The sequence below is a fragment of the Marinobacter sp. V032 genome, from assembly GCF_052645435.1.
Genome location: NZ_JBQXYE010000001.1, coordinates 626,902 through 684,439, shown reverse-complemented (window position 1 = coordinate 684,439; position 57,538 = coordinate 626,902). Strand labels below are relative to the sequence as shown.

Genomic DNA, 57,538 nt, shown 5'->3' with positions numbered 1-57,538 from the left:
GCAAGGAGAGGACGCCTGCCCGGAGGCGGCGTGCGGTATGTGTATGGCCAAGAGTGACGATGCCATGCTCGGTGCCTTTAGTCGCCTGATCAGCCTGCTCGATTCCCCTGGCGACCAGCGAGTGCTGGCTCCCCTTGCTCGCCGGGAAATTCTGTATCGCGCCCTGATTGGCGAGATGGGCCCCCGGATGCGCAAGTTTGCAGCATCGAATACTCAGGCCCACCGAATCGCCAAAGTGATTGCGCTACTCAAGAACCGATTTTCGGAACCCTTGCGCATAGGTGAACTGGCTGAAGAAGTGAACATGAGCGAATCATCGCTGTTCCACAGTTTCAAGGAAGTCACCCGGATGTCGCCGCTACAGTTCCAGAAGAAACTGCGACTTCACGAGGCACAACGCTTGATGTTATCGGAAGGTCTGGAGGCTGCCACGGCGAGCTATCGGGTAGGCTATGAAAGTCCTTCCCACTTCAGTCGGGAATACAGTCGGCTGTTTGGCGAGTCTCCTCGGGCGAACGTGGTCAAGTTGCGAAGCGCACAGCAGTCCGCGGCTGCGCAGGCATGAAACAGCGGGTCAGTCTGCCCCTCGCGTCGCCTCATCCAGCGTTTCTCGCTTGTACTGATCATAAGGCATTCGGGCCCGCTCTTCGCATTGGGCCCGTTCGCTGGTATTGATGATCCGGCTGCAATCGTCTACCCGGCGTTGCTGCGTGGACTCGTACATACCACGCGATGAGCATCCTTGAGCCGTCACACCTGCCAATAGAGCCATGACCAACCATTTGCCTCTCGCCTTTGCCATCACCGCCTGTCCCCGCTCGCCAATACCCGGCTGTGGAAGAATCAGTCCGAGCTTGTATCGCCTGATTTGCCCGACCTGCCATTAATGACTTCGTGCTCAAACCGGCCCAGCACCACCATAATGACCAGCGCCATCGCCGTCACCATGCAGGCAAGCGCAATATTGCCGATACCGCAGGCCACGCCTATCGCACCCGCCATCCAGATTGATGCACCGGTCGTGATGCCCTGAATGTTGCCGCGGCTCTGGATAATACTCCCCGCACCGAGAAAGCCGATGCCGCCGATCACGCCCTCAACAATCCTGGTAGGGTCAATCCGTGCGGATGGATCGCCTTCTGCAGTGGCGAACAGAATGTGCATGCCCATCATGATGAAAGCGGACGCCCCCAGTGAAACCAGCATATGCGAACGCAAGCCCGCCGCCTTGCCACGCAATTCGCGTTCAAGCCCGAGCATCAACGCCAGGCCTGCGGCTACCGATAACCGAATGAACATATCGAGTAATGGAATTTCGCTATCCCACACAACGCACCTCCGCTTTTTCTTTTTGTTTTCTCGGCCAGGCTGTTTTCCCGGCCGGGTTTTCCGGCGTCTATTTACCCAGTAGCTCACCTACCGGGCGCAAGTTAACAACGTGATCACACAGGGACTTGACGATCATCAGCATCGGCGTGGCCACAATCAGGCCGATCGGCCCCCACAACCAGCCCCAGAATAGCAGTCCGATAAAGATGGCCACCGCATTCAGGCTCGAAACATGGCTGGTCAGCCAGGGCGTCAGCAGATACCCCTGAACGCTGGTGATAGCCAGGGACGTGCCGCCGACAATAATCGCCATATCCATTTCACCAAACTGCAGAAACGCGGCCATGCTTGTCGCAATCAGCACCAGAAACGGGCCAAGATAGGGAATGCCGCTGGCGACACCTGCCACCACACCCCAAAGGCCCGCCTGCTCGACCCCCAATGCCATAAAGGCCAGCCAGGTCAGCACGCCGACAAACAAGGCGCCGAGCATCATCACGAACAGAAAGCGCCGGACCTGATGATGGAAATCGTTCATGATTCGCGCGGCGTTTCGCATACTGCCAAATGAGGGCCCCGAGAGCTTGACCACCTTGCGCTTGTAGAGCGAGCCCACTGCCAATAAAAAATACACCAGCAGCAAGACAGAAAAGCACTGGGAAATCAGCACCAACGCAGCGGGAGAGCCTTGGAGTATGTATTCCTGAACGTCCACAGGCTTTTCGATTATCCGGACCGGAGTAATGCCCGATCGACTCGTGTCTCCATTTTTGTCTGATGCGGCGCTCTTCTCGATCTGCTTGGCGGCGAATTGCGCCTTGTCCACTATGCTCTCTTCGTCCTTTGGCGCTTTGGCATCTCGCTGCTGAAACTGCTTGACGGCCTGCGGCACCTTATCAAGCATTTCCATTGTTTCATTTTTGAGCGGTACGCTGGCTGCTGCAACAATGCACACAAGGGCCACCAAAACCACAGCGGCGCTCAAGGGCCGGGGGAAATGCAAACGGTCCAGACCTGACACCAAAGGATCCAGCGCATAACTGATCAGCACCGCAACGATCAGCGGCAGCAATACGGGTTGGGCCCAATCGATAAAGACCAATGAGGCCATACTGGTGAGTATAACCAACGACAGGCTGCGGATATTGACCGCATCAATCAGGGCTACCTGTTCGGGAGCGTTCTCGCTCTCCGTTGAATTACCCCCGGTGTGTCGCTGGTTTTCCATGATTGGCATTACCCTCCTATGGTGCGTTGATGGTGATTGGCGGCTCATTATTCGCTAGTGTGAATAAAAGTGGCATAACCTTTGTTTAGTTGGGCAGACACTGCTGCAAAAAGCAATGTGAAACATTTCAATTCCTTCATCCCCCCGTTAAACGGCGATTTATGCGTTATGGTGAAACGGTATTGTTTTCACTCAAACCAGCACAGGAGTTCCCGAAATGGATGCACCACTGCATGGTAAAACAATCGCGTTTCTCGCCACAGACGGCGTGGAGCAAATCGAACTGACGCGCCCCTGGAAAGACCTGCAGGGCGCCGGCGCCCATCTCGAACTGGTGTCGCTGTCTGAAGGTGAGATCGATGGCTATCACCATCTGGATAAGGCTCACAGCTTCCCGGTCGACAAAACCGTCCAGCACGTTAACGTGCACGACTACGACTGCCTCGTGCTACCCGGAGGCGTTGCCAACCCTGACGCACTGCGAATGGACCATGACGCCGTCAAACTGGTGAAGCAGTTCTTCAACAAGGGCAAAACCGTAGCCGCCATTTGCCACGCGCCCTGGACGTTGATCGAAGCGGATGCTGTGAAAAACCGCACCCTCACATCCTGGCCCAGCCTGAAAACGGATATTACCAATGCCGGCGGTCACTGGGTCGACGAGGAAGTGCACTATGAAGACGGGCTGATCACCAGCCGCAATCCGGATGATCTGGATGCCTTCAGCGCCAAAATTGTCGAAGTACTGGCCGCTGCCTGATCGGGCCATGCCTGAAAAAGCCACTTGAAGGACGTGACTTAACGATCATACTGGTGAATAGATCTGGTTGTTTTTTGTTCAGATCATTAGGGCAAATGCCCTTGGATAAGGAACGGAGGCAACAATGGACGATCCCAAAACCGTAATGAAGAAGGAGCCCCGGAAAAGCCTGTTTATCTTGCTGGCAGCCGGGCTGTTTACCCTGATCATTGGCATTGTCGTGATGTTGGGGCCGGGCTCCGGGGAAACCGATATGGGCGGCAACGCCGGCTGGGTCATGATCCTGATTGGCACCGGCTGCATTATCGGCTACGTGCTGGCCCGGCGGCAGAAGCCGAAATAGGTCACGGGCAGGCATCTGTCGTACTGACCGAAAGCTCGCAGGCGTTCAGGGCCTGCGAGCTTTTTTATGTCGGAACGCAAGGCACACCACAAACCGGTACTAACGCGCGGACTTGCCCGGGCGGCCGCGTTTGGCTGGCTTCTTACCCGATTTTTTAGGGGATTTTCGCGGGATTTTCTGACCGGCTTTGCCAGCAGGATGACCACCGGTTTCTGATCGACCGGCTCCCGGAGCCTTTCGCCCGCCAGCTGTTGTAGCGGGTTTCGGTTTGGTTTCTGATTTCGGTTTGACCTGGTCGGTTGCGGCCGACGTCTTGCGTGAATCAGCCACGGCACGATCCAGCGCCGTCACTTCACTGGCTGTCAGATTTCGCCATTGACCCGCCTTCAGGTTACCTAACGACACCATCATGATGCGGGTGCGCCGCAGACGGGTAACCTCATAGCCAAAGTACTCGCACATGCGGCGAATCTGCCGGTTGAGCCCCTGGGTCAGAATAATCTTGAAGACAAACTGGCTTACAATGGTCACTTCACAGGGTTTGGTGACCGTTCCGAGAATCGGCACGCCGGCAGCCATCTGCGTTGCGAATTTCTCGGTGAGCGGCTTATCAACCGTGACCACATACTCTTTATCGTGGGCATTTTCAGCACGCAGGATTTTGTTGACGATATCACCGTCACTGGTGAGAAAAATCAGCCCTTCAGATGGCTTATCCAGGCGCCCGATCGGAAAGATTCGCTCCTTGTGACCGATGGCATCCACAATATTGCCCTTCACCTGATGCTCGGTGGTGCAGGTGATGCCGACCGGTTTGTTATAGGCGATATAAATACGGTCTGATTTGTTGGCCGCACTTGCCTTGATCCGCTTGCCATCGACGTAGACAACATCGCCGGGGCCAACCCGGGTGCCCAGTTCCGGCACCTTCCCGTTGATCGATACGCGGTTCTCGGCTATCAGCGCATCCGCCTCCCGACGCGAGCAAAAGCCCGATTCGCTGATAAATTTGTTCAGTCGTTTTTCGCCTAGCTCACTCAATCGAACACCCCGTTCTGTTCCCCGCGGCAGATCCTGAAAGCGCATACCCTACCCCAATTGACAGGGCAGTGCCGCATTCGAAGTTAACCAGTCAGGGGGACAGCCGGCAACAGCCGCGTTAAGCTCGTTCCCAAAGTGCGGACGCAGGTTCGAGTATCACATTGATCAGAAGCAGGAGAGCACGTGCCGGAACTCAAAACCATTGGGCTGTTCATCATCACTGCCGTTGCGGAAATTATTGGCTGCTACCTGCCCTATCTCTGGCTTCGGGAAGGCAAGTCAGCCTGGCTTTTGCTACCTGGGGCACTGAGTCTGGTGGCGTTTGCGTGGCTGTTGTCGCTACACCCAACGGCGGCGGGCAGAGTCTACGCCGCCTATGGTGGTGTCTACATTTCGGTAGCCATACTCTGGTTATGGCTGGTGGATGGCATCAGGCCCACCGCATGGGATATTGCGGGATCATTGATTGCCCTGCTGGGAATGGCAATCATCATGTTTGCACCCCGCCAGGGCTGAGCAGGCGACTGCAGCAGCCTCAGAAGGTGCGGGAGGTGGCCAGGGGCTCGAGTTCAATAGAGCTTGGCGGCACCTTCCGGTCGTGTTTTGAAACGCTTGTGCAACCATAGATACTGGTCTGGAAACTCTCGAATCGTGGTTTCGATAAACTGGTTCCAGGTCGCAGCATCCTCTGCCATATCATCACCGAAGTCCTCGATAATTGGCGAAAAATCCAGCGCGTATCCGCCATCCGGCGTCCTCAGGTGACTGACACAAATCACCGAAGCGCCCGATTCCCGCGCAATCTGCGAAGGTTTGGTGATACAGCCTGTTTCAACGCCGAAAAACGGCACAAACAACTGAGTTTTCCCGCCAAAGTCCTGGTCACAGGCATACCAGACCTGCCCGCCACCCTTCAGAAAGTCGATCATGTCCGGGATCTGGCGTTTGTTGAATGACCGGATACCAAAGTGCCGGCAGCGACCTTTCTCGATTACGCCATCGAGTACCGGGTTATTGTTGGGACGATACACATAGCCGGGTTTGGTGAGCTGACAGGCAATCAGCGGCAGGGCGAAATCGAAAATGCTGTAATGACCACCAATCAGAAATACCCCCCGACCACGATTCACCGCTTCCTGCAGGTGTTCAAGGCCCGTAACGGTAGCACTTGCCTGATAAGGCGCCATGTCATTCCACCAGGCATGGGTGGTTTCCAGAAATCCCCGGGCGCAGGCAACAAAGCTGTCGTCTATCAACTGCTCGCGCTCCTGTTCATCCAGTTCCGGCATGCAGGCCGCGATATTGGTGCGTGCCACTTTTGCCCTGGACTTCAGGCGCTTGCGCAGAAACAAACCAATGCCTTTACCCCATCGTTGCTTGGTCCGCATCGGCAGGCGAGAAAGCAGGTAGAGCCCAAAAATCGCGACCCAGGTTGTCCAGAATACCGGGTGCCACGCCGGTCTGGAGCTCGAGCGGCTACTTTTTTTCATGAGAGGATCGCTTGTTTGCGCCGGGCGGCGCATGGAGAAATGGCGTCTGCTGCAGTTAATGCAACGGGGCAGAAAGGTCAGGATGACACATGAGTGGAAAGGTTCATACCAGACAAACCGCTCAGCACCTGACGTTTATTAAACCCTTTTCATTTGTCGGAAGTCTGTCGCTCATGTGTAACGGTGTATGCTCATGTCGGCATAATAACCATATTGAGCTGACCAAATGCTGAGCAACCGCGTTTGGCGCAATCAAACTTTAAGGCTGATTCACTCACGCATCAGGAGTCGACATTTTGCGTACAACAAGAACCTACCTTCGTCAGATCTCATCCGTTATGACACTGGTCATGATGCTGACCGCGCTCTGGACCATTCCCTCGCTGGCGTCTGCCAACACCGGCATTGTCGGCACCGGCGAGCTGCTGACTGAACAACAGGCCGACCTTGATCAGCAAACACTGCTGAACATGCTGGAACGCCAGGATGTGAAGGACAAGCTGGCCACGCTCGGCGTCAGCGAGAGTGAAGTCAAAGACCGCATCAACAGCTTGACCCCTGCTGAACTGGCGTCTTTCAAGCAGCAATTGGCGGAAGCCCCCGCCGGTGAAGGTGTAGTCGGTATTATCGTGTTGTTTCTGGTGATCTTCATCATCACCGACATGCTGTGTGCTACCAACATTTTCCCGTTCATTAACTGTATCCGGTAAATCATCACGTGATGACGCTGAACTCAACGACCGCCCTTTCAAGGGCGGTCCCCGTGATTCTTCTGGCGCTGGTCATGGCAGGCTGCGCAGCAACGCCCGACTGGCCCACCTACGCGGACGGCTCACTAGAACTGCGCCTGCAGGGCCGACATCAGATCGACAACGTGCCCTTCTATCCGCAGGAGCAATACCAGTGCGGCCCGGCCTCACTGGCCATGATGTTGAACGCACAGCATATTGAAACGGATCCTGAAGCACTGAAATCACAGGTCTATATCCCCGGACGGGAAGGCTCACTTCAGGTGGAGATGGTCGCAGCGGCACGCAATCATGACTTGCTGGTGTACCCGCTGGATGGATCGCTCGAATCGCTGCTCGCCGAAGTGGCCGCAGGGCATCCTGTGCTGGTGCTGCAAAACCTTCGATTTGACTGGTGGCCACAATGGCATTTTGCCGTGGTGATCGGTTTTGATTCGAATGATAAGACTATCACCCTGCATACCGGCACCCAGGAAGCGGCAGAGGAGCCGCTCTCCGTCTTCAGCGCCACCTGGGCGCGATCAGAAAACTGGGCCGTCACCATGCTGCCACCCGATCAGCTGCCGGTATCCGCGGAACCTCTGCCGTTCCTGCGGGCGGCCAATGATCTGGAAACAACCGATCATACAGAGGCCGCTTACACCGCTTATGCGACAGCGAACGCCAAGTGGCCGGACCAACCCGCGGCCCTGCTGGGTATGGGTAATATCGCCTTTGCCAATGAAGACTGGCCTGATGCGGTCAGTCACTACAACAAGCTGACGACTGAGTTTCCACGCATCGCCGCCGGCTGGAATAACTTTGCTCACGCGTTGCAGGAGGCCAACTGCCCTGATGCCGCCGCCGAAGCGAGCGCTTGCGCGGCAAAGCTGGACAGTGATCGTTTCAGTGCATCACAGCAGAGCAGCGGCATCAGCGTATACGCTGAAAACTGCCCGACCGTCGCGACCTGTCCGGCTGAAGAATAGCCCCGCCACCACGGCTCGTTAACGCGATGCCGTTGCCAGCACTCCGCCAAAAAAGAAAAACGTCGTGCCCGCGGCCCGGTTCATGATCCGGCCGCCCCGGGCCGAGGTCAGCCAGCGTTTGGCGCGCCTGGCGAACACCGCATACATCAGGTGAATCCCTACCACCAGCACGCAGTAGGTAAGCACGAGCACGGCAAACTGTGCCGCATAGCTCGCAGACGGATCAATAAACTGCGGAAAGATCGACAGGAAAAACAGCACAACCTTGGGGTTGGTGAGCTGCATCGTGATCCCCTCTACAAACCGCTTGCCGAAGCCGCCATCATCGCCTGCTGCCGAGATCTCCAACTGCAGCGGCGGCGCCCGCCAAAGCCGGATACCCAAATACACCAGATAAGCCGCCCCGATAAACTTCAACGTTGTAAATGCCCCTCGCGCCGAATTGCAGCGCGTTGGACAGGGTCATCACAACCCCGGGGCCAGGACTCAGGACAGTGGCGCCAGCCATGAGCAGAAAAAGGAGATACACATGCACGGAGAAGGCTCCCAGGAACAACGTATTGATGATTTACTATTCAGTAATCCGGAAACACTGTCTGCACAAACCCGCCGCGATATTTGACAGGAAATAACAGAACGCAGTGGCGGAATCGCAAAGACTGAACAAGTATAGATAGATAACTAATAGCTTGAGCAGGCCTTGTCGTACGGTATCAACCGATCACAAGTTTACATTTGTATCAGGTTCTATAAAACCGGCAACAAGCTGCGCAACCCACACTAATCCCCTAACCCTAGCGGCTTCGAGGATATTGGCTACAGTGACAGGGAAGTGTTGTATCCGGGACGGAGAATCAAGCCCATGTTCGGAAAGAGTTCGAGTTCTGACAGCATTGTGCGTGCCATCAATGAAACCCAGGCGGTTATTCAGTTTGCGCTGGACGGCACGATTCAAACGGCCAACGCAAACTTCCTGAACCTGCTGGGCTATCAGCTGCACGAGGTTGTCGGCAAGCACCACAGAATGTTCGTTGAACCCGGCGAAGCCGATAGCGAGCGCTACAAAAAGTTCTGGGAGAGTTTGCGACAGGGCACGCCACAAACCGCCGAGTTTAAACGTATCGGCAAAGACGGTCGGGAAATCTGGATTCAGGCGTCTTACACCCCCATCGTCGAGCGCGGCAAGGTACAGCGCATTATCAAGTTCGCATCCGATGTGACCGAACAGGTTCTGGCCAAAGCCGATATTGAGTCCCAGCTACAGGCGATTCACCGTGCCGAGGCGGTCATCGAGTTTGATCTGGAAGGCCGCATTCTCTATGCCAACGATAACTTCCTCGGGTTAATGGGCTACCGGCTGGATGAAGTGGTGGGCCAGCATCACCGACTATTCGTGACCAGAGCCGATGCCAACAACGACGCTTACCGTGTCTTCTGGGAACGGTTACGACGTGGTGAGTATCAGACGGCCGAGTACAAACGGCTGGCGAAGGGAGGCAAGGAGGTGTGGATTCATGCCACTTACAATCCCATCAAAAGCCCCGATGGCAAAGTGCTGAAGATCGTCAAATTTGCCAGCGACATTACCAATGAAGTGACTCAGCGGGCCGAGTTCCGGCTGCTATCCATGGTGGCAAATGAAACCGACAACGCCGTTGTCATCACCAACCCCCAGCGGGAAGTCCAGTACGTCAACAGGGGCTTCACGCTGATGACCGGTTTTCATATGGATGAGGTGCTCGGTGGGCGCACCCGTGATTTTCTGGTCGGCCCCCATACCAATCCAGAAACCCGGCAGCGAATCGAAGCTGAACTTGATGCCCCAAGAGCCTTCTATGATGAGATCCAGATTCACCGCAAGGACGACTCATCAATCTGGGTGTCAATCACCAGCAACCCGGTTACCGGGCCTGGCGGCGAGCACCAGGGCTTTATTGCGATTCTCGCGGATATCACCCGGGTTAAAACGACGGCGCTTGAGTTCGAAACCCGGTTCGCAACCATCAGCCATTCCAACCTGCATGTCGAGTGGGACAAAAATGGAGCCCTTATCGAGATCAACGATTATCCGGACCGGGAGCTCAAAGTTCCGACACAGGATTTCAAGACCGCGATAAAACGCTGGGATACCTATTTAAGTGCCGAGCAGCGCGAGAGTCTGATCAAAGGCGAGAGTATTGTTCGCGATATCCTGATTCCGGTGCACGGCCGCGATATTGGCATTGCGGCAACCTTTGCCTCCATTCGCGACCCCTATGGCGAGTTGCAGAAAGTGATCATGTATGGCGCAGACATCACCGAACGGCTGGCAGTCGTTCAGACCAGCGACAAGGTCATGGGTGAACTGATCACATCGGGTGAGAACATCAACAAAATGGTATCCAGCATCAACGCTATCGCAGAACAGACCAATCTGCTGGCACTTAATGCCGCCATTGAAGCGGCGCGGGCAGGAGAAGCCGGTCGCGGTTTCTCAGTCGTTGCCGATGAAGTGCGCAATCTGGCATCAAAAGCCAGCGATTCCGCCCGCGAGATCAACAATGTCGTCACCGAAAACCAGTCACTGCTCAACAGTTTGTCACAGGCCTTGAACAAGCTGAATAAAAGGGATTAGCACGTACCAGCAGTCAAAGATTCCAGAGCCAAAAAAACCGCAGGGCCTGCCCAGCGACCTTGATAGTCACCGGACAAGCACACTGCGGTTGGGTCGCGGAATGGGTACTTAGTCGCCTTTTACTCCTTTCTCAACGCGGTCACCGATGGTTTTGTCGATGTTCTTCCAGTATTCGAATACCCGTGACAACACCGGCTCTTCAACACCGCCTTTGACATGGCCAACGATGTTGTCGACCAGACGATCGCGGGCGGCATCGTCCATTACCTCGTTGATCAGGGTGTTGGCCTGTCCGAAGTCGTCATCTTCCTTGTGCAGCGAATAGGCTGCCCTCACCATATCGCCGCTGGCTTCCCAGGTAGAATCGGTGGGATAGCGCTCACCATCCGCACTTGGGCCGCCTTTGGAATTGGGCGCATAGACCGGGTCGGTGACATTATCCATCCGCATCGCGCCGTCTTTGCTGTAGCTATGCACCGGTGACTGCGGCCGGTTGACCGGGATCTGCTTGTAGTTCACCCCCAACCTCGCACGGTGCGCATCGGCATAGGAGAACACTCGACCGATCAGCATTTTGTCCGGACTAATGCCAATACCGGGCACCAGATTGTTGGGCTCGAATGCGGCCTGCTCGATCTCGGTGTGGTAGTCGGTGGGGTTGCGATCAAGCGTCAGCTTGCCGACTTTGATCAGCGGGTAATCGCTGTGTGGCCAGACTTTGGTGAGATCAAACGGGTTAAACCGATAGGTTTCGGCATCCTGGAACGGCATGATCTGCATGTACAGGGTCCAGCTCGGATGATCCCCACGCTTAAGCGCCTCATAAAGATCCCGGGTATGATAATCGCCGTCTTCGCCCGCCAGCTTGTCCGCTTCGGCTTGGGTAAGGCACTCAATACCCTGGTCAGTATGGAAGTGGTATTTAACCCAGAATTTCTCGCCCTGCGCATTCACCCACATGTAGGTATGGCTGGAATAGCCGTTCATGTGGCGCCAGGTTTTCGGAATGCCCCGATCCCCCATCAGCCAGGTCACCTGATGCGACGATTCCGGTGACAGCGACCAGAAATCCCACTGCATGTCGTGATCGCGCAAGTTGGTGTCAGCCCGGCGCTTTTGCGAGCGAATGAAGTGCTGGAACTTCATCGGGTCACGGATGAAGAATACCGGCGTGTTGTTCCCCACCATGTCGTAGTTGCCTTCACTGGTGTAGAACTTGACAGAAAAACCCCGCGGATCGCGCCAGGTGTCAGGGCTGCCCCGTTCACCGGCAACGGTTGAAAAGCGCATCAGTACATCGGTTTTGGTACCGGGCTGAAACACCTTGGCTTTGGTGTACTGGCTGACATCGTCGGTCACTTCGAAGTGACCAAACGCACCGCCGCCCTTCGCGTGGGGCTGGCGCTCGGGAATGCGCTCCCGGTTGAATGTCGCCATCTGCTCAATCAGATAATGATCGTGCAGCAGAAGTGGACCATTCGGGCCGACGGAGAGTGAGTGTTCGTCACTGGCTACCGGAATACCGGCATCGGTCGTGGTTGGCTTGCGATCTTTACTCGTCATCGTCAGATCTCCTTGTTGTCAGTTCGGAGCTATCTTTCTCGAATGCGTGATCAACGGCGATACAACATCCCCTCCCGCGAAACGGGCGCGTGATCCAGAACACTGGGTAGCGGGGTATGCGGCAGTTGATCGTCAATACTGCCTTATATGTTGTATGCCTCGAGAAGCGATTAGTCCAGCCAGCCCCTGGAGCGAACAGCCGCTAGCGGCAGCGAAGTGTTCGTAACCGCGTTCAGGTCAAAACCTGTGGCGAACGCCTGATCCAGCAACAGCAAGGCCTACAGCGACGATGACGATTACCGGTCAGACGCGTTTCGTGGCGAATATTTATCACCTGAATATAAAATTATCATCACGTAACCCGGTGCAACCCGATGTCCCCGTTCGTTAATTAAGCCAAACAGCCATGACGTCAGGATTGATTAGCCGTCGGCTCACGCTCTTTCTGCCGACGTGAACGCAGCACATCGAATGCATCTTCTTTCAACGGTTGGCGAGCCGCCCAGATCAAATCGCCTCTCGCCACGCCGAGCACTTTCAACTGCCAATCTTCAAGCACCAGCAGTCGACGAAACCGGCGACGGCGAAGCCACCGTTTCAACCAGCGATCCAGTGCTTCGGTCAGCTGGAGTGGTGGCATTGCGGGCATAAAGAAGTCGGGCATGGCCGGTTCAGGCCTGTCCCGGGAATTACATGGTTCATGTGTGGACCCGTGACGTTCTGATTGATCGAGCGAGTGCCTGGTCATCGCAAGTCTCCTGCATCTGGACGTTGCAGGTCAGCGTCATTACTGACCTCGACTTGCAGGTTGCGCCGCTCTCTTTGTTCATTCAAACGAAATAAACTACACTTACTGTTCAATTTTACTTAACTGACTGCAACGCTATGGGCTCAACCGCACCCCTTATTCCACCGCAATCACTGCCGCTTCTGGAGACTGACGTGCTGCGCACATTTGTGGCGATCGCCGAGACCGCCAGCTTCAGTCGCGCTGCGCGGCAGGTTTTCCGCACCACATCAGCGGTGAGTATGCAGATCAAGAAACTGGAGGAGATGCTGGGCCAACCGCTTTTCCTGCGGGAGGCAAGGCGTGTGACCCTGACCCCGGCGGGCGAGACGCTGCTGCGGTACAGCCGCCGTTTGCTGAAACTGAATGATGAGGCGGTGTCGGAGTTTCTGAAGCCCAGCCTGGCGGGCACCGTCCGGTTCGGCACACCTGACGACATCGGTACGCGCATCCTGCCAGGCGTGTTGGCAGACTTTGCCCGCTCCTACCCCGCCGTGGAGGTAGATGTCGTGGTCAGTAGCAGCCAGACACTGCTCAAGCGGCTTGATGATGGCGAACTGGATCTGGTGCTGATCACCGCCGGCAGCGCTGACGACAAGACCGCAGACGGCACTGTGGTGCATACCGAGCCGCTGGTCTGGGCCGAGCGGGATGGAGGCACCGCTCTGGAGCGTCACCCTCTGCCGATTGCATTTGCCAGCCCCGGTTGTGCCTGGCGCAGCACGGCACTGGCAGCATTGGATCGGGCGGGGCTGACGTACCGGATCGCCTATACCAGCGAGCACTGCGCCGGGCAGCAGGCTGCAATGGAAGCGGATCTGGCTATAGCACCCTTTCCGCTGGGGCTGATCCGCAAACCTATCCGCCAGGTGGCGACATCAGCGGGGCTGCCATCGCTGGGTCACTATCAGATCGAGATGCGCAGCGGGGCGCATCGTAACGAGGTAGTGGAAGCCCTGTCAGGCTATGTGGTCCGCGCGTTCGAAATCATGCGAGGTGATTAGCGTTTCGAGCCAGACGAAGCCTCAGCCGACGCCTTCTCGCCCGGCGCGTTGATAGCCAGTGGCAGACGTGCCAGCAGGCCAACGGCAATGAATGCAAACAGAAGCCTTGCCCAGAGAATCCCGGAAAGATCGGCCCCCAGCAGCATCACCAGCAGCGTGTCTTCGATCAGGCTGTGGCACAGCCCGAGAAAACAGAGCGTCAACATCGCATCGCGGCGGCTCATCGTTCCGGATTCAATATCCCGAATCAGCAGACCTGCACCGAAGCTAAGGCCAAGGGTAATCCCGATTATGGTGGTATTCGCCGCCTTGCGACCAATCCCCAACAGGCGCAGTAACGGAAACAGCACTATGTGCAGCAGCCGCTCGATCCCCAGTGTTCGCAAAATTTTCAATAGGGCAATCAGCGACAGGATCACCAGGTAAATCGTGATCAGCATTTTCAGCTGCTCAAGCCCCCACGCCACCAGGCCACTTTGCTGAGGCTCGGGTTGCCACAACATGGCGTTCGGCTGCTGTAACCAGTTTGTTGACGTATAAATCAGGCTGAGCGTCCAACCGACCAACAAGCCCCCGCCAATCCGCAAGACGATCGTCAGCCACCAGGGCACACCCGCTTTGCGCGCCACCGCACCTTCGACCGGCAGGGAGTGACCGATCACCATCAAGGTGCCCAGAATGGTGATCTGGGCAACGGTCAGCGGCTGGTCTGCTGCCACACTGAAGAACACCACCATCCCGGTGTAGATGTTGGTCAGCAGGGTTGCCGCCCAGACAATGCTGAGCGCCTCGGGTAACCCCATCAACCCCATGACGGGCGCAAGCAGCGTACCCAGCCATTGGGTAAAACCCGCCATCTCCAGTGCCTTCACGACAATCAGCGCAGGCACCAGAATTTTTAGCAGTGTCAGGTATACCAACGTCGTTTCAGTCACGACAGCTCGGGTCCAGCGCAGCAGGCGCAAAGGCATGAATTTCTCCTGGTGAGAGACAAAGCGAAGCACAGTGTATCGGCAGGCTGCGGGTCGATCACCTCCTTATGGGCAACGGCTCTTGATAAACCGACACCCGCGACCCATATCATAGAGAGCCTTTGGAAAAGGCTATTGATTTACCGACACCCGCGCGTCATCAATCAGCTTTATGCTGACTCGCGATTGCTGAGCGCCACAGGGCCGCAGGTCCGTGCAACACGCTCTGAAAGTCCCGTTAAACGGGCACCTGGGTGGTGTCTGGCAACAAATAGGCAGCACCTATTGATTGGTTATGAATAATCAATTTAAACAAACGATCGAAAGGCATTATCTTGAGTGCCTCAACCAACTTGTAAGGAGTCATTGCGAATGTCCCTGATCAACACAGAAGTTAAGCCATTTAAAGCGCAAGCATTCAAAGCAGGTGATTTCCTGGAAGTGACCGATGCCAGCCTGAAAGGCAAGTGGTCTGTTGTTTTCTTCTATCCTGCTGACTTCACCTTCGTGTGCCCGACCGAGCTGGAAGACCTGGCCGACAACTACGACGAATTCCAGAAGCTGGGCGTGGAAATCTACAGTGTGTCTACCGACACTCACTTTGCACACAAGGCATGGCACGACACTTCAGAGGCCATCGGCAAGATCAACTACACCATGGTAGGCGACCCGACTGGCACTATCAGCCGCAACTTTGACGTGATGATCGAAGAAGACGGCGTTGCTGATCGCGGCACCTTCGTTATCGATCCTGAAGGCAAAATTCAGATCGTTGAAGTGAACGCCGGTGGTATCGGCCGTGATGCAAGCGAACTGCTGCGCAAAGTAAAAGCAGCCCAGTACGTTGCTGCTCACCCGGGTGAAGTTTGCCCAGCCAAGTGGAAGGAAGGCGAGAAAACACTGTCTCCTTCTCTGGACCTTGTCGGCAAAATCTAAGCCGGCATCGCGAACCCGGAATCCCGGGTTCGCTGCAACACCCTCTTATTTGACTGTCACTCCGTGTTCGGCTTTGCCGGGCTCAGGGTGACGCTCGACCCAAATTTAGTCGCAGGGGAATCATTATCATGTTGGACGCCAATCTTAAGGATCAACTAAAAGCTTATCTCGAAAAGGTGACGCAGCCGATCGAACTGGTCGCGGCACTGGATGACCGGGAGAAGTCACAGGAGCTGGATGAGCTGCTGCAAGAGATCGCGTCCCTGTCGGCGCACATTACGCTGCGCCGTGATGATGACTCCGATGTGCGCAGGCCTTCTTTTGCTATCCAGCGCACAGGTACGGATATCGGTGTACGTTTCGCCGGTATTCCCATGGGACACGAGTTCACCTCGCTGGTGCTCGCCCTGCTGCAGGTTGGCGGTCACCCGTCCAAAGCAGCCCAGGACGTCATCAAACAGATCGAAGATCTGGAAGGCGAGTTCACGTTTGAAACCTTCTTCTCGCTGTCGTGCCAGAACTGCCCGGACGTGGTGCAGGCCCTGAACCTGATGAGCGTGCTGAACTCCAACATCAAGCACGTTGCCATCGACGGCGCATTGTTTCAGGACGAAGTCGAACAGCGTGAAGTCATGGCGGTTCCCAGTGTCTTCCTTAATGGCAAGCCTTTCGCCCAGGGCCGCATGAGCCTTGAACAAATTCTTGCCAAAGTGGATACCGGCGCTGAAGCCCGGGAAGCCGAAAAGCTGAAAACCAAAGACGTGTTCGACGTGCTGGTTGTTGGCGGTGGCCCTGCCGGCGCCTCGGCCGCGATCTACGCAGCCCGTAAAGGCATCAGCACCGGTGTCGCTGCCGAGCGTTTTGGTGGTCAGGTGGTCGACACTATGGGTATCGAGAACTTTATCTCAGTGCCCTACACCGAAGGCCCCAAACTGACAGCGGCGCTTGAGGAGCACGTCAAGGAGTACGGCGTGGACATCATGAACCTCCAGCGCGCCGAGAAGCTGATCCCGGCGTCCAAACCCGGTCTGCCGCACGAGATCCAGCTGGCCAACGGTGCCTCGCTAAAAGCCCGCAGCCTGATCCTGTCGACCGGTGCACGCTGGCGCCAGATGGGCGTGCCCGGGGAAGAAGAATACCGCAACAAAGGCGTCGCCTACTGCCCGCACTGCGACGGTCCGCTGTTCAAGGGCAAACGCGTTGCGGTCATCGGCGGCGGTAACTCAGGTGTTGAAGCCGCGATCGATCTGGCCGGTATCGTCAGCCACGTCACGCTGGTTGAATTCGACAGCCAGATGCGTGCCGATGCAGTGCTGCAGAAGAAGTTACGCAGCCTGAAGAACGTCGACATCATCGTGTCGGCCCAGACCACCGAGGTGACCGGTGCTGACGGACGGGTAAACGGCCTGACGTACAAAGACCGGACCAACGACGAGATCAAGCATGTCGAGCTGGAAGGTGTGTTCGTGCAGATCGGCCTGGTACCCAACACCGAGTGGTTGAAGGACAGCGACCTGGCACTGAGCCCCCGCGGCGAAATCGAAATCGATGCCCGCGGCGAAACCTCCATCCCCGGCGTATTTGCAGCCGGTGACGCGACCACAGTGCCATACAAGCAGATCGTGATTGCCATGGGCGAAGGCTCCAAAGCATCACTGAGTGCCTTCGACTTCCTGATCCGCAACTCGGTATCAGAAGACGAAGAAGCGGCGGCCTGATTAACGCCATCGCCTGAAAACAAAAGCCCCGGAAACCAAGATGGTTACCGGGGCTTTTTTTGGTTCGCGATCGCTAAAGTGCGGTCGCGGGCTCGATACAGGCTCTGTCGAAAGGGACTTCACACCGACCCAATCCGGCGCTAGTGTTTCTTTATGCCCCGGATTCATTCAAGGAGGTGTTCGATGGCGGAAATAACCGGCAACTGTCTTTGCGGTGAGGTGACATTCAAGCTCGCCAATGACTTTCAGCAGTTCCATCTGTGCCATTGCAGCCAATGCCAGAAGGCCACAGGCTCGGCACACGCATCCAACCTGTTTACCGCTCCAGACAATATTGAGTGGTTGAGCGGCCAGGCGCATATCGTGCGATACGACTTGCCCGGCCGCACTATATCGAACGCCTTTTGCACGAAATGTGGCTCGCCTGTGCCTTATGTATCACAAAGTGGTCAGGCTCTGGTGGTGCCCGCCGGATCCCTCAACCAGACACCGGATATGACACCCCGGAGTCATATTTTCTGGCCCGAGCGCGCCGCCTGGTATGACCAGGCGCAAGAGGCTGAGCGATTCGACGCGTTCCCGGAATAAAGCCTCGGCCGGTGCACCGCTTTCACGCGCTGTAGAGTGTTTTCGAGGCTTCACGGTGGCGGGCCATGAGTTCATTGAGATCACCGCCCAGCCATCGTTTGTCCCGCACTCTCCACTCGCCGTTTACCATTACTGCATCCGCCTGGCTGGCACCGCAGAGCACCAGCGCCGCCAGCGGATCATGGGCGCCGCTGAAGCGGGGTTCATCCAGTTTGAACAAGGCCAGGTCAGCCCGTTTACCGACCGCCAGCTCGCCGATATCCGGACGTCTGAGCAATTGTGCCGAGCCTTTGGTGGCCATCGACAGGGCATCGGTATGGGTGAATTCGTCAGCTTCATAACGCAGCCGCTGGATCAGCATCGCCTGACGCACTTCCTGCATCAGGTTGCTGTGATCGTTGGAGGCACTGCCATCGACACCCAGCCCCACCGGCGCGCCGGCTTGCTGCAACTCCCTGACCCGGCAAATGCCCGACGCCAATACCATGTTGGAGGACGGGCAATGGCAAATACCGGTACCCGCCTGCCCCAACCGCGCCACCTCCTCGTCATTGAAATGGATACCGTGGGCCAGCCAGGTGCGATCGTGCAGCCAGCCGACACTCTCGAGATAATCCAGCGGGCGCTGGCCAAACTGCTTCAAGCAGAAGGCATTCTCGTCATTGGTCTCGGCAAGATGGGTGTGAAGCCCGACATCGTAGCGGCCGGCTAGTTCGGCGCTCGCTCGCATGATGCCCGGCGTCACTGAAAACGGCGAGCAGGGCGCCAGCGCCACTTCCAGAAGGCCATGAGCATCCCTTTGATGGTAGCGGCGAATCAGCCGTTCGCTGTCCTCCAGAATGGCCTTTTCGGTCTGTACGACACTGGGCGGCGGCAGCCCGCCATCATCCGTACTCAAACTCATGGAACCGCGCGTCAGCGTCGCCCGCATGCCCAGCTTCAGCGCCACATCGGCCTGAATATCAATGGCATCTTCGAGCCCGCCAGGAAACAAATAGTGATGATCCGACACCGTTGTGCAGCCCGATAGCAGCAGCTCAACCATGGCCAGCTCGGTTGCCGCCCGCAGTGCCTCCGGCGTCAGTTTTGCCCAGATCGGATAAAGGGTCTGTAACCAGGGAAACAGCTTCTTGTTCAGGGCCGGGGGGCAGGCGCGAGTCAGGGTCTGGTAGAAGTGGTGATGGGTATTGATCAGGCCGGGAATGAGTACCTGCTGGCTGGCATCAAATAACAGATCCACCGGAGTTTGTGGGTGGCCACGGTCGGGTACCAGCTCCACAATGCGGTTGTCGCTGATTACGATGCCGCCGCGGGCATCCTGCTCGTTACCGGTGTAAATCGCCAGAGGCTGGCGTATCCAGACGTTTGTCATCGCTATGCTCCTTTGCACGGCGATGCAGACACGCCATGCACTGAGGGGAGAGCCGGATCAGCGTCTCCCCGGGTTTCAGGGCCATGACAGTGACTTGCGTGTTAATCTGCCAGAGGCGCTATATTACCACGGTGTGCTGGCCTGAAAACCGTCCCGCACTGACTGCAAGCGCATAAAAAAGGAGCAGCCAAACTGGCTACTCCTTTGATCTTCCCGGTTATCTCTATCTGAGGTCGTTCGGCCTTGCCTCAGGTACCGAACTTCTCATGCTCGCCGATATCCGGCGTTTCATCTTTTGCGTTAGCTTTGGCCATTTTGAAGAACTGGACCATTTGACTGCTGTCGCTGTTCCAGTGTTCGCCCTTGTTGATCTTCACCTCGATCAGGCCAACGTTGGGCGCCCCTTTGCCCTCGGGAAACCAGGCGGCAACAAACGGATTCCAGAATTCCTCGACCAATGCCTTGTCAGACGTCAGGCGGGCGACACCAGTCATTGAGACATAGGTGTCTTTGTGGGAATCCGCAAAGGTAATACAGACATCCCGGTCCTGTTCGACTTCAAAGGCCTTCTCAGATTCCAGATCGGTGAAAAACCACAGGGTGCCGTCATACCTGTCCTGCACCAGGTGCATGGGACGGGCACGCAGTTCTTCGCCGTGCAGTGTGGCCAACATGCCCGTCTTGATGGGTTTGATCAGGTTCCAGATTTTCTGTTTATGCTCTTGGCTCGACATTCTGCTACCTCGCTAATGGTTGACGTATAAATAAAGTCGGTTGCGATGTTGAATGTGCTAAATGCCCGGCTCCTCTTCAGGTCCGGTAGCCTTGCTTTTGCGCCGAATAATACCGGCATCTGAACGCTTGGCTGAGGCGCCGGTTAGTGATCGGCCTCTCGCGTCTGTTCAAATTCTTTACGGGTGATGGTGCCGTCGTCGTTGGCGTCGTGAGCGTTCAGCAGGGACTGATTCTTGTCCTTCTGCTGGCCTGCAGCAGTATCGCCGTAGGCATTCAGCTCGTCGCCACTAAGTACACCATTGCCGTCTGTATCCAGCTGTTCAAACAGGGAAGAACTGAGTGAGCCCTGCTTTTGGGCTGTCCCCGGATTGTGGGTGTTGCTCTCACGCTCGGCCTGAGGCGTCACACTGCCGCCGCCATAATCACCGGCCAGGACCAACGGGGAGGCCAACGATGAGGCCAGCGCGATAGACAGGATAAGTGCTTTCGGTTTCATACGACTTCTCCTTCTGGCTTATACCTTTAAATATGAAGGGTTCGGCGCTGCATTCAACCCTGGGCAGATTAAACCCGGATGAAGGTTCCTTAACCCGATCATCGCCCCTGCGGCTGCGAGCGTGTTCAGGCGTGTAAAAGCCCTGCAATCATCGTATATTGCGGTAAAGTCCTATCTCGCTTTTCGATTGAACCGCTGAAAACAGAAACAACAAAGGTGATGTGTCATGGCGCTGGATTATTCTCTTTTGGATGTGTTTGCTGACGCCCCTTTTCAGGGCACGCAGATTCCGGTTGTGGATGGCCGCAATGGGCTGTCTGATGATGACAAATTGTCAATAGCCGGCGAGTTTCAGCAAACCGAGACCGTTTTTGTCGACGCCGATGATCAGGGCAAAAGCGCTGTCAGCGTCTACAACGCCAAAGGTAAAACCCTGTTCGGAGCCCATACCATTCTGGCCGCCTCATACGTTGCCACTGAAATGGGGCTGGTGACGGACAGGGGCAGCTATTTATCCTTCGATATCGCCCAGAACGACCAGCTGATTCACAGCTTTATCGACAAGTCCGACACCGCTCCGAGTACCATCCAGTTCTCTCGCATCCTGACCCCCACGGTTGATCGATACACACCGGATGTGAGCCGCATTGCCAAAGCGCTCAGCGTTGACGAAAAGCACATCACATTCAGCAAATACAAACCCCTGATGGTCAGTGTTGATCAGCCGACGCTTGTTGTGCCGTTTACCAAAGCCCAGCACGTGCTCGACGCCAGCCTGCATGCGGAGCACTGGAAAGAGTTGATGTCCGAAATTTACGCGACCCACTTGTTGCTGTTTGCACCTGGCTCGATCACCGGGTCATCGGATTTTCATGGTCGGCTGGTGAGCCCCGATCTTGCCCGGGACGTCTTCCCGCCAATCGGCAACGTGATGCCAGAGTTCATCGCCTACCTGGCAGAACAACAGCACACTGCTGAAGGCACCCATACCTTTTCTATCGATCGCGGTAGCCTTAACACCCGCAAGAGCGTGCTACATGTGGAATTCGACAAACATGCCAGCCGCGAAGTGGCCTGCCGCATCGGCGGCAATGTGATCAAGATGGGAACCGGCTCGCTGCTGGTATCATGAGACAAACGCTCGGCCACAAATGATGACCCGGTTAGCGGGCGCCCGGCATGCCCGCGCCTCCGCTCGATACTCTCTCCCCATGTCAAGGAAGGCAGGATTCTCCATTGATGCTTTATGTTCTCTTTACGGTGGCCGGCGCCATCATTCTCGGCGGAATAGCCGAGTCAGTTTCAGGCCTTGTCACAGGTGGTGCACTGGGTTGGATTGCGGCGTCAGTCGTCCGCCTGCAACAGAAAGTCAGCCGCCAGAACGATCAGATTCAGGCGCTGACGACCGAGTTGGCAAGCGCCCGACAGGCTGACACCACTCCGATTGAAACCGCATCTGCTGCGGCGCCGGCACCCGAGACGCTGGCAACACGGGAAGCCACGCCCGCTGCCGAGAGCCCGCCCGCCGCCAGCGCCGAAGCAGAAGTAGAAGCAGAAGACGTGTCGCTCGAGCTGGAACTTCATCCGGAACCGGTCGAAAACGCCTGGAGAGCTACACCCGAGCCCCTGAAGCCGGCGCCAAAATCGGCTGTTGAAGGCTGGCTGGATACGGTGTTCGACAAGGCCCGCCAATGGGTGGTTAGTTACTTCACCGGCGGCAACCTGATGGTGCGGGTCGGTATCCTCATTCTGTTCTTCGGCGTGGCTTTTCTGCTGAAGTACGCCGCCGAAAAGGTGGTGGTGCCGCTGGAACTTCGCTATGCCGGCATACTGGCTGCTGCGCTGGTGATGCTGGTTCTCGGCTGGCGGCTCAGGCGCAAAAATGCAGCTTATGGGCTGGTGATGCAAGGCGGCGCGACCGGGCTGATCTACCTGGCCATCTTTGCAGCCTTCCAACTCCATCAGCTGCTGACACCCACAACAGCCTTCAGCCTATTGTTGCTAGTCGTCGTGAGCACGGCTGCGCTGGCGGTGATTCAGAACGCCGTCTGGCTCGCCGCCGTGGGCGTCACCGGGGGCTTTCTGGCACCGGTGCTGGCGTCGTCCGGTTCCGGCGATTACATCAGCCTGTTTTCCTATTATCTGGTGCTGAACCTGGGCATCGCGCTGATCGCCTTTTACCGGAGCTGGCGCTTTCTCAACTGGTTGGGTTTCGTCTTCACCTTCGGCATTGGCACGGTCTGGGGCGCGCAGTTTTATCAGGCCGCATTTTTCAATTCGGTGGAGCCCTTCCTGGTAGGCTTCTTTTTGCTTTACACCCTGATCGCCCTGCTGTTTGCGATGAAACAACCGCCAGCGCTCAAGGGTCTGGTGGACGGCACGCTGGTGTTCGGCACACCCGTGGCCTTTATGGGGTTGCAATCGCAATTGCTCGACGATTACACCTCAGTGCCCTACATGATGGCCTGGTCCAGTGCGGCCGTGGGTGCGATCTATCTGGCGCTGGCCCGGTTCGTCCGTCATCGCGCCGGGCTTGGGCTGCTGTGCGAATCCTACATTGCGCTGGCGATTGCCTTTCTGACCCTGGCGATTCCGCTGGCCTTTGACGGTCGCGTAACGTCCGCCGTCTGGGCAGCAGAAGGTGCCGCGCTGATCTGGGTCGGGCTGCGTCAGGGCCATCTGTTACCGCGGCTGAGCGGGCTCGGGTTGATGCTGGTCGCGGCCGTCTTCTATTGGGATGAGTCACCCGCCAGCTGGCCCACAACGTTTGTGTTCAACGCCGACTTTATCGGCTCAGTGCTGCTGGCAGGCGCCGCGTGTTATGCCGCGCATCTGTATCACCGCCACCGGGACAAGCTGACGCTGCCGGAACAAAAATTTGGCGCCCGTGCGCTGCTGGTGTGGGGCTATATCTGGTGGTTGGGCGGTGGGCTGCGGGATATCGACAATCACTTCAACGGATTGGCGGAGTTGCTGCTGGTGGAAGTGCTGGTCGCACTCACCGGCATTGCCTGCTGGCTGGCGGTGAAACGTTACCGCGCAATAGCGCCGTTCATTCTCGGACTGGTCACGGCAGGGGCTGGTCTGCTCCTGATGTTGCTGCTCCACAGGTACTCTCTTGCGAACACCCTGCTGATCAACTTCAACATGCTGTCGGCCCTTATCGTCGCCGGGTTGTGTTTGTGGATGGCGATATCAGCCCACCGGAATCGTTTCAGTGACAGCATCGCTGTCGCGCCCGTGGCACAGCGGATGTTGCTATGGGCGGCAACCCTGACGTTATTGGGATTCGGATTTGGCGAGATTGATCACTTTGTCGCAGAGGGTCTGAAAGGCAGCCTGTCGCTGCTGCTGGCGCTGGTTGTGCTGTTACCGCTGATTGCCCTTCACCGTCGCGTGAATTGGGCGCCGCTGACCCAGCCGGTGCTGTTACTGCTGCCCATCATCGGCTTCACGCTGGTGGTTTATGTGATACGTGACGAACCATTGCTGGCGCATTATGGCTGGCTGATATTCCCCGCCGCCTGGGCGGGTTGGTACGGTGCTTTGCGCTATCTCGACAGACAGCCAGGTTACCCGCTCGGCGCTCTCCATGTTGCCAGTGCGCTGCTATTGACGGTGTCCATCGGCTGGCAACTCAGCCAACCTCTCAGTGCCGGTCTCTGGGCCATCTCAGCCTGGGGCTTGACCTTCGCGCTGGCGCTCGAGGCCATCCAGCGGCTGAAGCATCTGAGTTGGCCGTTCCAGCGTCACGCCGCAGCAATGAACACCCTGCTGCCCCGTATTCTGGTGGGTTTGCTGGCGCTCTGGATGGTGATCAGCAATCTGCAGGCACCGGGGTCGTCCGGCGCGATACCTTATCTGCCACTGCTGAACCCGCTGGACCTGACCAACCTCGCAGCTATCTGGTTGATCTTCCGCTGGCTGCACCGGCATGACCCAACGCTGATCACCGATCGTCAACTGGCCTACGGCCTGCCGGGAGCACTGGCGTTCTTGTGGATCAATGCGGCCCTGCTGCGAGCGTTTCACTTCACGCTGGATATTCCCTTCCGGTTCGAGCCGATGCTGGCTTCGTTCGCCGTTCAGAGCGGGCTGAGCATCCTGTGGAGTGTGATCGGTCTTGTCACCATGCTGCTGGCCACACGCCGCGGCTGGCGGCCCCTGTGGCTGGTCGGCGGCGCACTGATGGCTGTGGTGGTGCTGAAACTATTCACCGTCGATATGTCCGGCACCGGCACCATCGCCCGCATCATCGCGTTTCTGACAGTAGGTGGCCTGCTTTTGGTGGTGGGCTACTTTGCGCCGGTCCCGCCAAGGGAAACGCCGGATCAGGCTATCGGTAGCGAGGAAACTCCAGGCTAGGGCAACGGGCGACATGACCCCGGGCAATTCTTCGCTGGGTCTCACCGAGTACAGGCTTTAGGATGGCGCGTGATCATTTGCGTCGTCCGCCTTTTCGTCTGCACTGCTTACTGGATCTGATTATGCCGTCATCCGACTCGCGCCGCTTACCGGCGCTCCTGCTCTTCTTCGGTGTTGCGCTCGCCTTCAGCGTCACCATGATCGGCACCACCATGCCGACACCGCTGTACCCGATTTATCAGGACAGGTTCGGTTTCTCCCAATTGATGATTACGATCATCTTCGCGGCTTATGCGGTAGGGGTTATCGGCGCACTGATCGTCACTGGGCGCTGGTCCGATCAGCTGGGCCGTCGGCCGCTGCTGCTCGCCGGACTGGTGTGTTCGGTCATCAGCGACATCGTATTCTGGCAGGCAGACGGGCTGACGATGATTCTGGTGGGTCGGGTGCTGTCCGGCATTTCCGCCGGAATATTTACCGGCACTGCCACGGTTGCGGTGATCGAACTGGCACCACCCCACTGGCGTCAGCGGGCGACCTTTTTTGCGACTGCCGCCAATATGGGCGGGCTGGGCCTGGGCCCGATGCTGGCCGGCGCCTTGTCTCAGTACCTGCCGGCACCATTGATCCTGTCCTATCTGGTGCATATGGGATTGGCTGTACTCGCCACTACCTGCGTCTGGCTCGCTCCGGAAACCGTTGCGAAACCGGCCCGCCCGAAACTGTCACTGCAGCGCCTTAACGTACCGCCGGAAGTCCGCAGTGTGTTTATTCCGGCGGCAATTGCGGGTTTTGCCGGTTTCGCGGTGTGCGGGTTTTTCACGTCCATTGCACCGGCGATGATGGGTAAGGTGCTGGGCTACGATAACCGGCTGCTGATCGGCGTCGTGGCCGGTAGTATTTTCATTGCCTCCACTATCGGTCAGTTCCTGCAGGACAAACTGCCCATCGCCCTGCGCCTGCCGTTGGGCTGCGCCACACTGGTGGTTGGTATGCTGCCCGTCGCTTTGGGCATCTACCTTCAGTCGCTACCGGCTTTCATGGTGGGGGCCATCATCGCCGGCATGGGTCACGGGATATCCTTCCGTGCCGGGATGGGGGCAATTGCCAGCGCCAGCCCGGCAAACGAGCGGGCGGCTGTTACCTCAACGTTCTTCATCGTGGTCTATGTCGCCATCTCGCTACCAGTGGTGGGTATCGGTGTGATGGCCAGCCTGACCAGCCTGCAAACCACCGGCATCATCTTCTCGATTTGCGTCGGTTCGCTGGCGGCACTGGCGTTGGTGATACTGCTTCGGCGTCGTCGTTCAGCTTGATGGCCTGAGCGCGTTCGTTCCATACTGCCAATATCTAACCGGTTTCACTGGATTGTGAAGGAGGTGGGATGATGTCGGCAGATAGCCCAATTACCGTTTTCTATGATGGCGCCTGCCCGCGCTGCAGAGCGGACCGTCGGCGTTACGAGCAGTGGGCCGGCGACCGGCGCGATGCGGTGTCCTGGTTCGACATCACCGGTCAGGACGATCACCTTCGTGACATCGGCATTGACCCGGACGCTGCGCTCAGGGAACTGCACGTGCAGGATCGGCAAGGCAGAATTCATCGGGAGCTGGATGCCTATATTCTGCTGATGGCCCGCGTGCCCCGCCTGAAACCGCTGGCCTGGCTGATCAGTCTGCCGGTGATCCGGCCAGTATTGTCGTGGCTCTACCGAACGTGGGTGTTGCGGCGGCTGGAGCGCACCGGACGAACCTAAAATAGTGAAAAACAGAGTTCAGGGAGGACGATCTGTGAAAAGGAAAAGTATGATCGCGGCCATCGCCATGATGGCAGGCTGTCTGGTCACCGGTGTTGCTGCAAGCGAGCCCGCATTTGCCCAGCAGGCAAGTGAGCTGGAACAAAACCTGCGCAAAGCGAAGCCCCTGACACTCGAGATCCGCTATGGGCTTTCAACATCGCCTATCTCAGCAAATCAACCAACCCCGTCACCGGTTTTTCTGGACAGCGCCCAGGCGATTGATATCGCCGTGGCGGCCGACGATTCGGGTATTGTCCGTAGCGGCAGCGAGCAAATCACCTACTCCCTGAAGCCGTCCAACGACGAGCCTCATCGGCTGGATTTCAACTTTTCCCGGGAAACACCCGATGGCAGTAACAGCTTCGATACCGCAATCACCGCGCCACTGAATCAGTGGCTGACGGTCGGCATGATCAGTCATGACGACGGCCAAGGCACCGCGGACAATTTTTACGTGCTGGTACGCCTGAGCGACCAGTAGTTCAGACGGTTACGGCTTTTGCTCAAACTGAACAGGCTGAACCCGTTTGTCACGCACCACCACCGTGCCCGCCAGCTTGTCATGCCAGCCCTGCTTGCGGCTGTCGAAAGCCACCCAGATAAAGCCCAGGCAGAACGGAATCGTCGACACGAAATAGGCAAGGTAGCGACCGATCGACTGTCCAACTGACATCCGGTCGCCGGTGCGGGCATCCACCACCCGCAACTTGAGCATCATCTTGCCCGGGGTGCCCAGAAACCGGCGCCAGAACCAGATGGTCGCAACGACCGGCAGCACATAGCTCAGCAGCACATCCCAGACCCCGTGCACGACCTGGGTTCCCATCCAGTAATCCTCGCCGTAGATCAGTGACAAGGACACCGCCATCACCACCAGCAGAATCACCGTATCGATAATCACGGCACCAAAACGAACGCCGAAACCGGCGTATTCCATATCGTCCATTGTTCGCTGTTCCTTTACGGGCACATTCGGCAGGATCGCTTGAGTCGCGATGGTGAACATCAGCGACGCGTCCGGTTCCTTCGATAGTAGCAAAGCAAACAGCGAGTTGGCGCCTCGTAACCTGACCTGGAGCAGCCCGAGTACCGGGCCCTCTCCTGCCTGTTACGCGAAGAGAGTCTCTAGAGCATCCGCAGCCCGGCGGTGAGCCCCGCCGCCAGCAGCCCCGTGCAGGTCAGTGACGTCAGTGACAACACCAGGTTCCAGCGGATCGCCGCCAGATGGGCGCTGTAGCCGGTAATCCGCTCCAGCAGCAGTGAGTTGGCGGTGTGCGGTGTGCCCGCCGTGGTAATCCCCCAACCGGACACCATACCGACACCCAGCCCCAGCAAAGCTTCTGAGGGCCAGATTGGCGCCAGCACGCCACCGGTCAGGGTGCCGATCACAATCGGATTCAGCCCCACCATGCCACCGAGGTAAAACACGAAAGGCACGCAGAACGCCGTCGCGGGATAAGCCCAGCCGTGGAGCGTAAAATCCTCGCCCATCAGTTGCAGAGCAAAGGCACTGATCAGCGCGCCAAGAAAAGCGGAACCGCCGACAATCACCAGTTCGTTGGTCACCGGCGCCATAGTGGGCAGACTGATTTTGCTTCCCTCAAGCCGACGCATAACCAGACCAACAGCCACCGCGCCGAGACAACTGAACGCCACCGCGCGCGAATAGCTGAGACCCGCCAGCGTGCTCAGCAGCATAGTGCTGATGCAGATTGCGCCGATAATGCCGGCGAAGCGCAGCCATGGCATCGGACCTGAGGGTTTGAAATCGTCCGGCCGCGCCAGTGCAGGTTCCGGGGTCCGGAACAGCGCACCACTCAGCAGATACAACACCGCAACAGGAAAGCTGACGGCAATCAGCTGCCAACTGTGAAGGCCCGGCAACAGCGTCACTGTCAGCACAATGGAGATCGACAGAGGCGAACTGATGGGCGATGCCCCGAAGCCACGCAAAGCACCACGGGAGGCGTTCTGGGTCATGGCGGTATCGCCGCGACGGGTGATTTCGCCACGGATCATGGTCGCCACCACGCCAACAGAACCGAAGTTGAGCGGCACCGACAGAAACGCGGTACCAAAGGCAATACTGTAATAACGCGCCAGGGGCTTGCCGGCAAAAAGACTGCGGGAGATTGTATCCAGGTCTTTGGAGTGCCCCAGCATGGACGACAGCAGCATCACCGAGATGATCAACGTGGTCAGCCGGGTCATGTTGTTGGCAGCCGTCAGCAGCGCCGTCGGCTCAATGAAGATGGCCGCCACGAAAGCAGCAATCAACAAACTGAAGATAATGCGCGACACCCGGCGCAAATCCCGCCAACCGAGAATAATCGCCAGGATAACGGCTGCCGCCCCAAGAATACCGGCATTGGGCACGAAGAACGCCACGCCGGCCAGCAAGGCGAGGTACGCCAGTGCCGATCGAACCGTCAGCATCCGGGCAGCGTTCGACGTCATGGCCGAACGTTCCTGCAGGGGCAAGCAGCGAGCGGCATCAGTGCGCCGACGGCTCTTGCAAAGGTGGCAGCAGCTTGGCGCCGGTCAGCGCCTGTACTTCTTCAAGCGTATTGTCACCGTAGAGTTCCCGTACCCGCAGGCCTTCGTCAGTCACATCAATGACCGCCAGATCAGTGTAAATACGCTTGACCACACCTGCACCGGTTAACGGATATACGCACTTTTCGAGGATTTTAGGCGCATTATCCTTGGCGTTATGCCGCATCAGCACAAATAGCTGGCGTGCACCCACTGCCAGATCCATCGCCCCGCCAACTGCCGGTGGAAGGGTTTGGCTCAGGGTGGCCCAATTGGCCAGATCGCCGGTCGCCGACACCTGAAAGGCGCCCAGCACAGCGATATCGAGATGACCGCCGCGCATCATGGCGAAGGATTCGGAGTTATCGAAATAGCAGCCACCGGGAATCAGGGTGACGTATTGCTTGCCCGCATTGATCAGATCCGGATCGATCTTGTCCGGCTCCGGTGCAGGCCCGACACCCAAAATGCCGTTCTCGCTGTGGTAGATCACCTGCCGGTCGTCAGAGACGAAGTTCGCCACCTGTGTCGGCATACCGATACCCAGATTAACGTAGGCGCCATCGGGAATATCCTGCGCGACACGACGCGCCATGTCTTCGTTGCTAAGCCGCATCATGTTGCTGTTCCTCCTGGGCCACCACACGGTTCACAAAAATACCCGGCGTTACCACGTGCTCCGGATTCAACCCGCCCGCCTCTACGATCGACGCGACTTCGGCGACCGTGATTCTGGCAGCTGATGCCATCACCGGATTGAAGTTACGCCCGGCGGTGTTGTAGATCAGATTGCCCCAGGTATCCGCCGTCAACGCCTTGATAAAGGCAAAATCGGCATGCAGCGCGGTCTCCAGCACATAGCCTTTGCCATCAATAATGCGGGTGTCCTTGCCTTCCGCCAGCAGGGTGCCGTAGGCGGTCGGTGTGTAAACGCCGCCCAGCCCTGCGCCTGCAGCGCGAATGCGCTCGCTCAGCGTGCCCTGTGGCACCAGTTCCAGCTCCAGCTCGCCTTTTTCGTATAGCCGCTCAAACCAGACAGAACCGGCGGACCGGGGAAACGAACACACGATCTTGCGTACCAGACCATCACGCAGCAGCGAGGCGATGCCTTCTTCCCTCACACCCGAATTGTTGGAGATGATCGTCAGGTCACGGGCACCGTGTTGGCGCAGCGCCTCGATCAGCTGCAGCGGAATACCGGAGTTGCCAAAGCCGCCGATCATCACGACAGCGCCGTCGTGGACATCGGCCACGGCAGATTTCAATGAGTCACATACTTTATTAATCACGTTGAGCCACCATCAGGAACGCACTTGTGAGCCGGATTTAATCGCGCCTGGCGAGTTCAGCATCCGGTTGCCAAAGTAAATCACGACCACCAGAGAGAAGCCCACCAGATCACTGATCCACTCGGGATAAATCAGAATCGCGCCAGCCACCATCACCAGCATCCGCAGCGGCCAGTTCAGCGTGCCAACCCGATACAGGTAACCTTCCATACCCGAAGCCAGCAGCCAGATCGCGGTGACGGCGGTGAAGGCGGAAATCAGAATGTGGACCGGATCGCCCTGCAGAATCAGCGCAGGATTCAGCACAAACAGGAACGGCAAAATGAACAGGATGCCGCCCAGTCGCATGGCGTAGACACCGGTCTTGGATGCGCTGGAACCGGCAATACCCGACGCCGTGATCGCAGCCAGCGCGACCGGCGGCGTGATGTAAGACATCATGCCCCAGTAGAGAATGAACAAATGGCTCGCCAGCGGATTAAGACCCGCACTGACCAGCGCCGGCGCCAGCAGAATCGACAGGAAGATGTAACACGCACTTACGGTCATCCCCATGCCCAGCACAAAGCTGGTGATCGCACCGGCCGCGAGCATCAGGGGGATGCTGCCATCAGCGTAGAGCAACAACTCACGGGAAAATGCACCCGCCACGCCGGTATAAGACAAGCCACCGACGACCAGGCCAATACCCGCCAGTATCGCAACAAGATTGGCGACGTTCGTTGTCAGTTCCTGCATGAACGACAACAGACGTTTGAAGTTCATGCGATACTTACGCTTGAACAGCGAGATACCCAGCAGCACCAGCGTGGCATAGTAAGGGGCGTAGGCTTCAAGCCGCATGAACAGCAACATGTAGATGAGCATGAACAGGCTGAACAGGTACGGCCAGCCGTCTTTCAGCGTCGCTTTGAGGTTCGGGATCTCTTCAGGATCCATCCCCTTCAGGCCATTCTTGGCGGCATAGATATCCACCTGGAACAGCAGGGCAAGGTAGAACAACAGGGCCGGCAAAAAGGCCGCAATCATGATTTCCGAGTAAGGCACACCCAGGAATGACGCCATGATAAACGCCACAGCACCCATGATCGGCGGCATCAACGTACCCCCGGTTGAGGCGCAGGCTTCAACCGCACCGGCGTAGTGAGCCGGATAGCCGGTCTTTTTCATGGTCGGGATCGTGATCGGCCCCGTGGTCAGAATGTTCGAGATAACACTGCCCGACAGGCTGCCGAGAATACCGCTTGAGAGTACGGATACCTTGGCAGGACCACCACGGCTCTTGCCCATCAGCGACGTGGCAAACTGCATAAAGAAGTCGCCACCGCCAGTGACGGTGAGCGCGCAACCGAACACCACAAAGCCGATGACCAGTTGCGCCACCACCTGCATCGGAATGCCGATGATACTTTCGACCCCCATCACGTGGGCGCGAACGGTTTCACCCAGGCTGTACTCGTTGCCCCAGAGGAAACCCGGCATTGAATCCGCAAACAGCGGATAGCAGCCAAACAACAAAGCCACCCCGAGCAATGGCCAGCCGCCACAACGGCGAACGCCTTCAAGCACCAGCACCAGCAAAATGGACGCCGCGACCGTCGCTTCGGTGGGTGCCATGAAATCCCAGCCCTGCTGGATCATCACCAGCCCGTGATAGCCCAGATACGCACAGGACCCCAGCGCCAGCAATGCCAGCGGCCAGTCATACCAGGAGACCCGGCTTTTCGCACCCGACCAGGCCGGAAAAACGATCAATGCCGCAGCCAGAAAAATGCCAATCAGATAGTAGAGATAGGCATTGCCCAATGGCTGAAAGCCCAGCAACGACAAGTTGAACGTCTGGTTAATCGCCATCAACAGGCCCAGACAGCCCAGCGCGATCACGCTCCAGTATGCAAAACCGGTCAAGCGGCTACTGGCTTCGCTCTCGGGCGACGTTTGTTTAGGGGAAGAGTCCTGAGCAGGATTCATGACAAGGGAGCTCCGAAAAAAAAGCTATACACGGGGCCAGAAGGCTCGCGTGTATAGCAATGGGGTCAAATCAGGATCGGAAAGATCAGAGCGACTGGAGAGCCTGGGTGCGGTACTTCTCCCAGATTTTGGCAAACTCTTCGTCGCTTTTGCCTTCACCTTCAGCAACGGCTTTGGGCCAGGCATCGCGCAGCGCTTTCAGGCGCGCCAGACGCTCGTTGTTCCAGGTATCGAACTGGTCAGTCCAGATGCCTTTTTCCTTCAGGTAGCGGATAGCACCAGGATGGAAGGGAACATCTGCAGCCGGGGTGCCCGACTTGTCCAGACGCCAGCGCTTCATTACCGACGTTGCGTCCTTGTAGATATCGTAGGTTTCGTCCAGCGCCTTGATGAAGGCGTACACCTGGTCATCATTCATATCCGCGCGCACAACAATCATCGGATAGCGATAAGCCAGAATATCGACCGGGTTTTCTTCACTGATACCCGCACCGATGGTTTCCTTGTACGGCTGAAAGAAAGGCGCCACTTCTTTCAGACGCTTCCAGCCTTCTTTGTTGTCGGCCGGCACTTCAAGCCAGTGAATACCGCGTGGCGACTGGTCCAGCTCGTACAGATGGCTCGGTGTAGTAGAGGTGCAGCTGGCATCCGCTTCGTTGCGGGTCAGCGAGCTCATGGTGCTGGCGTAAGTCGGGAACATGATCGCGTCAACGTCATCCCGGGTCAGCCCGGCAAATGCCAGAAAGGCATCGCATTTCACGTTAATCGAATCGTTACCCGCGACGTACGCAAAACGCTGTCCCTTGAGGTCTTCCAGAGATTTGATGTTGGCATCCGCCGCAGTGAATACACCAAATGACGACGGTCGACCGGCGATAACCCGCAAGTCCTGAGGCCCCCAGCGACGGGTCGCAAAGTCATAAACGCCTTCGGACGCGAAGAAAGTCTCTGTTGCCAGGAAGCTGAAATCAGCCCGCTTGCTGATCAGCGGCTGCAGACGACCAATAGCAGAACCTGAAGGCTGGATACGAATACGGGTACCAAACTTTTTACCAAAGGCATCGGCGATCGCGGATGCCTCAGCGTAACCCGCCGAGCCCACGTCATAGGATGACCAGGTCATGGAGCGCGGCAGTTCGGTGTCGTCTGCCAGAGCGGCAGAGCTGAAGCCCAGTGCGAGTGCTGCAGTCACAGCAGAGGCGGCTGAACGAAAAGAGGTGGACGTGCGAAACATGGTCTTTCTCCGGGCTGTTTTTATTTTGGCTGTATGTTCAGACCAACGAGCGCTGCGTTGCGGTCGCGTGTTCGACCTCAACGCCCCATCGCTGAACGACAAAAAAACCCACGGCCCGGGGAATAAATTGAAACCTCCCTAGCCGCGCCTTGGAGAAAATTAGTGCCAAACACCTACCCACGTCAATCCATTTTTCCCAAATTGCACAATTATTTTACTGCATATCGAGAAAATTAGATTAAACAACTAAGCCGAAAAACCTTATTTTTTGCAATTTATTTCATATAAAACAGTAGCTTATTATTTTTAAGATGAACGGGAAGGCATTATAAATAGAGAAATAAGGGTTCGCAAAAAAATACCAGCGTTTCGCTATGCAGAACAACAAAACAGAAAACAGATGGGGAAACGTGCGGGGGAGCTCAGTCGTGACCCACCGAAAGGCAGGCCACCAGAACCCGATTCAGTTGTCAGGCGGGCGAGACTTCCCGGGATAACCAGCGACTGATCTCTTCCCGGATCACATTGACCACCAACTCTCTGCGATCTGCGCTCATGCGTGAGGCGACCGACGCCACGCTGATCGCCACGTGATGCTGGATATCCGGAACCTGGAACGCGATGCCCAGAGCCGCAACTTCCGGCACGATACGGCCATTATTGAAGACGAACCCCTGACGCCGGCTCAGCGCCAGACCTTCAGCAACCTCATCCCGGGTTATGCCTGAATATTGTTCATAACGGCCGTCATTGGTGTTTACCATCCGGTCACCTTCCGCAACGGGCAACGCGGCCAGCAAGGCCATTGCCCCCGCACCAATACCCAACGGCCTGCGCGCTCCGGCAGTCAGCGTATTGGCACTGACCGGATAACTGCCTTCAGCAACATCGATGCACAGAGAATCCCGACTGGAACGAATCGACAGATAGGTCGACTCCTCGGAACGACGGGCAATCGCAAGAATCATCGGCCGCAACCGATGGCGTAGTTGTAAATCCGGAGCAACCGCCTGGGCAGATTCGGCAATTTGCAACAACTCGAACCCCACATGATAGGTTTTCGCATAGGGATCAAAGGTCAGTAAACCTTCATGGGCCAGTGCGGTCAGCAACCTGTGCGTGGTCGCCGTATTCATGTCAATCTCGCGGGCAATACGCGACAGTGTTCCGCCGGTAGGAAAGACGTTGGCAACGGTTCGCAGCAGCAACGACGCCTTTGCCAGAGTGGTACTTGAAGCAGGCCGGACGGGTGATTTTTGTTTTTCCACGGGCATAGATAAACCTGATAATAAAAACATTCAGCGGCGACGATCAGCCGCCAGACAGCCGCAACTTTACTGCATATTGATAAATTTATCTCAATTAATGGATAAATCGCCTTGGATTTGAGCTCGCCGGAGATGCGCGTATTCGTTTTATATGGCTTCTATCAGCCGGTCTACAGCCTTACGCCTTTACCGCTCGCAGTATCAGCATCATCGGTCGCCGAAGCTCATCTTCCCATCCCTTTTCCTTGACCATTTCCATTGGTGGAGCAGGTTCAACCAGCGATTCCACCGAGAACCCGGCTGCCAGCAGTGCCTTAAAATGACTTTCCACGGTGCGATGGTATTTGACGACATCAGCGCCCAAAAACGCCGTTGTCCTTTGCCCTTCATGGAAATAATTATCGACCGGCCAATGGGCTATCTGCCCATCAGCATCGTAGCTCCAGTCCTGCTGTTCCCGTGAAGTGAAGAGCGGATGCTCGACCGAATAACAGAACGTTCCGCCCGAAGCGAGCAGCTCTGCGGCTTTGGCAAAAACGGGACCGAGATCGCGAACGTAGTGCAGCGCGAGTGAGCTCAGGATAATATCGAACGAGCCGGGAGCGGCCTCGAAATCCTCTATGGCCGTTTGTTCGTATCGGACATTTCCGGCATGGGTCAGCTCGATGGCCCTTTCAATCATCTTCGCCGAAATATCAATCCCGACGACCTCTGATGCGCCATGCTCGTATGCAAACTGGCAGTGCCAGCCGTAGCCGCACCCCAGATCAAGCACCCGTTTTCCCCGAAAGTCCGGAAGCGTTTCACGAAGCGCCTGCCATTCGCCAGACGCAGCGAGCCCGTCAATAGAACGAGGCATTTTTGCGTATTCTGTGAAAAATGTCGGATCGTCGTATTTATTTTGCTTCATCGTAATCCCTCTACAAGATCGACCATGCGCTCACCGTACCGATCAGGTGGCACACGCCAATGACCAGACAAACCGCAGAACTCCAGAGCCAGAAGCCTGTGCTGTTTTGCACAATATGAGGATGGTCAGATATGAAAGGAGCGATCAACCCGCCTAATCCCCGGGCCAGATAAACCGTCGTGATGCCAACTAAAGCCAGCTTGAGCAAAGGCATGCCAGGCAAAATGCCTGCTCCAGACCATGCATAAACGCCCCAGACCACCAGCACCACGGCAATGCAAAAGGTAATAATTGCCGGTTTTGGTGAACCTCGTTCCGCCATCCGAGCCATCGCTTCTCCGGCCCCGAACAGACGGTACCAGCGGGGACCGCCGAGAATAACGCCGATATGTAAGGCCGCCGCCAGAAAGCTGAAACACCCGGCAAAAAACAAATAGTCCATATTCATGAGTGAACGTCCCTGTGACTCAACAGACTTAACATCAAAGACATTAACGCGTTTGGTATGCCCGGTTCGATTGAAATCCGTTAGTCCTGAGCAAAGCGAAATGTTTGAGGTTTTCCCTTTTTGCGAAGATCACGCATGCCGGATCAAGCTGCAATGACCCGGTTTTTGCCATCTCGCTTCGCTTCATACAAAGCATCATCTGCACGCTTCAAGGTGCCTTCATACGACCGGTCCTCCGCCATCATGGTGGCGACACCGATGCTGACCGTTACGGCGATGCCACCCGTTGAGAACCGGCTCAATTCACTCGTGAAGCGCTCACGCAGCCGGTCGGCAAATTGCACCGCATGCTCTCGTTCAATATTCGGCAAAGCGATAACAAACTCATCCCCACCAAAGCGACAAGCGGTATCGGTTTTTCTCAGTTCTAATCGACAAATATCGCCAACAGCCCGAATGATCTCATCACCCGCGTGATGGCCCAGGGTGTCGTTAATATTCTTCAGGTTGTCTAGATCAAACATCAAAATGGATGTCGGTATCGAGTGCCGCTCAAAGGTCTCAACATGAAGCGCCAGGTCGCGCTCCAGCTTTCTGCGGTTAGAAAGCCCTGTGAGCTGGTCCGTGTCGCTGAGCTCGCGGAGTTTGATTTCCATTTCGTGTCGCTCTGAAATATTGCTCGCGACCCAGAGCACCACCGCCTCATCATCAACCAGAAAATCGAGAGCCTGGATGCGCCCCTCGAACCAGATGGGTTGCTCGGGACCGTCCTCAGGTAACCCCTTTACGTCCCGGTTGCTCAGCTCGTACTCTTTGATCAGCAACTTGCCAGAGGCCAGCGCCAACTCAATCTGTTCGAGAAACCAAGCCGCCTTCTCGGTTGTCACCACGTCAGAGATATTCAAGCCGATGAGGCCACTGCCATCGTGGTAATAACGCGCATCGCGACCACCGAATACGGCCACATACTGGCCGCTGCGCGACAATATAAACGCCGGGTCAGGCAATGCCTCAAGTACAAAGGCCATCTGTTCAATACTGATCATAAACTCGCTCTGGGGATTGGCTCTGGGGAATCGAAGGCAGATCCACACCTCTCGCCATCATCCCCGTCGCCAGACCCCCTGGTCTACCAGTATTTGATGTAGTTTTGATTCGAAACTGCCTGTTCTCTGGCTAAACCATTCTTCAGGTTATGTTTTATCAATAGTCAGGGGTAATGCTTTATCGGCCTGATTTCACCGCCACCACTACGGCCTTGCCTATCTCAGCAATCGCCTCATTCCTCGACGGAAAAGAAGCATCCGTTTGCGTTATGTATAAAGCGACAATGATAGGCTCGCGCTCCGGCGGCCAAATGATGGCGGTTATCGATCGTGATCCAAAACCGCCAGCCCCGGTTCGGTCAGCCACAACCCAGCCTTCAGGTACAACAGCACGGAAAAGCCCATCCGCGACCTGGTTTCGCTCAAGCCAATCGCGTAATTGAACTCGGGATTCGGTGGATAACACGCCGCCTAACAACAAGCTCTGAAGGTTCTTCACCATCGCACTGGGAGTTGTTGTATCCCGCTGATCGCCCGGTGCCGCTTCATTAAGTTCCGTTTCCCAGCGATCAAGCCGAGTGACATCATCCTTCAAGAGCCTGGCGAAGGCCGTCACTTCCGCAGGCCCGCCTAAGGCTCGCAATATCAGGTTCGCTGCCGTGTTGTCGCTCATTGTCAGCGCAGCCTCACATAACGCCGCAAGGGTCATGGCCTGGCCGCCAACGAATGTTTCGGTGACCGGGGAGTAGGTCACGATATCCGACTTTGAGACGCTCACCTCCCTGTCAAGATTCTCCTCTCCTGCATCAACCCGGTGCAGCAAAGCGGCACAAGCCAGAGTTTTAAACGTACTGGACAACGGAAACCGCTGGTCGGCCTGGTACTCCCAGCGCTGGCCTGATTCGAGATCATAAGCAGCGAAACCCACATTCGCTTGAAGCTCGTTCGCGGTGAGGTCCACTGTGGCTATAAGCGCGCTATTGCCGTCAGCAAGTGCGATTGAGGGTAATAAAGTAAGAAAAAGACTGATAAAACAGTTTAAAAGCAGTTTCATTGAACTCATTCTCATCGGTTTCCGGAATAAAGGCATCGACCGCCCAAACGCATTACCCTTCCCTGGTGGATTTTCAACGCCCTCGGCTAAAAGATCTCGCAACTCGTATCGTCATTCCAGTGGACAAACGGGGACTTTGAAATGGCCTCCGTTTGAGGCTGGGGTGCGTCATGTTTATCGGGGTAAGTCCAGCGCCACGACAGTGGCCGCCGCTAGGCAGGGAACAAGCTTGAGCGATTTGTTAACCATTTGGGCTGACTCCAAGCGCGTATAAAACCGGAAAAACTTCTCCCAAAACCACAAGTGCAACGACGATGACACCGCCAATCAAAATAGCCTTTGCAGGATGTAGCCCCTCACCATCGGGGTTATCAGCCTCCCCCGGCATGTTTTCTGGAAGGTGGATGATCTCGCCGAAGATTCCGAGAGTAGCGACGATAATCAGCGCAAGAAAGTAACTTGCTGAGAAGACGTGAACGAGCACCAAAACTAGTGCGGTGATTAAGACTCCCTTCAACAGCAATGACTTTGCCATCCATGCCTTCAATATGGTTAACGAGGCTGTAGAAAAATCCCCGAGCCTTTTTTGATCGTGTTTCTACATTAAATCTGGGTGTGTTTTCGATGAATGACCGCTCCAGATTTCAAGAGTAGGCGCTATTTTTAGATTGTTTATTGATCTAGCTCAGGTCAAGAAAGATCGCTGACCTTTTTCTAAAGCCTCAACGCCCGGCTCACGCGCCGATTTGGAGCTACGAAGCGGCTGAAAAACGGTCGCTGTGCAGCCGATTGTTAAAGCCGGCCAAGCCAGTACTGCGGACGTCGCCGGTCATGGGCAACCGCCAGAACTTGAAAACCGTCAGGTTTCTCTCGGTAAACGATGGCTAGCGGAAATCTGTGAAGGGGCGCTCTACGAATATCTGGCTGCAACTCAACTCGCCAGGCTTTTGGTGACTCGCCAACTAAATTGGCCAGGGCCTCAAATTCCTCTATGAAGGCACCACCCAATCCCGGAACTTTTGATTCGTATTAACCAACTGATTCCAGGAATTCGGCTTCCGCTGCCGGGTGAAAAGAATAGTTCATTTGATCAGTGCTCTAGCCTTCCTCATGACATCTTCACCGGACACGGCCTGAACTGAACCATTATCGAGCTCTTCGCCTCTACGGCGGGCCTCAAGCAACCAATCGGACCTGAGTTCTTCTTCTGAGGGAGACTCCAGACTCAATACCAGTCGCTGGATCAATTCGGCTCGCTCCGATTTGGGAAGATGGAGCGCCTCGTCTTCAATTTTCTGGAGATTCATAGAAGAAACCTCTCGTTCGCGTATCGCTCAATTTTGACACGGATGGGTATCTGGTGCCACGACTCGGCTTTCCAGCTTTAATCGGGATAGGGAGGCACCTCACAGTGCCCCTCCTCCCACATCACCGGGCATACGGATCACGTACCACGGCGATTCAGTGACTTGATTCAACCCACTTCCGTGCTGCCAACTCTGGCAGCCCATAGTACCGGAAGGTTCGAGCCGGTAAGGCTTGCGACAGGGCCGGCGAATGACTCAACCGCCACGGGCCATGAGCCGATTTCGCGGTATTCCAGGCCAGTCTGACCGAGACACCCCGCTTTCTCAGCTCACGATAGCCTTTTCGACCCCATTGCTTCCACACGTAACTTCTCAATCTCCGCCGCAACCACTTGTCCAGATCCCGCAATGGGCTCAGTACTTCAGCAATGTCGAAGTACGCTTTCCAACCAAGCAGGGTATCTTCTAAGTCTGCGATCACCTGGGCCAGTGAGTGGCCCCGTGTACGGCGGCTCAGTTTTCGGATGCGGGCTTTTAACTGGTCGATGGCCTTGCTGGCCACTTTCAGTCGTTGCCCTTTCCGGCTGAGGATGAAGCCCAGGAAGCGGCGCTTCCAGGGACGGTCTACTGCACTCTTTCGTGTATTCACTGTGAGCTTCAGCGAGTCTTCGATAAAGCGCGTCAGATTCACCATGATGCGTTCGCCTGCACGGCGGCTGCCAACAAAGATCTGGCAGTCGTCCGCGTAGCGGGCGAAGCGCAGGCCGCGCCGGTCCAGTTCCCAATCCAGTTCATCCAACACCACGTTGGCCAATACCGGTGACAGTGGCCCGCCTTGCGGGACACCTTTCGGTGTCGGCACTTTGTGGTGGTCGAGCTGAACACCGGCTTTCAGATACCGGTGGATCAGCCTGAGCATCGGCTTGTCCGGACAGTGCCGTTTCAGCCGTGCCATCAGGCGATCGTGGTTCACCCGGTCAAAGAAGGCTTTGAGGTCCAGATCCACCACCCAGCTCTGGCCGTCCCGGGCACAGCCTTGTGCGTATCGCACGGGCTGGTGCGCTGAGCGGCCGGGTCGGAAACCATAGCTGTGGGGGTGAAATCGCGGCTCCCAGTCTTCCTGCACCACTTGGGCGATGGCCTGCTGGATAAAACGATCCAGCACGGTGGGAATACCCAGAGGACGAGAACCGCCGTTGGGTTTGGGAAGGGTGACCCGCCGAACCGGTTGCGGTCGGTAGGTCTGTCGGATCAACTGCTGCCTGATATGCGGCCACTGTTGGCGCAAATGCCCTGACAGTTGATCGACGGTCATGCCGTCGATGCCCTGCGCACCTTTGTTACGTCGTACCTGTTTCAGGGCGCGACTGAGGTTGTCCCTCCTCAGTACACGCGCCATCCACGGTGAGGGTTGAACGGAGTTCGACGCGGTCCGATTGCCAGGCTCGGGTTCATCCCCTGGCGACGCCAGGGGCAGCGAAAGCTGCTTGTCTGATGCATTCGCGATCCTCTGCACGGATGATCGACTCCTGTCTCTGTTCGGGCCTTCAGTTCACGGGTGAACCTACTATGCCCTCTGCTGACTTCTGCCACGCGATCAAAGGCGATCGCTCGCCTTTCAGTGGATCCCTCCACACATGACAGATCTCCCGGGGTAAGGCACAGAGCTTTCACGGCGTAGGCGCCCGATTTATAAAGCACATCCCGGTCGCAGATGGAGGGCTTAGCGGTCACGTGCCCGCTGGCCCCGGATGTGCCACACCTCGTCGGGTTCCTGTTCGTCGCCCCGCCGCTTTGGATTGGGCTTCCTCCAGCCCCCACCTCGCGATGACGCCCTTGCCCTTCTCCTAGCCTTCGGCTCTGCGAACACCTGGCAGGAGGACTTGCACCTCCCTAGTTCTGTGCCATGCCCGGCACACACGCTGAGCTAAGCGGCGGCCTGACAAGGCCGTCCGGTGGAGGCCCATTTGGGCCGCAACAAACTTGAGCGACTTGTTATAAGTCAAGGGCCTCTTCCTCTGCGGACAAGATTTTATCTTTTCGGCTAGCCTGCTCTTCCCATTTGGTAAGTAGCGCTTCGTAACGAACGGCCAATTCTTGCTGCTTGTCGAGAAGGGCATCGGTTTCTTCAGTTTGCCTGTCATAGTCGGCAATTTGACGCTCATAATCCTCTTGTTGCTGAGCGTAATCGGCGTCGAACGCCTGATAGTCGATTTTGAGATTCTCAAGCTCGTCATTGAGCCTGTCGAGCTCCCCACTGTTGTCAGAGCCACAACCTGACAAAGCGACTGCCCCGACCAGAACGAGATACTTCATTTGATACTCCTTTGCTTATAACGAGGCTGTAGAAAAACCCAATTCTGAGCCATTTTCACTCGCCATTTCAGTTGTTCTTTTGTTCATCCGTCATCGACGGATGCATGGGTTTATTCGGCGGCAGTGGCCACTTACTTCGGGTGGTCGCCGCTATGTCACCTATAGCGCATTCAGCGGCACCGTTTCGTGGATCTACAAGACCCACACCTCATGCGGCCATTTGTCCGTAATTCGCCAGCTTTTCAATATTATGCACCATGCAGTAGAGCTGCCACTGACCCTGTACTTTCTTTTTGCCTCTGAGGCTGAAGCGGTTCAGCTTTTTGTTGGTGCCGATATTGCCGAACACCGGTTCCACGACTGACATGCGATGGCTATAGATGGCTTTGCCTTGCGGGCTGTCGACGCGGTGCTTCATCCAGTCGGTGTAGTTGGGCTGGCGCTTGTTCTCGATGGTGAACGAGACCTGCCTTCCCGAGCCTTTCCGGTGGTCGGCAGAAGCCGGATTCTGCATGCACTGATGTTTCTTGGGGCAATGTCGGCACTGGAGAAGACGGCCTTCGAAGTGCACTCGGGTCTTGCCGTTCTCCGCTTCGCGTTGGCCTTGGTAACTGATGGTTTCGCCCGCCGGGCAGACACAGGTCATTGTCATCGGATCGAACTGGAACTCACTGGCGGGGATGACCTTTTTCCAGCTTGATGACGCTTTGTTCTGATGCCGCTTGCCGTATTTGTCTTTCTGTTGCGCGAACTTGGGATCGCGGCTGCGAAAGCGGTTGTCCGGGATGTAGCCGTTGATCTCTTGTTCGTACAGGTACTGCATGTTGGCTTCGTTGGCGAAGCCGGTGTCGGCGGTGACATTGGTGCCCGTTTGATAGATGTCGTCAGCGATGCCTAGCTTTTTATAGCGGTGCTGAACCGTCTCCAACACTGGCTTTAAGGTGTGGTGTTCCTGCCCTTCGCCGAAGGCCTGAGCATCGATGACGATCTGGTGTTTCTTGTCCACAGTGGCCACACCGTTATAGCCCTGAAGGGTGCCTTTGCTGGTGGTCATCTTGCCGCTTTCGTTATCGGTGATGTTGCTCTTCACTTCCTTGCGTCGTTTCCCCTGGCCCATCCTTGGGCTACTCGTCTTTAGGAAGCGGTCCACCTTTTTGAGGGACTCATCCAGGGAGAGTGTGGTTTTGGCTCGCCGGATATCCCGGTCCAGTTCGGCTTCGGTTTCTGCCTCATCCCGCTGGTGGTGTTCTTTGAGGTGGTACTGAATCAGACGTCGTAACTTGGTGCGCTTCTCGCCCAGTTCCTTGAAGGTGCCGGACCACTCTTTGGCGGCGTTGGAGGACATTTTGCAGCCGTCGATGGCGAACAGTTCGTTGCCTAGCAAACCCTGTTCGTGGCACACCAGCAGCACCTGCTCGAACAGTGCTTCGATCTCGTCTGCATGGCGGCTCACGAACGCAGCCAGGGTGGTGAAGTGCGGCACCGTATCGCAGGACAGGGCTTTGAAGATGATATTGGTCTCGCAACACCACTGGATCTCGCGACTGGAGGTGATGCCTTTGGAATAGGCGAACAGGATGATCTTCAGCAGGATGGCGGGATCGTAGGCAACGCGACCCGTGGCGTCGTTGTTGTACTTCGGGTCGAAAATGGTCAGGTCCAGCTTGTGTTCGATCAGATAATGCACCGCGTGTTCAAAGGTGCCGGGCTGGAGCTGTTCCTGGTAGTTGATCACGACCATGGCGTCCTGGTCGTAGTTGTAGTGCTTGAAACGAGGCATGCCGACGGCTCCTTGTCTGTTTGCCCAATGCTACCAAAACCAGTCTGATTTGGGGTTTTTCTACAGCCTCAACGCCTAAAACAGCGGCGGCCGGTACGGACGTCCAGCACAACTTGTTGTGCGTTGCTGCTTTTTCTTGTTATGTGTTTTAGCTGGATTTTAATTCTCGCTGACGTTTCCATAGTGGCCTTAACTTCGAAAACTCTACTGCCATGGTAAGAGCGCCTATTGCAATTACAGAATAGGACACAGTAGCATTACCTAGTATTGGAAGAAAACTACCACTTGTATCACCATCTAATACTGCTAGCCCGTAATAACCAAAACCTAAGAACATTGGGCCAGGCAAACAAACTAGGCGAATTAATAGGATACGTTTTTTAATGCCCTTTAATTCCTCAGATTCGACTTCATTCATACTATAAGTTTCGCTTTCTTGATCACATAACAGCAGTTAGACCGAATTCCACGTTAGTGCAGAAAAGTGCGTTCTCGATAACTCCACTTCCCTCTCACGTTTCACGGCATCAAGTCGTTTATTTATCAATATCTTAGCCAAGCTGTTACCAAACCGCCATGTATTCGTTTGACTTCCATCTTTCGCCCACACAATAATACTGTATAAATATACAGCAAAAGGAGATAAGCCAAATTGGACGGCATTCAACCTCAACCTCGCCTTCGTGATCAGGTTCGGGCGGTCATTCGAGTTAACCGGTACAGCATTCGTACCGAAAAATCCTACTGGTACTGGATTCGCTTTTTTATTCGGTTTCACCAGATGCGGCACCCCAAGGATATGGGGCCAAGTGAGGTGAACGAATTTCTCACGTGGCTAGCTGTCCATCGCAATGTGGCGGCGGCTACTCAAGCCTTGGCGCTGAATGCTTTGGTGTTCCTTTATTCCAAGGTGCTTGATGCACCTTTGGGCGAGATTGGGTCTGTTGTTCGCTCTAAAAAGCCCAAACGCCTGCCCGTCGTGCTCTCCCACGAAGAAGCCGTTAATGTCATTGGCAAACTGGGAGTGCCTTATCGGCTTCTTGCGTCGTTAATGTACGGCTCTGGCCTGCGGGTTACCGAAGCCTGTCGTTTACGGGTGAAGGATATCGATTTCAGTAATCAGATCATTATCGTTCGGGACGGAAAAGGCGCAAAAGACAGAACGACCCTTATGCCAGGTAGCCTGATCGCAGAGCTGGAGCGTCACATTGCCTGGATACGAAAGGCATGGAAGGAGAAGGACTTAGCCCTGCAAACACCGGTAAGCCTTCCATTTGCACTGGCTCGAAAGTATCCCGGTGCCGATATGTCACTGGATTGGCAATGGCTGTTTACGTCCCACAATCTAACTAAAAACGACTTCGGCAAGGTCGTTCGTCACCATATTCACACCAGCTCAGTCCAAAAGGCGGTTAGAGCCGCAGTCGCTGAATCCGGTCTAGGCAAGCCCGCCGGCTGTCACACCTTCAGGCACACCTTCGCCACAGAACTCCTGAAGCACGGGAACGATATTCGAACAGTGCAAGATCTTCTCGGCCATTCTGACCTGCGCACCACCCAAATCTACACCCATGTGCTGGGCCAGGGTTTTGCCGGGGTGCGCGGTCCGTTGGGTTGAGGGTCAGTAAGCGCTTACCACTCGAGCTGCGCTCCGGTCTGGTACTCGATCACTCTGGTTTCAAAGAAGTTTTTCTCTTTGCGCATGGTGGCCTGTTCGTCCAGCCAGGGTGAGACGTTTTTCGCGCCGGGAAAAGGTTCGTCCAGCCCGACAGTACGAGCGCGGCGGTTGGCGACGAAACGGAACTGCTCGGAATGGTAGTCCGCTGAATACCCCAGAATCGGGTCGCGCAGCACATAGTTAGCGTAGGCGCTTTCGGCAGCCTCGGACTCGTCCCACATGTCGCGCACCGCTTTGGGGTCGAGGGTGATGTTTTCTTCTTCGAGGATCTGGTTGACGACTTTGAGGCCGAAGGAAAAATGCATGGCCTCGTCGCGCAGGATGTACTGGAGTTGTTCGCCGGTGCCGCGCATCAGGCCGCGACGTTGCAGGGCGAATATCGGGCTGAAGCCGTTATAGAACCAGCAGCCCTCAAACACCGCAGCGAAAAACAGGTACGACATGACGAATTCCTGCAGGTCATCAGGATGACGCAGGTTCATGTCGGAACGCATGGCCGCATTGAGGCGGCGATTGGCAACCTGGATTTTCTGATTGATCTCCGGCACCACGCGGTAGCGGTTATAGATCTCGCTTTGGTCAAGGTTGAGGGTTTCGATGCAGTGCTGGTAGGTCCAGGTGTGCAGGGCTTCTTCGTACACCTGCCGGGCCTGGTAGATTTGCAGTTCCGGGGCGCTCATTTTCTCCATCACGGCCAACCCGATATTGCGCATGGCGATAATGTCGGAGGTGGTCAGGTAGGCCAGTACGTTTTCATAGATGTGTTTTTCCGGCGCGGACAGGCGGTGGTGATAGTCGTGGATGTCCTGGGACATGTTCACGTCCAGCGGCGTCCAGTGGTTCTTGTTGGCGTTCATGAAGTATTCCCACGCCCAGGGGTACTTGAACGGTGCCAGTTGGTTGATATCGGTAGTGCCGTTGATCACCCGCTTGTCGTCAACATTGACGGGGCGCGGGCCTTCGCTGGCAAGCGTGGTAGAAGCGTTGGACTCGGCGCTTGTTTGCGGTTCGTCATCCCAGTTCAGCATGGGGTTACTCCTGGATCTTGAATTCGTTGATCTGATTAGGGGCTTCAAAGCAGCCCCTGTCATAGAAGTCAGTACTTACTGACATGCCTCGCAATCAGGCTCATCTATCGAGCAAACCTGTGGGGCAGGCGCAGCAACCGGCGTCGATTTCTCCGCTCCGGTGGCCCCCAGCGATCGCAGGTAATAAGTGGTTTTCAAGCCCCGCTCCCATGCCAGTTGATACAGTTCGTCCAGCTTGCGACCGGACGGTTCCGCCATGTACAGGTTAAGGCTCTGGCCCTGATCCAGCCATTTCTGGCGACGCGAGGCGGCTTCCACCAGCCAGCGGGAATCCAGCTCAAATGCGGTGGCATACCGCGCCTTGATGTCCGCCGGTACGCGGTCGATCTGCTGCACTGAGCCGTCGTAGTATTTAAGATCGTTGACCATGACGTTGTCCCACAGGCCCAGCGCCTTCAGGTCGTTGACCAGCGAGGGATTGATCACCGTGAATTCGCCGGACAGGTTCGATTTCACAAACAGGTTCTGATACGCCGGTTCGATCGACTGGGACACGCCAACGATATTGGAAATGGTCGCGGTGGGTGCAATCGCCATAACGTTGGAATTGCGAATACCGTGTTCGCGGATCAGGTCGCGCACTGGCGCCCAATCCAAACGGCTTTCACTGTTGACGCTGAAGTCCTCTTCCCGGCGTGCGGCTTTCAGGTTGTTCAGCGAGTCAATCGGCAGAATGCCCTGTGACCAGAGCGAGCCTTCGTAGGTTGCGTAGGCACCGCGCTCTTTCGCCAGTTCGGCTGAAGCACGCAGGGCGAAATAGCTCAATTGCTCCATCGACAGGTCGGCAAATTCAACTGCTTCCGCGCTGGCATATGGCAGGCCAAGACGGTAAAGCGCGTCCTGAAAGCCCATCAGCCCCAACCCCACGGGCCGGTGATGCATGTTCGCCTCGCGCGCCTGCGGTACCGCGTAGAAGTTAATATCGATGACGTTATCGAGCATGCGCACGGCGGTGTTGACGGTGCGTTCCAGCCGCTGCACGTCCAGCTCCCCGTCGCGAATGTGGGCTGCGAGGTTCACTGAACCCAGGTTACAGACGGCGATTTCCTGTTCACTGGTATTCAGGGTGATTTCGGTACACAGGTTGGACGAATGCACCACGCCAGTGTGCTGCTGGGGCGAGCGCAGGTTGCAGGGATCTTTGAACGTGATCCAGGGATGGCCGGTTTCGAACAGCACGGTCAACATCTTCCGCCACAGCTGCTTCGCCGGGACAGTCTTGAACAGGCTGATTTCGCCCCGCTCGGCCTTGGCTTCGTATTCTTCATAACGGGTGCGGAACGCAGCACCGTACAGATCGTGCAGATCCGGCACGTCGTTAGGCGAGAACAGTGTCCAGTTGGCGTCGGCGCGCATCCGCTCCAGCAGTAGATCCGGCACCCAGTTGGCGGTGTTCATGTCGTGAGTGCGGCGGCGCTCGTCACCGGTGTTCTTGCGCAGCTCGAGAAATTCCTCGATATCCAGATGCCAGGATTCCAGATAGGCACAAACGGCGCCTTTACGTTTGCCTCCCTGGTTTACTGCGACGGCAGTGTCGTTGACCACCTTGAGAAAGGGCACTACGCCCTGGCTACGGCCATTGGTGCCTTTGATGTGGGCACCCAGCGATCGCACCGGCGTCCAGTCGTTACCCAGACCGCCCGCCCATTTCGATAGCAATGCGTTGTCCTTGATCGCGCCGTAAATGCCGTCGAGGTCATCGCTGACGGTGGTCAGGTAACAGGATGAGAGCTGTGAATGGCGGGTGCCGCTGTTAAATAGCGTAGGTGTGGATGCCATATAGTCGAATGACGACAGCAGCTCATAGAATTCGATAGCACGCGCATCCAGATCATCCTCGCGTAGCGACAACCCCATCGCGACCCGCATGAAGAATACCTGCGGCAATTCCAGGCGCTTGTCGTTCAGGTGGATAAAGTACCGGTCGTAGAGGGTTTGCAGCCCGAGGAAACTGAACTGGAGATCGCGTTCCGGCTTGAGGGCGGCGCCCAGCCGGTCGAGATCAAAATCCGCCAGCGCCGGGTCCAACAGCTCACGTTCAATACCCAGTGCGATAAAACGGGTCAGTGCCTGCGGGTAGACATCCACCAACGGCGTTTGCATGGGCAGTTCCAACACCCGGCCGGATTCCAGTCGCAGCTGTTCCAGCAGCAGGCGCGCGGTCACCGCGCTGTAGTCGGGCTCCTGTTCTATGCGGCCGCGCGCGGTCATGATGAGCGCGTTGAGGACGTCGTGTTCGGGGATACCGTCATACAGATTGCGCAGGGCATCGTCGACAATGGTGTCCGCATCAACGCCGTCCAGGCCAGCGCAGGCCTGTTCGACCTGATACTTCATCAGCCCCAGATCCAGCGGTGCGCTCTGTTTGTCCGCCAGCATAACTCTCAGGGTTGGGTGCTCTTCTACCGGCGCCAGTTGGGCGCGCTCCTGAGCGTGGGCTTCGCGATAGAGCACATAGGCGCGGGCGACTTTATGTGCTTCACCGCGCATCAGTTCAAGCTCGACCTGATCCTGAATATCTTCAATATGCACGGTGCCACCCGCCTGCAATCGCCGGCTCAGGGCGCTGATCACCTGCTGACTGACCTGGCGAACGGCGTCGTGGATATGGGCGGACCCGGCTGCCTTGTCGCCTTCTATCGCGAGAAAGGCTTTGGTGATGGCCACGTCAATTTTGCTGGCATCAAAATCAACGAGCTGGCCGTTGCGCTTGATCACCCGGAGTGAACTGATGGGCGCAGAATCGTGCGCCGTCTTTGTTGAGGCTGGGGCAGAAATAGCCGCACTGGGCATGATGAGTCTCCTGAGTACGCGTTTGAATTCCTTTCCTTCGCGTACGCAGGACGGCAGCCGGCCGTGAAAAAGTTCTCGGGCAGGATCCGTTATCTGCTCACCCTGAGTCGCGAAGGTGCAGTCGAATGGCGCCGTTTGCACGGGCCATACATTCCTGGCTGGTCTTCGGACTCAGGGGCATGCAGGCAAATGTGCCTGCGGCCTAACGTGACGACTTCCCGATTGCTCAGTGTCTGTGCCCGCACAGGTTGTTTTGGAAACGTTGTTTCGAGAACGTTTTTCCGAAAACTCTGTGCGGCACCGGTCACGCGCGTTCCCCAATACCGCTGCGCGTCAGTTCCGGAGTCTCACCGGATTCCCGCGGGAAGCGTGTTGCTTCCCCGCCACTCATCATCGCAGGATCGATTGATTACTCAATAATCACTACATATGGTGGCTGACCAAGAATAAAAACACTATATAGACCAGGTAGACGGGCAACAAGTAAAGTTTCAGAATGGCACGACAGATTCTGATTTCGCCCTGGAGCGTTTATGTCGTCACTTGTCCCCGTCTTTACCCTACTGCTATTGCTGCTGACGACACTGCCCGCGCCGGCCTGGGCGGAGGCGAGCGATCAGTCAGTCCCTCCCTTCTCCGCCATGACATCATTGGATGACGGATGGGCGCCGCTGGAATTTCCCAGTATCGACAAGCTCAGCCGCTACACACTGGTTGATGAAGACGGGGTTCAGGTGGTGCGGGCGGAAACCGATGGTGGTGCTTCAGGGCTGATTGCCAGGGTGTCGATTGTGCCGCGTGATCGGCTGATTCTGCGTTGGCGCTGGAAGGTCAGTGGGGTTTTCAAAGCGGGTGATGCGCGCAAAAAGTCCGGAGATGACTATCCTGCCCGCATCTACGTTGCCTTTCAGTTTGATCCGGACAGTGCCGGTTTCTTTGAGCGTGCCAAACGCAAAACAGCAGAGCTACTGTATGGCGATGCCCTGCCCGGTAACGCGCTGAACTATATCTGGGCCAATAAGCTGCCGGTCGGCGAGATCGTCACCAATCCGTTCACAGAGCAGACGATGATGATTGCCGTCACCAGCGGTGACGAAGAGGCGGGGCAATGGATCACTGTAGAGCGGGATATCGTGGCCGACTATAAGGCCGCATTCGGGGAGGCGCCGCCGGAGATCATGGGGATCGGAATTATGAGCGATTCAGACAATACCGGCGAATCGGCAACGGCTTGGTACGGCGATATCCTCGTCGAACACCCATAGCCGGGTGTTGCTGATCGCTAATCTTCGGGTGTTTCGGGATGTTCAGCAAGCGGGGCAAGGCGGTCATGCTGCAAGTGCCGCAACTGACCCGATGCGATCAATGACTGATAGGCCGCATCCAGCCGGTCAACGACACGCTGGGCATCCGGATGTTGGCGTGACACGACAAAAGCGCCACGTAGTTGATAGATAGGCGCGCCTTCAAGCGCCAGTTCCGGAAACTTTTGCTGCTCCGCGTATACGGGTTCGTCGTAATCGAGCAGGTAGTCGGCGCGCCCTAGCTGCATCATCGTCAGGGCAGCATGGTGATTGGGGGCTGCGGCTGTTTTCTCTGGATCAAGGTCAACATTGTCCAGCACATTGAGATAGGTGAAGCCGGCAATCAGCAGGAGTCGCTTGCCTTCAAGCTCCGACACTGAGGTAATATCCGGTACGCCTTTTTTGTGGAACGCCATCAACCGGATCGTCATGGGGCTGCTGGCGCTCTCGACAACCTTGTCTTTCAGCACCGGAAGATCGGCCACGCCCAACCATAAATCAATGTTGCCCTGCGCAAGATATCGGTACACCCGCGCGATCGGCAGCGATTTCCATTTGACGGCATAACCGGCCATTTCGGCAACCGCTTCCGTCATATCCACCCAGGGGCCTGCTGGCTCGCCACTTTCATCGGTATAGTTGAAGGGTGGGAATTCAATATAACCCACGCGCAACTCTGGCAGGCTCCTGGCCGCCACTGGCGCGGCAAGCAGCATGCCCGCCAGCCAAAAACAGATCAGTCGTCTTACCGGGGCAGCCGTCATGGCGCTTCCCTTATTACCTTTGAATCTGAACACAAACCAATCCGTAACATTGATAAGTTGCCCTTCCCAACACGGCTACCGTTACTCGCCAACGCCGGCGGGTGCTTGACGAACCAGACTCTCAGGGAAGCCCGGCAAAGTGCCCGGAGCGGGGCTGGAGAAGTCTGTCGAGTGGCCATCCCTTTCTCGCAAACGCTGATACGCGGCATCAAATTCATCACGGTATCGCACGGCGTCAGGTCTTTCCCGCGAGAAAATCCAGCCGGCGATCCGTTCACGCACAAACGAATGCTGTAATCCTTTGAAGCTGTCGTGCCCCGGCGTTGATTTGATTGGCTCCACATAATCGAGCAGGTAGTCCCCCCTGTCCCGCTGCAACATATCAAGGGCTGACCGATGATTGGTGGTATAGGTCAGTTCCACGTCATCCAGCCCCTTCAGATAGTTCGCAAGCCCGCCGTAGGTGTACCCCGAGATAAGAATCAGCCGTTTACCCCGCAGATCATCAAATTGGGTCAGCGGGGGGGTGTCGCCAAGAAACCAGGCCGCCAACTCTACCCGAATGGGGTGGCTGGCACTGACAATTACCTGCTTTTCGAGCATTGGAATACCCGTCAGTCCCGGCCAGACGTCAATCCGCCCTTGCTGCAGAAACAGGTAGATCCGGCTGATAGGCAGATAAACGAATTCGACGCGATAGCCCGCCTCTTCCGCTACTCTCTGGCTCAGCTCGATAAACGACCCGGCCGCTTCACCAGCGTCATTTTGATATTCATAGGGGGGAAACTCGACATAACCGATACGCAGCAATGGTTTTTCTGCCGCCGCGACAAATGCCGGTATCGACAGGACCATCAGCAACACGACGCATCGCACTCGCTGGTACGCTCGGTACCCGAAGCCGTTACACAACGAAAGAGATGCTGCCATTAAAAATGGCTCCAGGGAGTGAACTGCACAATTACGCCGTAGGTTCTGATTATTGTCATTGTGATTCAGAGCCTACCGCAAGCGCATAAAGTCAGGCTAGTAGAATTTTGTCTCACTGTGACGCTAATGCCCGGCGGCCTTTAAGCCGGCCACACCGGATCGCTTGCGTGCTGGCACGGGCAACCAGCACGCCATGCGTTTATCGCAGTATAACGAGCGGAGTGGTGCTGGTTTTCAACATGTTGGTGGTCGTGCTGCCCACCAGAAACTGGCGAATGCGAGAGTGTCCGTAAGCGCCCATTACCAGCAGATCAATCGCGTTTTCCTGTTGATAGCTGTGCAGCGTTTTTTCAACATCGCCCTCGCGGATTGCAAGATGAACTTCACAACCGCTCGCAGCCAAGGCTTTCTCGGCAGTGCGTAGTTGGTTCCAGCGTTCCTCCGATTCAGTCGCGACCATCACCAGATGCAACGGAAATGCCTTGAAGATCGGACTGCTGGCCAGCAGTTCAACACCCCGCATGGCGGTTTCACTGCCATCGAATGCCAGCATGGCGCTACGCGGTTCGGTGTATTCATCCGGCACCAGCAAAATCGGGCGATGCAATGTGCGAATGACGGTTTCAAGCTGACTGCCGATATGCACATCACGATCGGTACTGCTTTCGCCGTGCAGGCCCACCACCAGCAAACGGATGTCCGCTTCGATATCCAGCAGGCACTCGCCCAGATCACCATGGCGCTGACGCTGGACAATGGAGGTGACCCCATCGTCTGTCACCCGGCGTTCTGCAGCTTCGAGCATGTGCTTGCCTTGCTCCAGCGCCAGCTTGCTGCGCTGCTGGTCCAGTTCCGCCAGTTCTTCCAGCAGATGCTCGCGACTACCCAGCCCGATACTGCCGGCCAGATCCGGCTCAGTCGGATACCGGCCATGATCCAGTACATGGAACAGCATCAGCGAGGCTGCCAGACGCTGGCTGGCCCAGGCGGCGTAATCACACACCGCGGTGGTCGATCGGGAACCGTCGATACAGGCTACAACGTGGTTGGTGGCTGCCGGGGGCACGACGTCTTGGCTCATGTACACCTCGTTTCGGATCTTGTTTTAATCATTTGGCACCGGTCTATCATGCACCGACAGACCGGTGTCCGTCATTAGTGTCCGATCAGGCCATCGGCTGCTTCGGCTTTGTCGTGCACGCCAAAGCGGTCGACAATGGTGCTGCTTGCTTCATTCAGGCCGATCACTTCTACATCTGCCCCTTCACGGCGGAACTTGATCACGGCTTTGTCGAGCGCGCCCACAGCGGTTATATCCCAGAAGTGCGCCCGGCTGAGATCAATCACGACCTCATCCACCGCTTCCTTGAAATCAAACGACGACAGGAACTTTTCGGTGGAGCTGAAGAACACCTGGCCTACCACAGTGTAAACCCGCTTGCTGCCGGTTTCGTTGATCTCGGAGGTGACCGCCATGTAGTGCCCGATCTTGTTGGCGAAGAACAACGCAGCCAAGAGCACACCGGCAAACACACCCAGCGCCAGGTTATGAGTCGCCACCACCACAATTACCGTCACCAGCATGACGATATTGGTAGAAAGCGGATACTTGCGCAGGTTGCGCAGCGAATCCCAGCTGAAAGTACCGATGGAAACCATGATCATCACAGACACCAATGCTGCCATTGGGATCTGGACCAACCATTCGTCCAAAACCAGCACCATCACCAGCAGGAATACACCGGCGGTAAGGGTAGACAGGCGGGTGCGGCCACCGGATTTCACGTTAATGATCGACTGACCGATCATGGCGCAGCCAGCCATGCCCCCCAGCAGACCGGAACCAATGTTGGCGATGCCCTGACCTTTGCACTCGCGATTACGGTCGCTGGTGGTATCGGTCAGATCGTCCACAATCGTGGCCGTCATCAGCGATTCCAGCAGACCTACAACTGCCAACGGCAGAGAGTACGGCAGGATGATCCAGAGGGTTTCCAGAGTCATCGGTACATCTGGCCAGAGAAAAATCGGCAGCGTATCCGGCAGTTCCCCCATATCACCAACGGTGCGGACATCGATGTTGAGCACAATCGCTACAACGGTCAGCGAGACAATACAAATCAGCGGCGAAGGCAGCACTTTGCCGATGCGGGGAATCAACGGGAACAGGTAGATAATCCCCAGGCCTGCGGCCGTCATCGCATAAACATGCCAGGTAACATTCGTCAGCTCGGGTAACTGCGCCATGAAGATCAGAATCGCCAGGGCGTTCACAAAACCGGTGACTACCGAGCGCGAAACAAACCGCATCAGCGAACCCAGCTTCAGAAAACCGGCGGCAATCTGGATCACCCCGGTGAGCAGCGTCGCCGCCAGCAGATACTCAAGCCCGTGCTCTTTTACCAGCGTTACCATCAGCAGCGCCATTGCGCCGGTCGCCGCCGATATCATCCCCGGGCGTCCGCCGGCGAAGGCAATCACTACGGCGATACAGAAAGAGGCGTAGAGCCCGACCCGCGGATCAACACCGGCGATAATTGAAAAGGCAATCGCCTCCGGAATCAGTGCCAGAGCGACCACGACGCCCGCGAGAAGATCGCCACGGACATTGGAAAACCAGTTCTTCTTCAACGACAACAACATGACAGCAAGCCTTTGGGGTATTCATCACAATGCGGGATTACGCCGTGTCCGGACACAGCGCCCGCCTGAAAAGCATCTTGGGTCTCTATTACGTCAGGTAAACCACACACAACAGGCCGACCGAACCCATCACCAGGGTGTACGGCAGCGCCATCAAGACCATACGACCGTAGGAAAGCCTGACCAGCGGCGCGATGGCGGATGTCAGCAGGAACAGGAACGCCGCCTGTCCATTTGGCGTGGCCACGCTGGGCAGGTTGGTACCGGTGTTGATCGCGACCGCCAACTGCTGGAAATGCGCCTCCGAGATATGGCCATCCAACAGCGCCTGTTTGATCTCACTGATATACACGGTTGCCACAAACACGTTATCGCTGATCATCGATAACAGGCCGTTCGCTACAAAAAACATGCCCGGCTGCTCGGAAGCCGGCAACGACAACACATAGTCGATGATGGGCTTGAACAGGTGCTGGTCGTGGATGATCGCCACCACCGCGAAAAACACCACCAACAACGAGGTAAAGGGCAAGGCTTCCTGAAACGCCTTGCCAATCTGATGCTCATCGGTCACACCCGTAAACGAGGTGATCAGCACGATAACCAGTAGCCCGATCAGGCCAACTTCAGCCACGTGAAAGGCCAGACCGAAAACCAACACGACCGCCGCCATCCCCTGAACCCAGAGCGCGGCGCGATCAGACGGAGTGCGACGTGCGCGCTCGTTAGCCGCGAACTCTTCCAGCACCTGTCTTACCGGTTTGGGCAAACGGGCGCCGTAACCAAACCAGCCCATTTTTTCGAGCAGCAGGCAGGTGAGAAGACCCGCTATCAGCACCGGTATACTGACTGGCGCCATACGCAGGAAGAATTCGCCAAAATCCCAGCCCACAACCTTGGCGATCAGCAGGTTTTGCGGTTCGCCTACCATGGTCGCGACGCCGCCAAGCGCCGTACCCACGGCACCGTGCATCAGCAGGCTGCGCAAAAAGGCGCGGAACTGCTCCAGATCTTCCCTGTGCAATTCGATAACGTCGTGGTCACTGCCGGAATTGTGATCGTCATGCTGATAGCCCTTACCGGAGGCCACTTTGTGGTAGACCGAGAAAAAGCCCACCGCCACGCTGATAATGACGGCCGTCACAGTCAGGGCATCCAGAAATGCCGACAACACCGCTGCAACCAGACTGAATAGCAACGACAGGGTGGATTTGGACCGCACCCCCACCAGAATCTGGGTAAAGGTCACCAGCAGCAGGTCTTTCATGAAATAAATGCCCGCCACCATGAACATCAACAGCATGATAACCGGCAGGTTATTGAGCACCTCAAGATAAACCGCATCGGCAGAGGTCAGTCCGATGATCAGCGCTTCTGTTGCCAGCAGTCCGCCAGGTAGCAGCGGGTAGCATTTCAGAGCCATCGCCAGGGTAAAGATAAACTCGGCCACCAATAACCAGCCGGCAACAACCGGCCCTAGTGTCCACAGTACCAGCGGGTTCACCACCAGAAATAACAGGATAGCCTGCTTGTACCAGGTAGGCGCATTGCCAAGAAAGTTTGCGGCAAAACCGCCTATTATTGTTGATGGCATGATAATTATTCTATTCAGTCAGAGGGTTAAGACTCGGAGAAAAGGCTATCCGTTATCGAAGCATCAGCCATTGCAGCGATACTCCGGTGAGCCCGAAGCGACTACACCCCGTGTCCCGGGTATACGGGCTCGTAAACAGGGCGCGGAATTGTACCAGAACCGGCTCGTGTTTGGCACCGGAGTTGAGCAAATTACAACCAGTTATGACCAGAGCAATACGGTATTGTGGAATCGTAATATAGCGCTCGGGGCCTTCAGTAATGGGCGTTAGCCGGTTAATTCTTCAAGCTTGTCATCAAATAATAGTGGTTATCATTTGCATTAATCAAAGCCATATACCATTCTCCAGAAAGTAGCCGCTAATGGAGGGGAATAAGTATGAGTGATTCAGTGATATTGATGGCCGGATCGCCGGTGTCTCTTTGCAATGCGTGGAAAAGGTTGCGGACCGAAACCTGCCCCGCGCATGCGGCACCCAGGAAGCGACAAACCCGGGGCAGTGCCTCATCAAAGAGCGACTCCGGCTCGCGGCAAATGTCAGGCTAACCTTCGAGCTGGCCCGGGTAATCCTGATAAATCTCGACACACCAGGAGAGCCCCAGAGCAAGCAGAACAAGCCCGATTGCCAGCTTGAGCTTGACCTCGGGCACTGACTTCATGCGCCCGTGTAATACCAGCGCCACAGCCGTTACGGCGCTAATTCCCGCAGCGACACCCCACAGAACCTGGTT

At 56.4% G+C, this 57,538-nt stretch carries 54 protein-coding genes, 1 pseudogene and 1 riboswitch (2 of these 56 running past the window's edge); of the genes and pseudogenes, 18 read left to right on the top strand and 37 right to left on the bottom strand.

Annotated features, from left to right (window positions below; genetic code table 11):
• A protein-coding gene (locus ACUN9X_RS03175; RefSeq protein WP_445472160.1) for an AraC family transcriptional regulator crosses the window boundary here: on the top strand, positions 1-565 show its 3' portion. It extends 395 nt beyond the left edge of the window; 565 of the gene's 960 nt are visible here — the last part of the coding sequence; its start codon lies beyond the left edge, outside the window; its stop codon occupies positions 563-565.
• Between the two features lie 9 nt (positions 566-574).
• Here the strand turns inward: ACUN9X_RS03175 and ACUN9X_RS03170 are convergent, their stop codons facing one another.
• The 3 genes from ACUN9X_RS03170 to ACUN9X_RS03160 all read right to left on the bottom strand — a co-directional run bounded on the left by ACUN9X_RS03170 (position 575) and on the right by ACUN9X_RS03160 (position 2,566).
• Positions 575-724, bottom strand: a complete 150-nt coding sequence (locus ACUN9X_RS03170; protein ID WP_260038709.1) for a hypothetical protein — start codon at positions 722-724, stop codon at positions 575-577.
• Between the two features lie 119 nt (positions 725-843).
• Complete coding sequence (locus ACUN9X_RS03165; RefSeq protein ID WP_260038711.1) at positions 844-1,329, bottom strand: MgtC/SapB family protein; 486 nt, start codon at positions 1,327-1,329, stop codon at positions 844-846.
• A 67-nt stretch (positions 1,330-1,396) separates the two neighbouring features.
• Positions 1,397-2,566: an AI-2E family transporter gene (locus ACUN9X_RS03160; protein ID WP_445472159.1), complete on the bottom strand. Its 1,170-nt coding sequence runs from the start codon at positions 2,564-2,566 to the stop codon at positions 1,397-1,399.
• A 208-nt stretch (positions 2,567-2,774) separates the two neighbouring features.
• On the opposite strand from ACUN9X_RS03160, the gene ACUN9X_RS03155 reads away from it, so the two are divergent.
• Both ACUN9X_RS03155 and ACUN9X_RS03150 read left to right on the top strand, forming a co-directional pair.
• Positions 2,775-3,317, top strand: a complete 543-nt coding sequence (locus tag ACUN9X_RS03155; RefSeq protein ID WP_445472158.1) for a type 1 glutamine amidotransferase domain-containing protein — start codon at positions 2,775-2,777, stop codon at positions 3,315-3,317.
• 124 nt (positions 3,318-3,441) lie between these two features.
• Positions 3,442-3,660, top strand: coding sequence for a hypothetical protein (locus ACUN9X_RS03150; protein ID WP_445472157.1), 219 nt, complete (start codon positions 3,442-3,444; stop codon positions 3,658-3,660).
• Between the two features lie 99 nt (positions 3,661-3,759).
• Here ACUN9X_RS03150 and rluF read toward each other — a convergent pair whose 3' ends face one another.
• A complete protein-coding gene (rluF, locus tag ACUN9X_RS03145) occupies positions 3,760-4,701 on the bottom strand; it encodes a 23S rRNA pseudouridine(2604) synthase RluF (RefSeq protein WP_445472156.1) in 942 nt (313 codons plus the stop codon).
• Between the two features lie 183 nt (positions 4,702-4,884).
• On the opposite strand from rluF, the gene ACUN9X_RS03140 reads away from it, so the two are divergent.
• Positions 4,885-5,217: a YnfA family protein gene (locus tag ACUN9X_RS03140; RefSeq protein WP_260038718.1), complete on the top strand. Its 333-nt coding sequence runs from the start codon at positions 4,885-4,887 to the stop codon at positions 5,215-5,217.
• A gap of 53 nt (positions 5,218-5,270) precedes the next feature.
• Here the strand turns inward: ACUN9X_RS03140 and ACUN9X_RS03135 are convergent, their stop codons facing one another.
• Positions 5,271-6,191: a lysophospholipid acyltransferase family protein gene (locus ACUN9X_RS03135; protein WP_445472155.1), complete on the bottom strand. Its 921-nt coding sequence runs from the start codon at positions 6,189-6,191 to the stop codon at positions 5,271-5,273.
• Between the two features lie 296 nt (positions 6,192-6,487).
• Here ACUN9X_RS03135 and ACUN9X_RS03130 point away from each other — a divergent pair, with 296 nt between their 5' ends.
• Positions 6,488-6,901, top strand: a complete 414-nt coding sequence (locus ACUN9X_RS03130; RefSeq protein WP_347710210.1) for a PA2779 family protein — start codon at positions 6,488-6,490, stop codon at positions 6,899-6,901.
• A 53-nt stretch (positions 6,902-6,954) separates the two neighbouring features.
• Positions 6,955-7,908, top strand: a complete 954-nt coding sequence (locus tag ACUN9X_RS03125; RefSeq protein ID WP_445472154.1) for a PA2778 family cysteine peptidase — start codon at positions 6,955-6,957, stop codon at positions 7,906-7,908.
• An 18-nt stretch (positions 7,909-7,926) separates the two neighbouring features.
• Here ACUN9X_RS03125 and ACUN9X_RS03120 read toward each other — a convergent pair whose 3' ends face one another.
• Positions 7,927-8,325 carry a LysE family translocator gene (locus ACUN9X_RS03120; RefSeq protein WP_445472153.1) on the bottom strand — a complete coding sequence of 133 codons (399 nt, stop codon included), beginning with the start codon at positions 8,323-8,325 and terminating at the stop codon, positions 7,927-7,929.
• Between the two features lie 445 nt (positions 8,326-8,770).
• On the opposite strand from ACUN9X_RS03120, the pseudogene ACUN9X_RS03115 reads away from it, so the two are divergent.
• A pseudogene (locus ACUN9X_RS03115) lies at positions 8,771-10,444 on the top strand (methyl-accepting chemotaxis protein); the annotation flags it as partial.
• 186 nt (positions 10,445-10,630) lie between these two features.
• Here the strand turns inward: ACUN9X_RS03115 and ACUN9X_RS03110 are convergent.
• Positions 10,631-12,085, bottom strand: coding sequence for a catalase (locus tag ACUN9X_RS03110; protein WP_445472152.1), 1,455 nt, complete (start codon positions 12,083-12,085; stop codon positions 10,631-10,633).
• A gap of 412 nt (positions 12,086-12,497) precedes the next feature.
• The gene (locus ACUN9X_RS03105) at positions 12,498-12,749 is read right to left on the bottom strand and encodes a hypothetical protein (protein ID WP_445472151.1); all 252 of its coding nucleotides are present in this window, start codon (positions 12,747-12,749) and stop codon (positions 12,498-12,500) included.
• Positions 12,750-12,970: 221 nt separating this feature from the next.
• On the opposite strand from ACUN9X_RS03105, the gene ACUN9X_RS03100 reads away from it, so the two are divergent.
• Entirely contained in the window at positions 12,971-13,876 is a 906-nt protein-coding gene (locus ACUN9X_RS03100; protein ID WP_445472150.1) for a LysR substrate-binding domain-containing protein, read from the top strand.
• Here ACUN9X_RS03100 and ACUN9X_RS03095 read toward each other — a convergent pair.
• Entirely contained in the window at positions 13,873-14,847 is a 975-nt protein-coding gene (locus tag ACUN9X_RS03095; protein ID WP_260038727.1) for a nucleoside recognition domain-containing protein, read from the bottom strand. The genes ACUN9X_RS03100 and ACUN9X_RS03095 overlap by 4 nt on opposite strands.
• A gap of 372 nt (positions 14,848-15,219) precedes the next feature.
• Here ACUN9X_RS03095 and ahpC point away from each other — a divergent pair, with 372 nt between their 5' ends.
• The 3 genes from ahpC to ACUN9X_RS03080 all read left to right on the top strand — a co-directional run bounded on the left by ahpC (position 15,220) and on the right by ACUN9X_RS03080 (position 18,089).
• Entirely contained in the window at positions 15,220-15,783 is a 564-nt protein-coding gene (ahpC, locus tag ACUN9X_RS03090; protein ID WP_260038728.1) for an alkyl hydroperoxide reductase subunit C, read from the top strand.
• Positions 15,784-15,911: 128 nt separating this feature from the next.
• Positions 15,912-17,501, top strand: a complete 1,590-nt coding sequence (gene ahpF / locus ACUN9X_RS03085; RefSeq protein ID WP_260038729.1) for an alkyl hydroperoxide reductase subunit F — start codon at positions 15,912-15,914, stop codon at positions 17,499-17,501.
• A gap of 183 nt (positions 17,502-17,684) precedes the next feature.
• Entirely contained in the window at positions 17,685-18,089 is a 405-nt protein-coding gene (locus tag ACUN9X_RS03080) for a GFA family protein (RefSeq protein ID WP_260038730.1), read from the top strand.
• Positions 18,090-18,111: 22 nt separating this feature from the next.
• Here ACUN9X_RS03080 and ACUN9X_RS03075 read toward each other — a convergent pair whose 3' ends face one another.
• From ACUN9X_RS03075 to ACUN9X_RS03065, 3 genes are all read right to left on the bottom strand, one after another.
• Positions 18,112-19,461 carry an 8-oxoguanine deaminase gene (locus tag ACUN9X_RS03075; RefSeq protein ID WP_260038732.1) on the bottom strand — a complete coding sequence of 450 codons (1,350 nt, stop codon included), beginning with the start codon at positions 19,459-19,461 and terminating at the stop codon, positions 18,112-18,114.
• A gap of 248 nt (positions 19,462-19,709) precedes the next feature.
• The gene (locus ACUN9X_RS03070) at positions 19,710-20,195 is read right to left on the bottom strand and encodes a pyridoxamine 5'-phosphate oxidase family protein (protein WP_260038734.1); all 486 of its coding nucleotides are present in this window, start codon (positions 20,193-20,195) and stop codon (positions 19,710-19,712) included.
• A gap of 143 nt (positions 20,196-20,338) precedes the next feature.
• On the bottom strand, positions 20,339-20,692 hold the full coding sequence (locus ACUN9X_RS03065) for an EF-hand domain-containing protein (RefSeq protein WP_260038736.1): 354 nt from the start codon (positions 20,690-20,692) through the stop codon (positions 20,339-20,341).
• Positions 20,693-20,918: 226 nt separating this feature from the next.
• Between ACUN9X_RS03065 and ACUN9X_RS03060 the strand changes: the two genes are divergently transcribed.
• The 5 genes from ACUN9X_RS03060 (at position 20,919) to ACUN9X_RS03040 (ending at position 27,336) form a co-directional block, all read left to right on the top strand.
• Complete coding sequence (locus tag ACUN9X_RS03060) at positions 20,919-21,824, top strand: PhzF family phenazine biosynthesis protein (RefSeq protein ID WP_260038738.1); 906 nt, start codon at positions 20,919-20,921, stop codon at positions 21,822-21,824.
• Between the two features lie 107 nt (positions 21,825-21,931).
• A complete protein-coding gene (locus ACUN9X_RS03055) occupies positions 21,932-25,057 on the top strand; it encodes a DUF2339 domain-containing protein (RefSeq protein ID WP_260038739.1) in 3,126 nt (1,041 codons plus the stop codon).
• 62 nt (positions 25,058-25,119) lie between these two features.
• Positions 25,120-26,373, top strand: a complete 1,254-nt coding sequence (locus ACUN9X_RS03050) for an MFS transporter (RefSeq protein WP_260038740.1) — start codon at positions 25,120-25,122, stop codon at positions 26,371-26,373.
• 68 nt (positions 26,374-26,441) lie between these two features.
• Positions 26,442-26,813, top strand: a complete 372-nt coding sequence (locus ACUN9X_RS03045) for a thiol-disulfide oxidoreductase DCC family protein (protein ID WP_260038741.1) — start codon at positions 26,442-26,444, stop codon at positions 26,811-26,813.
• A gap of 34 nt (positions 26,814-26,847) precedes the next feature.
• Complete coding sequence (locus ACUN9X_RS03040; protein WP_260038742.1) at positions 26,848-27,336, top strand: hypothetical protein; 489 nt, start codon at positions 26,848-26,850, stop codon at positions 27,334-27,336.
• A 9-nt stretch (positions 27,337-27,345) separates the two neighbouring features.
• Here ACUN9X_RS03040 and ACUN9X_RS03035 read toward each other — a convergent pair whose 3' ends face one another.
• The 17 genes from ACUN9X_RS03035 to ACUN9X_RS02955 all read right to left on the bottom strand — a co-directional run bounded on the left by ACUN9X_RS03035 (position 27,346) and on the right by ACUN9X_RS02955 (position 44,431).
• Complete coding sequence (locus tag ACUN9X_RS03035) at positions 27,346-27,861, bottom strand: RDD family protein (RefSeq protein ID WP_260038743.1); 516 nt, start codon at positions 27,859-27,861, stop codon at positions 27,346-27,348.
• Positions 27,862-27,980: 119 nt separating this feature from the next.
• Complete coding sequence (locus tag ACUN9X_RS03030) at positions 27,981-29,312, bottom strand: hypothetical protein (RefSeq protein ID WP_445472149.1); 1,332 nt, start codon at positions 29,310-29,312, stop codon at positions 27,981-27,983.
• Positions 29,313-29,349: 37 nt separating this feature from the next.
• Positions 29,350-30,009, bottom strand: a complete 660-nt coding sequence (locus ACUN9X_RS03025) for a 3-oxoacid CoA-transferase subunit B (protein WP_445472148.1) — start codon at positions 30,007-30,009, stop codon at positions 29,350-29,352.
• Complete coding sequence (locus tag ACUN9X_RS03020) at positions 29,996-30,679, bottom strand: 3-oxoacid CoA-transferase subunit A (RefSeq protein ID WP_260038747.1); 684 nt, start codon at positions 30,677-30,679, stop codon at positions 29,996-29,998. Before ACUN9X_RS03020 ends, ACUN9X_RS03025 begins: the two co-directional genes overlap by 14 nt.
• 12 nt (positions 30,680-30,691) lie before the next feature.
• Positions 30,692-32,650, bottom strand: a complete 1,959-nt coding sequence (locus ACUN9X_RS03015; protein WP_445472147.1) for a TRAP transporter permease — start codon at positions 32,648-32,650, stop codon at positions 30,692-30,694.
• A gap of 85 nt (positions 32,651-32,735) precedes the next feature.
• Entirely contained in the window at positions 32,736-33,884 is a 1,149-nt protein-coding gene (locus ACUN9X_RS03010; RefSeq protein ID WP_260038751.1) for a TAXI family TRAP transporter solute-binding subunit, read from the bottom strand.
• A 470-nt stretch (positions 33,885-34,354) separates the two neighbouring features.
• Positions 34,355-35,158, bottom strand: a complete 804-nt coding sequence (locus ACUN9X_RS03005; RefSeq protein ID WP_260038754.1) for an IclR family transcriptional regulator — start codon at positions 35,156-35,158, stop codon at positions 34,355-34,357.
• Between the two features lie 172 nt (positions 35,159-35,330).
• A complete protein-coding gene (locus ACUN9X_RS03000; RefSeq protein WP_445472146.1) occupies positions 35,331-36,062 on the bottom strand; it encodes a class I SAM-dependent methyltransferase in 732 nt (243 codons plus the stop codon).
• Between the two features lie 10 nt (positions 36,063-36,072).
• The gene (locus ACUN9X_RS02995; protein WP_445472145.1) at positions 36,073-36,510 is read right to left on the bottom strand and encodes a hypothetical protein; all 438 of its coding nucleotides are present in this window, start codon (positions 36,508-36,510) and stop codon (positions 36,073-36,075) included.
• Between the two features lie 143 nt (positions 36,511-36,653).
• The gene (locus ACUN9X_RS02990) at positions 36,654-37,556 is read right to left on the bottom strand and encodes a GGDEF domain-containing protein (protein WP_445472144.1); all 903 of its coding nucleotides are present in this window, start codon (positions 37,554-37,556) and stop codon (positions 36,654-36,656) included.
• 178 nt (positions 37,557-37,734) lie between these two features.
• On the bottom strand, positions 37,735-38,610 hold the full coding sequence (bla, locus tag ACUN9X_RS02985) for a class A beta-lactamase (protein WP_445473171.1): 876 nt from the start codon (positions 38,608-38,610) through the stop codon (positions 37,735-37,737).
• 241 nt (positions 38,611-38,851) lie between these two features.
• Entirely contained in the window at positions 38,852-39,145 is a 294-nt protein-coding gene (locus tag ACUN9X_RS02980) for a hypothetical protein (protein ID WP_445472143.1), read from the bottom strand.
• 547 nt (positions 39,146-39,692) lie between these two features.
• Positions 39,693-39,917: an addiction module protein gene (locus ACUN9X_RS02975; protein WP_445472142.1), complete on the bottom strand. Its 225-nt coding sequence runs from the start codon at positions 39,915-39,917 to the stop codon at positions 39,693-39,695.
• A 154-nt stretch (positions 39,918-40,071) separates the two neighbouring features.
• Positions 40,072-41,433 (bottom strand): group II intron reverse transcriptase/maturase, encoded by a 1,362-nt coding sequence (ltrA, locus tag ACUN9X_RS02970; protein WP_445472141.1) that lies wholly within the window; start codon positions 41,431-41,433, stop codon positions 40,072-40,074.
• A 479-nt stretch (positions 41,434-41,912) separates the two neighbouring features.
• Positions 41,913-42,233 (bottom strand): hypothetical protein, encoded by a 321-nt coding sequence (locus ACUN9X_RS02965; RefSeq protein ID WP_260039120.1) that lies wholly within the window; start codon positions 42,231-42,233, stop codon positions 41,913-41,915.
• 208 nt (positions 42,234-42,441) lie between these two features.
• The gene (locus ACUN9X_RS02960) at positions 42,442-44,013 is read right to left on the bottom strand and encodes a transposase (RefSeq protein WP_445472140.1); all 1,572 of its coding nucleotides are present in this window, start codon (positions 44,011-44,013) and stop codon (positions 42,442-42,444) included.
• Between the two features lie 148 nt (positions 44,014-44,161).
• Positions 44,162-44,431 (bottom strand): hypothetical protein, encoded by a 270-nt coding sequence (locus ACUN9X_RS02955; protein ID WP_445472139.1) that lies wholly within the window; start codon positions 44,429-44,431, stop codon positions 44,162-44,164.
• Between the two features lie 234 nt (positions 44,432-44,665).
• On the opposite strand from ACUN9X_RS02955, the gene ACUN9X_RS02950 reads away from it, so the two are divergent.
• Positions 44,666-45,631, top strand: coding sequence for an integron integrase (locus ACUN9X_RS02950; RefSeq protein ID WP_260039121.1), 966 nt, complete (start codon positions 44,666-44,668; stop codon positions 45,629-45,631).
• 14 nt (positions 45,632-45,645) lie between these two features.
• On the opposite strand, the gene ACUN9X_RS02945 is transcribed toward ACUN9X_RS02950, so the two are convergent.
• Together ACUN9X_RS02945 and ACUN9X_RS02940 are read right to left on the bottom strand one after the other, a co-directional pair.
• Positions 45,646-46,719 (bottom strand): ribonucleotide-diphosphate reductase subunit beta, encoded by a 1,074-nt coding sequence (locus tag ACUN9X_RS02945; protein ID WP_445472138.1) that lies wholly within the window; start codon positions 46,717-46,719, stop codon positions 45,646-45,648.
• A gap of 75 nt (positions 46,720-46,794) precedes the next feature.
• Positions 46,795-49,572, bottom strand: a complete 2,778-nt coding sequence (locus ACUN9X_RS02940) for a ribonucleoside-diphosphate reductase subunit alpha (protein WP_445472137.1) — start codon at positions 49,570-49,572, stop codon at positions 46,795-46,797.
• 139 nt (positions 49,573-49,711) lie between these two features.
• A riboswitch (cobalamin riboswitch) is annotated at positions 49,712-49,975 on the bottom strand.
• Positions 49,976-50,105: 130 nt separating this feature from the next.
• Between ACUN9X_RS02940 and ACUN9X_RS02935 the strand changes: the two genes are divergently transcribed.
• Entirely contained in the window at positions 50,106-50,837 is a 732-nt protein-coding gene (locus tag ACUN9X_RS02935; protein ID WP_445472136.1) for a DUF3047 domain-containing protein, read from the top strand.
• Positions 50,838-50,854: 17 nt separating this feature from the next.
• Here ACUN9X_RS02935 and ACUN9X_RS02930 read toward each other — a convergent pair whose 3' ends face one another.
• The 6 genes from ACUN9X_RS02930 to ACUN9X_RS02905 form a co-directional block, all read right to left on the bottom strand.
• Complete coding sequence (locus ACUN9X_RS02930; RefSeq protein ID WP_445472135.1) at positions 50,855-51,640, bottom strand: substrate-binding periplasmic protein; 786 nt, start codon at positions 51,638-51,640, stop codon at positions 50,855-50,857.
• 81 nt (positions 51,641-51,721) lie between these two features.
• Positions 51,722-52,570 (bottom strand): substrate-binding periplasmic protein, encoded by an 849-nt coding sequence (locus tag ACUN9X_RS02925; RefSeq protein ID WP_445472134.1) that lies wholly within the window; start codon positions 52,568-52,570, stop codon positions 51,722-51,724.
• Between the two features lie 199 nt (positions 52,571-52,769).
• Positions 52,770-53,651: a universal stress protein gene (locus ACUN9X_RS02920; protein ID WP_260039126.1), complete on the bottom strand. Its 882-nt coding sequence runs from the start codon at positions 53,649-53,651 to the stop codon at positions 52,770-52,772.
• Between the two features lie 74 nt (positions 53,652-53,725).
• Entirely contained in the window at positions 53,726-55,213 is a 1,488-nt protein-coding gene (locus ACUN9X_RS02915) for a SulP family inorganic anion transporter (RefSeq protein ID WP_445472133.1), read from the bottom strand.
• Positions 55,214-55,301: 88 nt separating this feature from the next.
• Positions 55,302-56,807 carry a sodium/proton antiporter NhaB gene (gene nhaB, locus ACUN9X_RS02910; RefSeq protein ID WP_260039129.1) on the bottom strand — a complete coding sequence of 502 codons (1,506 nt, stop codon included), beginning with the start codon at positions 56,805-56,807 and terminating at the stop codon, positions 55,302-55,304.
• Positions 56,808-57,349: 542 nt separating this feature from the next.
• On the bottom strand, positions 57,350-57,538 hold the final stretch of the coding sequence (locus ACUN9X_RS02905) for a hypothetical protein (protein ID WP_260039130.1). Its footprint extends 450 nt past the window's final position; the window shows 189 of its 639 coding nt (coding positions 451-639); its start codon lies off the right edge, out of view; it ends in the stop codon at positions 57,350-57,352.

What these genes read in the sequence shown, in the direction of transcription:
- ACUN9X_RS03170 (WP_260038709.1), bottom strand. Translation starts at nt 724, where the DNA reads ATGTACGAGTCCACGCAGCAACGCCGGGTAGACGATTGCAGCCGGATC.
- ACUN9X_RS03160 (WP_445472159.1), bottom strand. Translation starts at nt 2,566, where the DNA reads ATGCCAATCATGGAAAACCAGCGACACACCGGGGGTAATTCAACGGAG.
- ACUN9X_RS03155 (WP_445472158.1), top strand. Translation starts at nt 2,775, where the DNA reads ATGGATGCACCACTGCATGGTAAAACAATCGCGTTTCTCGCCACAGAC.
- ACUN9X_RS03150 (WP_445472157.1), top strand. Translation starts at nt 3,442, where the DNA reads ATGGACGATCCCAAAACCGTAATGAAGAAGGAGCCCCGGAAAAGCCTG.
- ACUN9X_RS03135 (WP_445472155.1), bottom strand. Translation starts at nt 6,191, where the DNA reads ATGAAAAAAAGTAGCCGCTCGAGCTCCAGACCGGCGTGGCACCCGGTA.
- ACUN9X_RS03110 (WP_445472152.1), bottom strand. Translation starts at nt 12,085, where the DNA reads ATGACGAGTAAAGATCGCAAGCCAACCACGACCGATGCCGGTATTCCG.
- ACUN9X_RS03105 (WP_445472151.1), bottom strand. Translation starts at nt 12,749, where the DNA reads ATGCCCGACTTCTTTATGCCCGCAATGCCACCACTCCAGCTGACCGAA.
- ACUN9X_RS03100 (WP_445472150.1), top strand. Translation starts at nt 12,971, where the DNA reads ATGGGCTCAACCGCACCCCTTATTCCACCGCAATCACTGCCGCTTCTG.
- ACUN9X_RS03095 (WP_260038727.1), bottom strand. Translation starts at nt 14,847, where the DNA reads ATGCCTTTGCGCCTGCTGCGCTGGACCCGAGCTGTCGTGACTGAAACG.
- ahpC (WP_260038728.1), top strand. Translation starts at nt 15,220, where the DNA reads ATGTCCCTGATCAACACAGAAGTTAAGCCATTTAAAGCGCAAGCATTC.
- ahpF (WP_260038729.1), top strand. Translation starts at nt 15,912, where the DNA reads ATGTTGGACGCCAATCTTAAGGATCAACTAAAAGCTTATCTCGAAAAG.
- ACUN9X_RS03080 (WP_260038730.1), top strand. Translation starts at nt 17,685, where the DNA reads ATGGCGGAAATAACCGGCAACTGTCTTTGCGGTGAGGTGACATTCAAG.
- ACUN9X_RS03075 (WP_260038732.1), bottom strand. Translation starts at nt 19,461, where the DNA reads ATGACAAACGTCTGGATACGCCAGCCTCTGGCGATTTACACCGGTAAC.
- ACUN9X_RS03070 (WP_260038734.1), bottom strand. Translation starts at nt 20,195, where the DNA reads ATGTCGAGCCAAGAGCATAAACAGAAAATCTGGAACCTGATCAAACCC.
- ACUN9X_RS03065 (WP_260038736.1), bottom strand. Translation starts at nt 20,692, where the DNA reads ATGAAACCGAAAGCACTTATCCTGTCTATCGCGCTGGCCTCATCGTTG.
- ACUN9X_RS03060 (WP_260038738.1), top strand. Translation starts at nt 20,919, where the DNA reads ATGGCGCTGGATTATTCTCTTTTGGATGTGTTTGCTGACGCCCCTTTT.
- ACUN9X_RS03055 (WP_260038739.1), top strand. Translation starts at nt 21,932, where the DNA reads ATGCTTTATGTTCTCTTTACGGTGGCCGGCGCCATCATTCTCGGCGGA.
- ACUN9X_RS03050 (WP_260038740.1), top strand. Translation starts at nt 25,120, where the DNA reads ATGGCGCGTGATCATTTGCGTCGTCCGCCTTTTCGTCTGCACTGCTTA.
- ACUN9X_RS03045 (WP_260038741.1), top strand. Translation starts at nt 26,442, where the DNA reads ATGATGTCGGCAGATAGCCCAATTACCGTTTTCTATGATGGCGCCTGC.
- ACUN9X_RS03035 (WP_260038743.1), bottom strand. Translation starts at nt 27,861, where the DNA reads ATGTTCACCATCGCGACTCAAGCGATCCTGCCGAATGTGCCCGTAAAG.
- ACUN9X_RS03030 (WP_445472149.1), bottom strand. Translation starts at nt 29,312, where the DNA reads ATGACGTCGAACGCTGCCCGGATGCTGACGGTTCGATCGGCACTGGCG.
- ACUN9X_RS03025 (WP_445472148.1), bottom strand. Translation starts at nt 30,009, where the DNA reads ATGATGCGGCTTAGCAACGAAGACATGGCGCGTCGTGTCGCGCAGGAT.
- ACUN9X_RS03015 (WP_445472147.1), bottom strand. Translation starts at nt 32,650, where the DNA reads ATGAATCCTGCTCAGGACTCTTCCCCTAAACAAACGTCGCCCGAGAGC.
- ACUN9X_RS03010 (WP_260038751.1), bottom strand. Translation starts at nt 33,884, where the DNA reads ATGTTTCGCACGTCCACCTCTTTTCGTTCAGCCGCCTCTGCTGTGACT.
- ACUN9X_RS03005 (WP_260038754.1), bottom strand. Translation starts at nt 35,158, where the DNA reads ATGCCCGTGGAAAAACAAAAATCACCCGTCCGGCCTGCTTCAAGTACC.
- ACUN9X_RS03000 (WP_445472146.1), bottom strand. Translation starts at nt 36,062, where the DNA reads ATGAAGCAAAATAAATACGACGATCCGACATTTTTCACAGAATACGCA.
- ACUN9X_RS02995 (WP_445472145.1), bottom strand. Translation starts at nt 36,510, where the DNA reads ATGAATATGGACTATTTGTTTTTTGCCGGGTGTTTCAGCTTTCTGGCG.
- ACUN9X_RS02990 (WP_445472144.1), bottom strand. Translation starts at nt 37,556, where the DNA reads ATGATCAGTATTGAACAGATGGCCTTTGTACTTGAGGCATTGCCTGAC.
- bla (WP_445473171.1), bottom strand. Translation starts at nt 38,610, where the DNA reads ATGAAACTGCTTTTAAACTGTTTTATCAGTCTTTTTCTTACTTTATTA.
- ACUN9X_RS02980 (WP_445472143.1), bottom strand. Translation starts at nt 39,145, where the DNA reads ATGGCAAAGTCATTGCTGTTGAAGGGAGTCTTAATCACCGCACTAGTT.
- ACUN9X_RS02975 (WP_445472142.1), bottom strand. Translation starts at nt 39,917, where the DNA reads ATGAATCTCCAGAAAATTGAAGACGAGGCGCTCCATCTTCCCAAATCG.
- ACUN9X_RS02965 (WP_260039120.1), bottom strand. Translation starts at nt 42,233, where the DNA reads ATGAAGTATCTCGTTCTGGTCGGGGCAGTCGCTTTGTCAGGTTGTGGC.
- ACUN9X_RS02960 (WP_445472140.1), bottom strand. Translation starts at nt 44,013, where the DNA reads ATGCCTCGTTTCAAGCACTACAACTACGACCAGGACGCCATGGTCGTG.
- ACUN9X_RS02955 (WP_445472139.1), bottom strand. Translation starts at nt 44,431, where the DNA reads ATGAATGAAGTCGAATCTGAGGAATTAAAGGGCATTAAAAAACGTATC.
- ACUN9X_RS02945 (WP_445472138.1), bottom strand. Translation starts at nt 46,719, where the DNA reads ATGCTGAACTGGGATGACGAACCGCAAACAAGCGCCGAGTCCAACGCT.
- ACUN9X_RS02940 (WP_445472137.1), bottom strand. Translation starts at nt 49,572, where the DNA reads ATGCCCAGTGCGGCTATTTCTGCCCCAGCCTCAACAAAGACGGCGCAC.
- ACUN9X_RS02935 (WP_445472136.1), top strand. Translation starts at nt 50,106, where the DNA reads ATGTCGTCACTTGTCCCCGTCTTTACCCTACTGCTATTGCTGCTGACG.
- ACUN9X_RS02930 (WP_445472135.1), bottom strand. Translation starts at nt 51,640, where the DNA reads ATGACGGCTGCCCCGGTAAGACGACTGATCTGTTTTTGGCTGGCGGGC.
- ACUN9X_RS02925 (WP_445472134.1), bottom strand. Translation starts at nt 52,570, where the DNA reads ATGGCAGCATCTCTTTCGTTGTGTAACGGCTTCGGGTACCGAGCGTAC.
- ACUN9X_RS02920 (WP_260039126.1), bottom strand. Translation starts at nt 53,651, where the DNA reads ATGAGCCAAGACGTCGTGCCCCCGGCAGCCACCAACCACGTTGTAGCC.
- ACUN9X_RS02915 (WP_445472133.1), bottom strand. Translation starts at nt 55,213, where the DNA reads ATGTTGTTGTCGTTGAAGAAGAACTGGTTTTCCAATGTCCGTGGCGAT.
- nhaB (WP_260039129.1), bottom strand. Translation starts at nt 56,807, where the DNA reads ATGCCATCAACAATAATAGGCGGTTTTGCCGCAAACTTTCTTGGCAAT.